Consider the following 55,687-nt stretch of genomic DNA (forward strand, 5'->3'; position numbering starts at 1 on the left):
GTCACGCTCGCCGCCGCGAGGGCCGCGATCACGCGTAGTGCCAGCATCGTGGGGTAGTCGGGTACGAGGGTCGCCGCGGCGTTGGCCACGATGAACACGGCGAGGCCGCAGGAGAACAGCCGCCGCCGGGGCGTCCGGGCGAGGGCGACCGCCGCGATCGGGGCGGCGGCCGCGATCGTCAGGGAGAACACGGTGATCAACTGTCCGGCCGTGGGCTCACTCACCCCGAGGTCGGCCGCCAGCTCGGGCAGGATCCCGGCGATCACGTAATCGTCGGTGTACAGCACCAGGCAGGTGCCGAGGAGCGCGAAGAGCCACGGCGGAAGGGGTGATCGGTCGGGCCGGTCGTCGGTCATGGCGTCCAGGTGACCATCCGCACCGCGCGGGCGGCAACCGGATTCTCGGGTGTCAACCGGTGAAGCGGAAGAGCCGCACGGCGGCCGCGGAGCCGACCGCGCCCCACCCCAGCAGCACCAGCACGCCGATCACGTCGAATCCGTTCCCGGTGCTCGCACGGGTGAGCGCCTCGGTCAGCGCGCCCGACGGGGTGATGCGGGCGATCCACACGACGGCGTCGGGGATGTGCCGGTGCACCACGACGAGCGATCCGACGGCCGCCATCGCGAACCACAGCAGGTTCGCCAGGGCGAGAACCACTTCGGCCTTGAGCGTGCCGCCCAACAGGAGGCCGAGCGACGCGAACGCGAACACCCCGGCGGCCAGGACGGGCAGCCACATGAGCAGGCCCGGTGCGTCCGGCCGCCAGCCGAGCGCGAGTCCGATGCCGCCCAGGATCACCGCTTGCAGCGCGACGACGATGATCACGGCGAGCGTCTTGCCGGCGATGACGCCCCAGGTCGGCAGCGGGGTGGCGCCGAGCCGTTTGAGGGCGCCGTAGCGGCGGTCGAAACCGACGGCGATGGCCTGCCCGGTGAACGCCGTCGACATCACGGCCACCGCCATGATCGCGGGCACGAGGTACTCGATCCGGGTCGCGTCGTCGCCGATCGGCAGCACGGTGAGCCCCACCAGCAGCGCGATGGGGATGAACATGGTGAGCAGCAGCTGCTCGCCGTTGCGCAGCAGGAGCGTCAGCTCCATCCGGGTCTGCGCGGCGAGCATCGGGCCCGGCGCCGCCGGGCGGGGTGCCGGCGCGAACGTGCCGGGGGAGAAACGGGATTCGGTCTGTGTCATCTCAGCCCCTCAGGTCGCGGCCGGTGAGATCGAGGAACACGTCCTGCAACGTCCGGGTGCCCACCCGCAGATCGGTGATGAGCGCGCCGCCCGCCGCGCAGTGGCCCGCGACGTCGGCGACCACCTGCGGTGTCACCTCGGCCCCGCGCACCAGGTACACGGATTTCGCGTGCGGCTCACCGTCGTCGACGGTCACGGTGAATCCGGCGCCGAGTCGCTCCGCGAGTGCGTCGGTGTCGATGCCCGCGTCCGCGGTCACCCGCAGTTCGTGTTCGGCGCCCGCGCGCGTGAGCTCGTCGGGCGTACCGTCGGCCACCGCCCGGCCGCGGTCGATGATGACGACCCGGTCGGCGAGGGCCTCGGCCTCGTCCAGCAGGTGCGTGGTCAGGAGGACGGAGACGCCGTCGCGGCGCAACGCGGACACCAGGTCCCACACCAGCAGGCGCGCCTGCGCGTCGAGGCCCGCGGTCGGCTCGTCGAGGAACACGAGTTCGGGTCGACCGACGAGGGCGCACGCCAGCGCGAGCCGCTGCTGCTGGCCGCCGGACAGCCGGCGATAGCTCACGCCGGTGACGTCGGTGAGGCCGAGCGTTCTGAGCAGCCAGTCCGGGTCGAGCGGGTTCGCGGAGTACGCGGCGACCAGTCGGAGCATCTCGCCGGCCTTGGCGCCCGGGTAGGCGCCGCCGCCCTGCAGCATGACGCCGATGCGGGGCTTGAGCTCGGCGGCGTCGGCGACCGGATCGAGGCCGAGAACGCGCACGGTGCCGGCGTCGGGGGAGCCGAAGCCCTCGCACATCTCGACGGTGGTCGTCTTGCCGGCGCCGTTCGGGCCGAGGAGCGCCAGGACCGAGCCCTGCTCGAGGTTCAGGTCCAGCCCGTCGACGGCGACGACGTCACCGAAGCGCTTGGTGACGGAGGTCGCGGTCAGTGCGGGCACGGGAGGTCAGCCTACCGTCGCCCGACGGTGCGCCGACGGCCCGCTCACCGGAGCGCGCGCCGCCGGGCGCGCACGCGGGGGAGTTCGAAGGTCGCGTACACGGCGACCGCGACCACGACGACGGTGGTCATGCCCGCGCGGGCGATGACGTACGGCTCGATCTCGCCGCCGTTGGGCATGAGCATCACCGACACCACACTGGAGACGATCACGGCCGCGAGGCGGAAGCCGGGCGCAGTGGCCCAGGCGGCCAGGGGGACGATCGCCCACAGCAGGTACCAGGGCTGGACGACGGGGAACAGCAGCACGAGAGCCGCCATCGAAATGCCGACGGAGCCCACGGGGTGGATCCGGTTCGAGAGGGTCGCGATGAGCATCCGGCACACGATCAGCGCGGCCAGGGCCGCGGCGATCGGTCGGGTGATCGAGAGTACGGCGGTCGTGTGGTCGCCGAGCCCCAGGAGCACCCCGACCAGGCCGGTCGCCATGCCGAGCACGGTGGGGATCGACATCCAGGAGCGCACCTTGTTCGCCGCGCCCAGAGTGCCCACGTCGAGCCAGCCGTAGCCGAGCCCCGTGGCCTGGCAGACGACGATGACGACGACGATCAATACCACCGCGAGGAACGCGGCGGCGATCACGAGCGCGCGGACCGTGCGCGCCGCATCGGGCCGGAACTCCCGGAGCGCGGTCCGCCAATCGCGGATGCGGCCGCCGATGTCCGGGAAGGTGCCGCCCAGGCGCCGGGCCAGGGCCATGCCGACGAAGCCGAGGGCGAGCACGGAGGTGATCTTGATGAGGCCGGACGCGGCGATCAGCGCCGCTCCGGCGGTGAGCAGCCATCCCGTCGAGGTGGGGCGGTAGCCGTCCACGAAGCGCAGGCCGGAGGAGATCGCCCGCAGCGCCCACTCCATACCGACGAGCATCATGCCGAGCATGAGCGCCTCGTTGTGGATGCCGGCGATGAGATGGAAGATCACCAGCGGGTTCGCGGCGCCGAGCCACAGCGCCGCCACCTCGTTGACGCCGCAGCGGCGGGCGAGCCGGGGGAGCGCCCACACGATCATCGCGACGCCGCAGAGCGCGAGCACCCGGTGCAGGACCACCCCGGCGACCACGTTCTCCCCGGTCAACCACGTGATGCCGCGGCCGAGGTAGAGGAACAGCGGTCCGTACGGAGCTGCGGTGTCGCGCCAGATGTTGGGTACCGAGCGGGTGAAGACGTGATCGATGCCCAGCGCCTCGGCGGGGCCGATCGCGTACGGGTCAAGGCCGCGGGCGGTGATCTCGCTCTGCGCGAGATAGGAGTAGACGTCCTTACTGAACATCGGCGGCGCGAACAGGAACGGCAGTACCCACAGGGCGAGGATCCGGTCGAATCCGCGCCGGGTGAGCCGGCGCGGCTGCGCGGGCTCGGAGTGGGCCCCCGGGTTGAGGTAGCCGATCGCGTACCTGCGGAGCAGCACCCAGGCGATCATGAGCATCGCGGTGCCGACCATCGTGACCGTGAGCGCCGTGGACTGCATGCGGAACATCAGTCCCAGCACGCGCCGCCCCGCGATCGGGTTCTGCACGACGGGCAGGGCGCCCACGCCCAGCGCGCCGAACGCGATGAGCACGGCGCCGACGCCGCCGAACGTCGCGATCTTGCGGACGGTGGCCTTCTCGTCCGCGTTGAGGTCCGGGTACTGGTGCTCATCCCGGTGCAGGCGGGTGACCGCGCCGTGCCCGTCGGGCCGCGGCGCACCGGCGGGCTTGCTCAGTCCCAGGAAATCCGCCGCCGAACGCACGGGTCCGGCGACGGTGGGGGGCAGATGCACGTCCGCAACACTAGACCGTGCGACGACGCGTGCAAGCACGGCTCGCGGGGACGTGCAGCTTAGCCTCACCTTGCTGGAAGTGCTCGGCGAATTAGGAAACAATCGTGTTGTGAAATACGAGCAGCACGAGACGCAGCGCGACGGGGACACCCGTGACGCCGTGGTCGCGCTGCTCGCGAACCGGGGCCAGGCCACGGCCGCCGACATCGGCGAGGCCCTCGGGATCACGACCACCGCCGTACGCCGCCACCTCGACAACCTGCTCGAGGCCGGCGACGTGACGGCGGCGCCGCCCTCCGCGACGGTGGGCCGGGGCGGGGCCGCTGCGGCGGCCCGTCGCCGCGGCCGGCCCGCGAAGGAGTTCCTCCTCACGCAGACCGGGCGCCGTCGCCTCGGGCAGGGCTACGACGCCCTCGCCGTCGACGCGCTGCGGGCGCTGCGCGAGGTGGGCGGCGAAGAGGCGGTGCGCGCGTTCGCGCGCCGCCGCGCCGATCAGGCGCTGGGCGCCATCAGCCCGGCCGATCCCGATGCGGATCCGGTCGACGGTGCCCGTAGGATCGCGGCGGCCCTCTCGGACGCCGGATTCGCCGCCGACGCCCGGGAAGTGGGCGCCGGTGTCCAGATCTGCCAACACCACTGCCCGGTGTCGGAGGTCGCAGCCGAGTTCCCCGAATTGTGCGAGGCCGAAATTTCGGCGATCGAGCAGGCGTTGGGAACTCATGTACAGCGATTGGCCACCATCGCCAACGGTGACCGCGCATGCACCACCCACGTGCCCCTCGAGCGCGTGGCACCACGAGCAACCCCCGCGAAGGAGCTTCGATGACAACGGTCGAGAACGGCCCGCTGTCCCAAGAGGAGACGATCGCCTCACTGGGCAATTACGGCTACGGCTGGCATGATTCCGACGCCGCGGGCGCGTCGGCCCAGCGCGGGCTCTCCGAGGCCATCGTCGCGGACATCTCCGCGAAGAAGAACGAGTCCGAGTGGATGCTGCAGCAGCGCCTCAAGGCCCTGAGCATCTTCGACAAGAAGCCGATGCCCACCTGGGGCAGCAACCTCGACGGCATCGATTTCGACAACATCAAGTACTTCGTGCGCTCGTCCGAGAAGCAGGCCGAGTCGTGGGAGGACCTTCCCGAGGACATCAAGAACACGTACGACAAGCTCGGCATCCCCGAGGCGGAGAAGCAGCGGCTCGTCGCCGGTGTGGCCGCGCAGTACGAGTCCGAGGTGGTCTACCACTCCATCCGTGAGGACCTGGAGGAGAAGGGTGTCATCTTCATGGACACCGACACCGGCCTCCGTGAGCATCCGGAGCTCTTCGAGGAGTACTTCGGCTCCGTGATCCCCGCGGGCGACAACAAGTTCTCCGCGCTGAACACGGCCGTGTGGTCCGGAGGCTCCTTCATCTACGTGCCGCCGGGCGTCCACGTGGACATCCCGCTGCAGGCCTACTTCCGGATCAACACCGAGAACATGGGCCAGTTCGAGCGCACCCTGATCATCGTCGACGAGGACGCCTACGTGCACTACGTCGAGGGCTGCACCGCGCCGATCTACAAGTCGGACTCGTTGCACTCCGCGGTCGTCGAGATCGTCGTCAAGAAGGGCGGCCGCTGCCGCTACACGACCATCCAGAACTGGTCGAACAACGTGTACAACCTGGTGACCAAGCGCGCCAAGGCCGAGGCCGGCGCCACCATGGAGTGGATCGACGGCAACATCGGCTCCAAGGTCACCATGAAGTACCCGGCCGTGTGGATGACCGGCGAGCACGCCAAGGGCGAGGTGCTCTCCGTGGCGTTCGCCGGCGAGGGCCAGCACCAGGACACCGGCTCGAAGATGGTGCACCTCGCGCCGAACACGTCGAGCAACATCGTCAGCAAGTCGGTGGCGCGCGGCGGCGGCCGCGCCAGCTACCGCGGCCTGATCCAGGTGAACAAGGGCGCGCACGGCAGCCGGTCGACGGTGAAGTGCGACGCGCTGCTGGTGGACACCATCTCGCGGTCGGACACCTACCCGTACGTGGACATCCGCGAGGACGACGTGACGATGGGCCACGAGGCCACCGTCTCGAAGGTCTCCGACGACCAGCTGTTCTACCTGATGAGCCGCGGCCTCACCGAGGACGAGGCCATGGCCATGGTGGTGCGCGGCTTCGTCGAGCCCATCGCCAAGGAGCTGCCGATGGAGTACGCCCTCGAGTTGAACCGCCTGATCGAGCTGCAGATGGAAGGATCGGTGGGCTAGTGACGGCCACTCCGCTGAACGAGGCCGTCGAGGCCCACCCCGTCGCGAACAAGGGCGAGCTCTTCACCTCGTTCGACGCCGCGGCGTTCGAGATCCCCAGCCACCGCGACGAGGCGTGGCGGTTCACGCCGCTGCGCCGCCTCCGCGGGCTGCACGACGGGTCGGCGCAGGCCGACGGTGCCGTGGCCGTGTCCGTCGACGCCGTGCCGGACGGCCTCGCGGTCGAGACCGTCGCCAAGGGCGATTCCCGGCTCGGCGAGGCGGGCGTGCCGTTCGACCGGGTCGCGGCGCAGGCGTTCACGTCGATGACCGAGGCCACTGTGCTGACGGTGGCCAAGGAGGCCGAGATCGCCGAGCCGATCTTCGTCCGCATCGCCGGCCCCGGCGAGGGGAAGACCGCCTTCGCGCACATCCAGGTCCGCCTGGAGCGGCACGCCCGCGCCGTGGTCGTGCTCGACCACACCGGCTCGGGCACCGTGGCCGAGAACGTCGAGGTCATCGTGGGCGACGGTGCGTCACTGCAGATCATCGACGCGCAGGACTTCGCGGACGACGCCGTGTGGGTCACCCAGCACCATGTGCGGGTGGGCCGCGACGCCACCGCCCGCCACTTCGCGGTGCAGCTGGGCGGCGAGCTGGTGCGCATGACGCCGCGCGTCACGTTCGACGCGCCGGGCGGCAACGCGGAGCTGTTCGGGCTCTACTTCGCCGACGCGGGCCAGCACCTGGAGCAGCGCCTCCTGGTGGATCATTCGGTGCCGCACTGCAAGTCGAACGTCGTGTACAAGGGCGCGCTGCAGGGCGACCCGGCATCCAAGGTGCCCGACGCGCACACGGTGTGGGTGGGCGACGTGCTGATCCGGGCCGAGGCCGAGGGCACCGACACCTTCGAGCTCAACCGCAACCTGGTGCTCACCGACGGTGCCCGCGCCGATTCGGTGCCGAACCTGGAGATCGAGACCGGCGAGATCGAGGGCGCGGGCCACGCCAGCGCCACCGGCCGCTTCGACGACGAGCAGCTGTTCTACCTGCGCTCACGTGGCGTCCCGGAGGACGAGGCCCGTCGCCTGGTGGTGCGCGGCTTCTTCCAGGAGCTGATCGACCGGATCTCCGTGCCCGAACTCCGCGAGCGCCTGTCCGCCGCCATCGAAAACGAACTCGCCACCGCCGGCGTCTGATACTTACGAAGGAACCATCTTGTCTACCTTGGAAATCCGCGACCTGCACGTCAACGTGGTGCAGTCGGACGCGAACGCCGAGCCGATCCAGATCCTCAAGGGCGTCGACCTGACGATCAAGTCGGGCGAGACCCACGCCATCATGGGCCCCAACGGTTCCGGCAAGTCCACCCTGAGCTACGCCATCGCCGGGCACCCCAAGTACGAGGTGACCCAGGGCACCGTCACGCTCGACGGGCAGGACGTGCTCGAGATGAGCGTCGACGAGCGGGCTCGCGCGGGCCTGTTCCTCGCGATGCAGTACCCCGTCGAGGTTCCCGGCGTCTCGATGTCCAACTTCCTCCGTTCCGCCGCCACCGCGGTGCGCGGCGAGGCCCCGAAGCTGCGGCACTGGGTCAAGGAGGTCAAGGAGGCCATGGGCGAACTGGACATCGACCAGCAGTTCAGTGAGCGCAGCGTCAACGAGGGCTTCTCGGGCGGCGAGAAGAAGCGCCACGAGATCCTGCAGCTGGGCCTGCTCAAGCCGAAGTTCGCCATCCTCGACGAGACCGACTCGGGCCTCGACGTGGACGCGCTGCGCGTCGTGTCCGAGGGCGTCAACCGCTACGCCGAGCGCGAGCACGGCGGCATCCTGCTCATCACGCACTACACCCGCATCCTGCGCTACATCCACCCGCAGTTCGTGCACGTCTTCGTGAACGGCCGGATCGTGGAGTCGGGCGGCCCCGAGCTGGCCGACGAGCTGGAGGAGAACGGCTACGTGCGGTTCACCCAGGCCGTGGGAGCATGACCACTTCGACTTTCGACGTGACGGCCGTGCGGGCGGATTTTCCGATCCTGTCCCGCACGGTCCGCGACGAGAAGCCGCTCGTGTACCTGGACTCCGGCGCCACCTCGCAGCGGCCCCGGCAGGTTCTGGACGCGGAGTGGGAGTTCCTCACGACCCACAACGCGGCCGTGCACCGCGGCGCGCACCAGCTCGCCGAGGAGGCCACCGACGCCTATGAGGACGCGCGCGCCGCGATCGCCGATTTCGTCCGGGTCTCGCCCGACGAGCTGGTGTTCACCAAGAACGCGACCGAGTCCCTGAACCTGGTGGCGTACACGCTGGGCGACGACCGCTCCGCGGGCGTCCTGGGCGGGCATCGCCTGCGCGAGGGCGACACGGTGGTCGTCACCGAGCTGGAGCACCACGCGAACCTCGTTCCGTGGCAGGAACTCTGCCGACGCACCGGTGCCACGCTCAAGTGGTACGGCGTCACCGACGACGGTCGCATCGACCTCGACTCGCTCGAGCTCGACGACACGGTGAAGATCGTCGCGTTCACGCATGCGTCGAACGTGACCGGCGCGATCGCGCCGGTGCCAGAGCTGGTGGCCCGTGCCAGGGCGGTGGGCGCCGTGGTCGTACTGGACGCGTGCCAGTCCGTGCCGCACAGCCCCGTCGATTTCGCGGACCTCGACGTCGATTTCGCGGCGTTCTCCGGGCACAAGATGTACGGCCCCTCGGGCGTCGGCGTCCTCTACGGCAAGCGCGAGATCCTCGCGCAGCTCCCGCCATTCATCACCGGCGGCTCGATGATCGAGACCGTCACGATGGAGGGCTCGACCTACGCGGCGCCGCCGCAGCGGTTCGAGGCCGGCGTCCCGATGACCTCACAGGTCGTGGGGTTGGGGGCCGCCACCAAGTACCTCCGTGACCTCGGCATGCGCGAGGTCGCGGCACACGAGCACGCGCTCGTCCGCGCGGCGCTCGACAAGCTGGACGCCATCGAGGGGCTGCGGATCATCGGCCCCACGGACACCCAGGAGCGCGGCAGCGCCGTGTCCTTCGTGGTGGACGGGATCCACGCGCACGACCTCGGACAGGTGCTCGACGACGAGGGCGTCGCGATCCGCGTGGGTCACCACTGCGCGTGGCCGCTGCACCGCCGGTTCGGTGTGGCCGCGACGGCGCGTGCCTCCTTCGGCGTCTACAACACCCTCGACGAGGTCGATGTACTGGCCGAGGCGATCGTCAAGGCTCAGAAGTTCTTCGGGGTGATCTGATGCGTATGGAGCAGATGTACCAGGACGTGATCCTGGACCACTACAAGCACCCGCACGGCCGCGGACTACGCGAGCCCTTCGAGGCCGAGGTGCACCACGTCAACCCCACCTGCGGCGACGAGGTCACCCTGCGGGTGCATCTGTCCGACGATCGGGAGACCGTCGTCGACGTGTCCTACGACGGCCAGGGCTGCTCGATCTCGCAGGCGTCCACTTCGGTGCTCACGGACCAGGTGATCGGCGCGCCCGTCGGCGAGGCGCTGAAGATGCTGCAGTCGTACACCGAGATGCTGCAATCCCGTGGGACGATCGAGGGCGACGAGGACCTGATCGGCGACGGGATCGCCTTCGTGGGCGTGTCCAAGTACCCGGCGCGTGTGAAGTGCGCGCTGCTCGGATGGATGGCGTTCAAGGACGCCCTGGCACAGATCATCGATTCTTCGGAGGAGAAGTCGGCATGACCGAGAACACCGCGGAGCAGGCGCCCGAGGCCGTCCAGGAGTCGGCACCGGAGTCCGCCGCCACCACCGACAACCCGCTCAACCTCCCGACCCTCGACGACGTCGAGGAGGCCATGCGTGACGTGGTCGACCCCGAGTTGGGGATCAACGTCGTCGACCTCGGCCTGGTCTACGACCTCAAGGTGGAGGACGACGCCTCGGTCCTCATCGACATGACACTGACCTCGGCGGCCTGCCCGCTGACCGACGTCATCGAGGACCAGACCCGCGCCGCCCTCGTTTCTTCGGGCCTCGCGACCGACGCCAAGATCAACTGGGTCTGGATGCCCCCGTGGGGCCCGGACAAGATCACCGACGACGGCCGCGAGCAGCTGCGGGCTCTGGGCTTCACCGTCTAGCGAGGACCAACGGCCGGATGACGGATCGTGGCTGGTGGGAGAACTGGACTCGCGCCGATCACCGTCTTCTTCCAGGTGGGGTCCCGGTAGGGTTATACGGTATGTGCTTGTCCATCGGTACCTCCGCTGGAGGCGACGACCGGTGAGGTACACCCTCTCGATCGAGATCAACCGCCCCCGCCAGGACGTGGTCCGGCTGCTCGCGGACCCGGCGCAGATGCCGAAGTGGCTGCGGGGCCTCGTCTCGCACGAACCGGTGAGCGGAATCCACGGTCAACTGGGCACCATCTCTCGAGTCGTGTTCCAAACGGGGAATCGGCGGATGGAAGCCACGGAGACTATCACTCGGGTGGATCCAGCAGAGCTGGAGGACATCCCGAGCTCGATGGTGGTGCACTACGACCGCGAGATCGTGGCCGCAGGCATGTGGCAGGTCCAGCGGGACCGGATCATCGACGCGGGCCCCGGTCGGACGTTGTGGGAGAGCGAGAGCGAGTTCCGGTTCGACGGACTCATGATGCGGATGGTCGCAGCGGTCGTGCCCGGCATGTTCCGCAAGCAATCGAAACAGCACATGGAGGACTTCAAAGGATTCGCCGAGTACGGGACGGACGTTCGTCAGGCGACCTGACCCCGACGCCGAACACACCGTTTCCGAACTGGCGCGACCCACCACAGCGGTGGTTCGTGCGGTGCTTGCCGCCTGCTGTCCCGGACCGTCATCGATCATCCAGCCCACCGCCCAGTCGGGCGATCTGGGCGTTGAGGTAACGCTGTTCGGGGATGTTGGTACAGACTCGGCCGGCGGTGCGATAACTGTCCAGCGCTTCGCGGTGACGTCCGCAGGCCTCGAGTATCGGCGCCCGCACCGCGTGCAAGCGGTGCCCGCGGTTCATGCGGGGGTCGTCGAGGAGTGGATCGAGAAGGGCCAACGCGGTCTCGGGCGCGTGCGCTTCGCTCACGGCCACTGCGTAGTTCAGTGTGACGGTCGGCGACGGAGCCACCCGGGCGAGCATCGAATAGAGTTCGACGATCTGCGGCCAGTCGGTCTGCTCCCACGTGGCGGCTTCGGCGTGCACCGCGGCGATCGCGGCCTGCAGTTGGTACGCACCGACCGTGCCCACCGGCAGCGCGTTCTCGACGAGTGCGATTCCCTCGGCGATGGATTCGTGGTCCCAGAGCGTCCGGTCTTGATCCTTGAGCCTGACCAGGTCTCCGTCGGTGGTGGTGCGCGCGGGTCGGCGTGCGTCGTTGAGCAGCAGTAGTGCGAGGAGGCCGGCAGTCTCGGAGTCGTCGTGGAACCTGCTGTGCAGCAGCCGTGTCAGCCTGATCGCTTCCGTGGTCACCTCGGTATCGAGGAGGTAGCCTTCGAATCGGCTGTGCCCTGCGGTGTACATCAGGTACAGCGCCTGCCGGAGCGACGGCAGGCGCTCACGCGGGTCGGTCGGAGCGGGAAACTCCCGGTGTTGCGCCTCGAGGACCGCCTTGGCGCGGCTGATTCTCTGGCCCGCGGTCGACGAGGGAATGAGATAGACGGCGGCGATCTGTCTGGTGCTGAGCCCAAGAATCGTCCGGAGTGCCAGTGTGACTCGGGATTCCGACGTGAGCGCGGGATGGCAGCACAGAGTGAGAACGTCCAGGGTCGCGTCGTGATTCTCGATCCCCGGGTCGACATCGAACGAGCCGTCGGCGGCGTCGAGGCTCGCCGCTCTCTGTTCGCGTGCTCGTCGAGCGACGTCTTGACGCCTGCTGTCGACCAACCGGCGTGATGCGATGCGAAGGAGCCAGCCGCGGGGCCTCTCGGGAACTCCGCTGCTGGGCCACTGGAGCGACGCCTCGATCAGCGCCTCCTGTACGGCGTCCTCACACGCGGCGAAATCGCCGTACCGCCTCATCAGGGCGGCGAGCAGGTGCGGCGTCTCGCGCCGCCACACCTGCTCGCCGACGGTCCCGGTCATTCGTCGCCGTCGTCCATCGACCCCATGACCGGACGGAGCTCCACCGTCTCGCCAGGCCCGGCGAATCCGGTCGCGATCTCCTCGGCGCGGTCGCGTGAGTGGACGTCGATGAGGAAGAACCCGGCGAGATGCTCCTTGCTCTCCGCGTACGGACCGTCGCTCGAGGTGGGTTCTCCGGCGTGCCAGCGGTAGAGCTTCGAGGTCGACGGGGCGCCGAGCGCCTCGCCGCCGAGGAGTTCGCCGCGTTCCTGTGCCTGCCCGAGCAGCGTCTCGAAGTCCGCATTCATGCGGTCCCGCTGCTCCTGCGGCAGTGCCTGGTGCTCTGCCAGATAGTCACCGGTCGGGTGGCCCCACGGATCGGGGTTCGAGTGAATGAGGATGACGTACTTCATCGATGTGCCTTCCGTCGAGAGAGCCGCCTCTCGGCCCTTCCAGTGTGACATCGGAGCCGGCGGAACTTCTTCGACATGGCACGGGTGCCGCCCGTAGCCCGGTGAGTGTCGACACCGCGACATGCCCTGGCCGCGCACGCCCCTCCGACAGGGACGACTCGACCGCCTCAGGGAGTTCCCGGCACCTGGTCGGAGGAAGAACGTGGGTGAGACGACAACGCCGGTGAGACGACTCGGCGTCGCGCGTGATCTCGTCTACGGAGAATCGGAGGAGGTCAGGTCAACGGATCACGGTCGTGCCCGAGCACTCCAGGTACGGCCGGTTCAGCGAACCGTCGGAGACGTGCAGGGTGTACTCGACGGTGCCGGCTCCGGTGGGTACCGCGTTGATCGAGGACGACAGCTGTCCTGGGAAGAAGCCCGGCGCTCCCGGGGCGCGCTGCGATCCCACCTGTCCCGTCGCGGTGTTTCGCCAGTCGACAACGGTGCTCGTGGTCGCCGGGTCGGCCTTACTGGGCCACACAGCCAGGAAGTCGACAGCGGCAGGGACCGATTGGGACTGCCCTGCTCCGACGCTGAGATCATTGCCCACACTGCAGCCGGCAGGGGCGGCGGCGGCACCGGTGACCCCCAGTGCGGAAGCACTCAGCCCGAGCGCGCCGGCGAACGTCATGACTTTGGCGATACGAGACATCAGAGAACCCTCCGGATCAAAGGAACGCGTCGATGGTGCGGCCACTTTTCCTGAGCCATGTCGTCACTGTCGCGCCTGCTGCCGCTTTCGTTACTTCATCCGCACAGCTCCGGCTCTGATCCGCACCTCCTCCGCGCTGAGCGCGCTGCGGAATTTTCGTCGGGTCCGACGTCGCATCGGGGGAGTGCGGTTAGAGTCGAGCCACGGAGTACGCCGAAGGAGCGGTCAGTGAGCCGCAGTAGGGACTGAAAACAGCCTCATGAGAACAGGATTCGCAGACCGACAAACGATGACCGTAGCCGCTGGATTCATGACGGCATTGGTGATCGCTACGGGGTGCAGCACCACGGAGGACTCGAACGTCGCGGCGACAGACGCTCCGTCGGTGTCGGCATCGGGTGCGCCGGACAGTACGACGACTTCTGTGGCTGCGCCGTCGGCGGGGCCTTCTGCGTCGCGCTCGGCCGGCCCGTCCGCGTCTTCGTCCTCGCGTTCGTCCGCGGCCCAGAAGGGGGAGGTCACCGCCAAGGGGGTCGACGGCACCGATGTCACGCTCACCGGTGCCATCGCGGCGAAATACCGCTCCGCCACCGATTCCCAACGCAAGGGCCTCGGCCCGGTCCTCATGGGCGACCACAACGCCGGTACCCGCGACAGTGGGCTGATCTACCAGCAGTTCAAGGGCGGCGTGATCACCGCGAAGAACGCCGACGCCACTGCATTCATCACCTGGGGCAAGATCCGCGACGCGTGGAACATCGAACGCGACTCCGAAGGCAGGCCGGATCAAGCGGGCCGCAACGGGTCCGCCGGCCCACTCGGCGCCGTGACCAGCGACGAAACCGCGCACGGGAAGCTCAAGCAGACCACTTTCGAGCACGGCAAGATCACTTTCAACACCCAGACCGGTGCAGTCGAGGTGACGGTCAACGGGAAGGTCGTCCCGGCGGGATTGTGACCCGACCGGATCGGTCGCGCACGTCCGACCGGTCGCCGATGAGCGCTAAGCGACGTCGACGACGAACAGTGTTCCGCCGCGCAGCCACGCCCGGTGCAGCTCACGCACTTTCGCTGCGCTGGGCACGCCGGTGCGGTGGAAGGCGTTCTCGAGGTAGTCGAACGCGGTGACGCGGCCGCAGAAGGCCCGCTCCGCTATTCGCCGCTCGTCGTCGGCGGGTTCCCGGGCCGAACCCGACACGGAGTTGCCGCGGAAGCGCAGCGTGACCGACGGGTCGGCACGGATGTTCTTCGCCCACAATGCCTGTTCGCCGGCGATCGATACCAGGAAGACCCGCGCGTCCACCCGGTAGGCGCGGACGAAGGTGCTCCGCGGCAAGCCCGACCTCCGGCCGATCGTGGTCAGTTCGGCCACCCCGTCGGGCATTCGAACGGCGAACCATGGCCGGTGGACCACCTTGAGGATCGTGGTGATCAGCCGCTTCGTGCCGGGCGATTGGATCGACCCGAGCCTGCGGAACCGCTCCGGGCGGTAGTCGCCGCCGGTGTAGGACAGGCGGTCACCGTCGGTGTCTTCATGCTCCATCGGCACCTCCGCGGTCGCTGTCCTCGATGGTATCGATACCGCTGCCCGGCGTCAGCGAGTCGCCGCGAGCGCCAACCGGGCGTGCGCGCGGACGTCGGCGTCGGAGTCCGCCAGCGCCGCCGTGAGGGTATCGGCGACAGCGGGCACCTCCGGCCACCGGCGCAGCGTGACGACGGCGGCCTTCCGCACATCGAGGTGCGGGTCGCGGAGGGCGTTCTCGAGGGCGGCGACGGCACCGTCGGGTCCGAGCGCCGAAGCCCCGCGGGCCGCGCCCTGGCGCACCTGCCAGGCCCGGTCGGCGAGGCCGGTGGCCAGCAACTCGACGTCGGTCGCGTCGCCCAGAGCCCCCAGCGCCTCGAACGCCGCAGCGCGAACCAACGGGTCGTGGTCGCCGGCGAGCGTCCGGATCGCCTCCACGCCGCCGCGCCCCACCGTCGCCAGCCCCGTCGCGGCCGCGATCCGCACCTCCCGGTTGGCGTCCGCCGTGGCGGTGACCAGGGCGGTCCAGTCGTCCAGCGATACCGATCCGCGCACACCCACCACGCGCACCCGGTGGTCGGTGTCCGCGCTCAGGTCCGCGAACTGCGCGGTCGTGCCCACGCGGAGCGCGCGCAACAGATCGCCGACGGCGGCCCGCACCACCGGGTCCGCGGAACCGAGGAACTCGGGGAGTCCGTCGGCCGACGGCAGGACCTCCACCAACTCGACCAGGCCCGCCGCGGCGGCGCGACGAACACCGGCGTCCGCATCACCCAGAGCCGCGACCAGCGGCACGAGGAACCCGTCGGGGGCGCCCTCCACGAGGAACGTGACCGCGTTCCGGCGGACCGTCGTGTCCGTATCGGACAGGAACGGAGAGAGCTCCGCCACCGACGGCCCGTCCAGCGCGAGCAGCTCGCGCAGCCTCGGCGACACCGCGGGTACCGCTGCCGCACGTTCCGGTGCGGAGGGGATCGCCCCGATCGGCGCCACCGTGAGCGGCCCCAGGTCCTCGACGGCTGTGGAAGTCCCGGGGATGTGGTCGAACTCGTCCACCGCGACGAGATAGGGCGCCACCGGCCGGGTACGGAACTCCATCTCCCCGCCGTCGCCGCGCCGCAGATTCAGGTGGCGGCCCCACCGCTCGTCGTCGCGGCCGGGGCGGTCGGGCCGGTCGTGGTAGAGGCCCCACCGCGATTCGGTGCGGGCGAGCGAGGCCTTCGCGGCCATCTCCGCGCAGTCCCTGATGAACGAGACCTCCACGGCGCGCATGAGTTCGTGCGGCGCCCGGGCGCCGAGACCGGCCACCTCGGAGCGCATCCGCTCGAAGGTCTCGATCGCGATGGTCAGCTTCGGCGCCGTCTTCGGCGGCGCGATGTAGTCGTTGACGAACCGCCGCAGTTTGTACTCGACCTGCGGCTGCGGCGGGCCGTCGGGCCTGCGCGCGGGGCCGTAGATCAGCTCGTGCGCCGCGGCGATCTGCTCACCCAGGCCGCCCTCCGGGGCCGCCACCGTCCGGGCGTGCCGCACCGCGTCCGCCCCTGCCAGCTCGCCGAAGACGAACGCACCGATCATGTAGTTGTGCGGCACGCACGCGAGGTCACCGGCCGCGTACAGGCCGGGCACGGTGGTGCGCGCGTTCTCGTCGACCCACACCCCGGACGCGGAATGCCCACCGCACAGACCGATCTCGGAGACGTGCATCTCGATGTCGTGGGTGCGGTAGTCGTGCCCGCGGTTCGCGTGGAACGTGCCCCGGGTGGGACGCTCGGTCGTGTGCAGGATCGATTCCAGCTCGCCCAGCGTCTCCTCGGGCAGGTGTGAGACCTTGAGGTAGATCGGCCCGCGGGCGGAATCGATCTCGGACTTCACCTCGGCGATCATCTGCCCGGACCAGTAGTCGGAGTCCACGAACCGCTCGCCCCGGGCGTTCACCTGGTACCCGCCGAAGGGGTTCGCGACATACGCGCAGGCGGGGCCGTTGTAGTCCTTGATCAGCGGATTGATCTGGAAGCATTCGATTCCGCTGAGCTCGGCGCCGGCGTGGTACGCCATGGCGTATCCGTCTCCGGCGTTCGCCGGGTTCTCGTAGGTGCCGTACAGGTAGCCGGAGGAGGGGAGCCCGAGGCGGCCGCAGGGTCCCGTCGCGAGCACCACGGAACCGGCGGCGATCTCGACGAATTCGCCCGTGCGCGTGTTGAAGGCGACCGCGCCGACGGCCCGTCGGTCGGCCCCGGAACCGGCCGTGAGCACCCGAACGGGCATGACCCGGTTCTCGATCCGGATCCGCTCGCGCATCTTCTTCTGCCGCAGCACCCGGTACAGCGCCTTCTTGACGTCCTTGCCCTCGGGCATCGGCAGCACGTACGAGCCGGACCGGTGCACGCGTCGCACGGCGTACTCGCCGTACTCGTCCTTCTCGAACTTCACGCCGTACCGCTCAAGGCGTTGGATCATCGCGAACCCGCGGGTCGCCGTCTGGTAGACGGTGCGCTGGTTCACGATCCCGTCGTTGGCGCGGGTGATCTCGGCGACGTAGTCCTCGGGCTCGGCCTTCCCGGGGATGACCGCGTTGTTGACGCCGTCCATGCCCATGGCGAGCGCGCCCGAATGGCGCACGTGCGACTTGTCGAGCAGCAGCACGTCGGCGCCGGCCTCAGCGGCGGTGAGCGCCGCCATGGTGCCGGCCGTACCGCCGCCGATCACCAGGACGTCACAGGTCAGTGTCGTGCGATCGTCGATCGCGGGGATTTCCATGACTTCTCGTTCCTCAGGGGGTGTTGCAGTCGGTGAGCGCGTCGACGATGCCCGCCCGCAGCGCGGTGCGCGACGGTGCGCGGCGGACGTCGAAGGACGCCCGCACCGGCTCGGCACGCCGCCCCATCACGACCACGCGGTCACCGAGCAGGATCGCCTCGTCCACATCGTGCGTGACGAAGACGACGGTGGCGGGGTGCGCGTCGAGGGTCCGCAGCAGCAGGGACTGCATATCGCCGCGGGTCTGCGCGTCCAGGGCGCCGAAGGGCTCGTCCATGAGGACGGCGCGGGGCGCGCCGGCCAGGCCACGGGCCAGTTGCACCCGCTGCCGCATGCCGCCGGACAACTCCCGGGGGAGGTGCCGGGCGTAGTCGGTGAGCCCGACCTCGGCGAGCCACCGTCGGGCCTCCTCGGCACGACGGTGCCGGGGCACGCCCCGCAGCTGCAGGGCGAGCCGAACGTTCTTCTCGACGGTGCGCCACGGCAACAGTGCGTCCTCCTGGAAGACCATGGCGCGGTCCCGATCCGGTCCGGTGACGGGCGCACCGTCGGCCTGGACCGCCCCGGTGTCCGGACGGAGGAGACCGGCGAGCGCCCGCAGCACCGTCGACTTCCCGCACCCCGACGGTCCGGTGAGGACCAGCCGTTCACCCGGCTCGACGGTGAGGCTGAGACCGCGCACGGCCGGAGTATCGCGGTAACCGATGTCGGCGGAGTCGAGGCGCAGTCGCAACCCGGTGCGGGTGGCGGGAGCCGCGACGGCGGCGCTCACCGGTCGCCCCGGGGCAGCCAGCGGGTGGCCCGGCGACCGCCGAGCTCGATGAGCGCCGACGTGAGGAAGCCGAGGACGCCGATCGTCAGCATCCCCACGAACACCGCCGGGTAGTCGACGAGCGTGTAGGACTGCCACGTCCGGTAACCCACGCCGAGCCGGCCCGAGATCATCTCCGCGGACACCAGGCAGATCCATGCGACGCCCACACCGACGGACAGCCCGGAGAACACGCCCGGTAGCGCGCCGGGGAGCACCACCCGCCACAGCACGGCGAGGTCCCCGCCGCCCTGCGTCCGAACCGACTCCTCCCACACCACCGGCAGAGCACGTACGGCGTGCCGCACGCTGACGGTGATGGGGAAGAACGCGGCGGTCGCCGTGATGGCCACCATGCCCGCCTCCGAGGAGGGGAGCAACAGGATCATCACCGGCACGAGGGCGATCGCGGGGATCGGCCGCACCAGTTCGATGAGCGTCCCGAACGTGAGCTCGGCCGTGCGCGAACGGCCCAGCGCCACACCGGCGGCGATGCCGAGGGCGGCCGCGACCGCGAAACCGGTGCCGATCCGGATGAGCGACTGCGCGAGGTCCAGCCAGTACTCGCCGGCGCGCACCGACTGCGCGAACCGCTCGGCGACGGCGCTCGCCGAGGGGAGCGTGTCGAACCGGATCCAGCTCAGCGCGATGTGCCGGGTGGTGAGCAACTGCCACACCGCGATCGCCGCGGCGACCACCGCGATCCGCACGATCCACGTGGCGGACGGCACGAATCGGCGTCCAGCCCCCGTGGCGGCGGCCCGCCGGACGGACGGTGCGGGAAGGGAATCGAGCGCGGTCATCGTCGAACCTCCTCGAGCAGGGCGCCGTACTCGACCGGCGCTGCGGACGGGTGCGCGGCCCGGTAGCGCTCGCGCGCGTCCGGTCCGGCGAACGGCACGAACGTCTCGCCGTCGCGCAGCCACAGAGCCTTGTCGGCGTACCAGCGGGTGCCGGTGAGGGCGTCGGAGACGTACGCGGCCCGCACCTTCCGGTCGGTGGCCGCGAGGGCGCGGATCAGGGCCGTCGGGTCGGGGAGCGTTTCCGTCGACGGTGCGCCGTCGAACCAGATCTCCGCCGTGGGCGCCGGCGCGGGGGTGTTCGCGTCGTACCGGAACCCGCCGCGCGCGTTCTGGGCGTCCGCCAACGGTTTCGGATCCACGAAGCGGTCCACGTCCAGCGGCGTACCGAACTGGCCGATCGATCGCAGGTACGGGATGTCGCCCTTGAGCGCTCCTGTCAAGGGTGCGGTGAGCGTCGGGTTCGGGTCCGTGCCGCCCGGGCCGTTGTACTGATAGACCACCTCGGCGGGCAGTCCACTGGCCTTCGCCACGTCCTGTGCGGCCTCCAGCGGATGCTCGCGCTGGAAGTCCGTCGCATCGAGCTGCGCCTGGAGGAACGCCCGCACCACGTCGGGGTGCGACGCGGCGTACTTCGTGTTGGCGACCACGCCGTGCAGGGTGGGGGCGTTCAGATCGCCGCCGTCGTACAGTAGGCGCGCCTTGCCCTGGTGCACGAGCAGGCCCGGCCATGCGACGAACTGCGCGAGCGCATCGGCCTGGCCGGATTCGAGTGCGCTCGCCCCGACCTGCGGTTGCTGGTTGACCACGCCGTAATCGCCGCCGCCGACGCCCGCGCGGCTCAGCGCCGTCACGACGGTGCCGTGGCCGGCCGATCCGACCGACGCCGAGATCTTCTTCCCGCGCAGGTCGGTCAGTGTCCGCAACGGGGACCCGGGAGCGACGACCACCGAATTGAGGGAGCCCCGGGCGCTGGAGCCCGTGACGGAGAGCATCGAGGTCTGCGTCTCGGGGCTGTTCTGCGCGCGGGAACCGTTGATGAGCAAGGGGTAGTCGCCCATCGAGCCGATCTGGATCTTCCCCGCCAGCATTCCGCTGGTGATGGGTGCGCCGGTGTCGAAATCCTGCCAGTCCACGGTGAACCGCCCGACGGCGGCGAGCCGCTTCTCCAGGAAGCCCTTCGCCCGCAACAGGGTTCCGGCCGTCACGGTGTTGATGGTCTTGGACTGGTAGCCCACCACCAGGGTCTGGGCGGATTCGTCGGTCGGCTGCAGTGAGCAGGAGCTCGCGGCGAGCAGTGAGGCGGCGAGTACGGGGATGGCTGAACGTGGGGGCATCGTGGTCTTCTCCGAGGGCTATCGCAGCAGGTAGGGCATGTTGACGGTGACGGCGCCCGTGGGACACCGGGCGGCGCACGGACCGCAGTACCAGCACTCGTCGACGTACATGTGCGCGCGGTTGGTGGTGGGGTCGAGGGCGAGCGAATCGAGGGGGCAGGCCTCGATGCAGATGTTGCAGCCCTCGATGCAGAGGGAGGCGTCGATGGTGACGGGGACGTCGACGCGCTGTTCTACCTGGGCCATGGGGTGCCTTCTTCGTGTTCGGGGGCGTGCGGTCAGTCGCGGTGCAGGGTGCCGCGGAGGGTGATGCGGTCGGGACGGACGCGGATGTACTCGAGATCCACAGGGCGTCCGGTGTCCAGGTGGGTGAGTCGCTCGTAGAGCAGGAGCGGTGCCCCGGAGGCGATCTCGAGGTTCGCGGCGGTGTGCGGATCGGCAGCGGCGGCGGAAAGGCTGAACTCGCTGGTGCCCAGCCGGTTCCCGGTAGCCGCCTCGATGAGCGGGAAGACGTCCTCGTTCTCCAGGTCCTGCTCCAGCAGCAGGTCGCCGATGTCCGCGACGAGGTACGTGAGGTCCAGGCTCACCGGCTCGCCGTCGAGGTAGCGCAGGCGCTCGAGGTACACAGCCTCATGGCCGCTCGGGATCCCGAGCTTCTGCGCGACGATCGGCGGGGGTGCCAACCGGCCCGCGGTGCGGACGCGGTTGCGGACCTCACCGTGCAGCGACAGGGTCTCGCGGAGCCCGCGCAGGCTGTCGAGCCCGTGGTCGACGGTGCGGGCGATCACCTCGGTGCCCACACGCGGGCCGCGACGGATCCATCCCTCGGCGCGGAGCACGGACAGCGCCTCCCGCACGGTGTTCCGGGACACGGAGAACTGCTCGCCGAGGTCGTCCTCGCCGGGCAGCGTCCCGCGGTAGGTGCCGTCGTGGATCGCCTGGCGCAGAACGTCGGCGACGATGCGCGCGGTGTCGGCGCGGACCGGGCGTTCGGTGGCTGGCATGCGGCAACGATAGGTAGCGACGCGGGGCCGCCGGAGGGCTCGCGGGACCGGCAGGGCCGGAGGTGCCGCGGGGGCCCCGCAATCCGCCACGCGCGTGCCCCGGTCGGCGCCCCTGACCTGGGGAGACCGGGGCGCACCCGGTCAATCCGCCAGTTGCGGGGAACGTCCGGGACTTTGAATCTTCGTGATCGGTGACGCTAGCGGCGGGCCACCGCGATCGCGCGGTCCCAGGCCAGCCTGGCGGCCGCCTTGAGGGGTCCGGGCTTCATCACGTCGCGGCCCAGCAGTGCGGTCGCGGCGGCCTTCGTCGCGAGCGACGCCTTGCTGAGGTGGCCGGAGTCGTAGGGCGGCTGCGGGTCGTACTCGATCATCAGCTGGATGGCCTCCGCGCGGGCGTCCCCGGCGATCTCGCCGGCGAGCCACAGGGCGAGGTCGATTCCCGCGGAGACGCCCGCGGCGGTCACGACGTCGCCCTCGCGCACGATCCGCTCGTCACCGACAGGCGTCGCGCCGTAGCTGCGGAGCGCCGGCAGCACGGACCAGTGCGACGTGGCCCGCCTGCCCTCGAGGAGGCCCGCGGCACCGAGGACCAGCGAACCCGAGCACACCGAGGTCGTCCACGACGCGCCCGGTGCGACCCGGTGGAGCCAGGCGAGCAGGTCCTCGTCGAGGGCGGCGCCGGAGGTGCCGGGGCCACCCGGTACGAGCACCACGTCGGGCGACGGGGTCTCCTCGAACCTGTGCGTCGCGCCGACGAGCAGCACGCCGGAATCCGCGGCGACCGGGCCGGTCTCCTTCCAGACGAAGCGCACCTCGGCGCCCGGGAGCATCCGGAGCACCTCGTACGGGCCGATGAAGTCGAGCGCGGTGAACGCGGGGTAGACGACGACGGCGATCTGCATCCGTACTCCTCCAGTGGTTGTTCGGTCGGTGGTCAGGCGAAGGTCTTGCGATAGTGGTCCGGCGACGTGCCCACCCGGCGAGCGAACACCCTCCGCAGCGTCTCGGAGGAACCGAAGCCGCAGCGTGCCGCGATCGTCTCGACGGTGTCGCGGGTCTCCTCGAGCTGCCGCCGCGCCGCTTCCGTGCGGACCCGCTCGACGTACAGGCCGGGTGATTCACCCACCTCCTGGGTGAAGACGCGCGTGAAGTGCCGCGGGCTCATGTCCGCTCGGCGGGCGAGCGACGGGACACTATGCGCAGCACCGGGATCCGAGTCGATACCGCGCTGCACCTCGCGGATCGGCTCCCGTTCGGCGCGGGGCGACCACACCGGCGCCGCGTACTGGGTCTGCCCGCCCGGCCGTCGCAGGTAGAGGACCAGCGCGCGGGCCACCTTCTGCGCGAGGCGCGTGCCGTGGTCCTCCTCGATGAGGGCGAGTGCCAAGTCGATGCCCGCGGTCACGCCCGCGGAGGTCCACACGGATTCCGAGCTGCGGAGGAAGATCGGGTCCGGGTCCACCCGCACGGCGGGGTACTCGTCGGCGAGCCGGCGCGCGGAGCCCCAGTGCGTGGTGGCGCGGCACCCGTCGAGGAGGCCGGCTTCGGCGAGCAGGAACGCCCCGCTGCAGACGCCGACGGTCCGCCGGGCGTGCGCCGACGCGGCGATCAGCCAGTCCACGATCGCGGGGTCCCGCCGCGCGGCGTCCGCGCCGGTTCCGCCCGGGACCACGACGGTGTCAAGCGTCCCGGCGGGATCGGGGAGCGCGGCGGCGACGAGCTCGAGGCCGGTGCTGGTGCGCACCGTCGACGCCTCCGCGGCCACGAGCCGCACGTCGTAGCCGCTGTCGCGGGGGAGACCTTCGCGGTCCGCCGGGGCGTCGAGGAACGACGACGCCGCGGCGAAGGCGTCGAACGGGCCGACCACGTCCAGCGGCTGCACGCCCGGGTACGCGAGCACGACGACCGCCTTCTTCATGGGGCCAGTCTGTCGTCTCCGGGACCTGGCGTCCACGACACGGACCCCACAGATCAGGACATCGGAGCGTGAACGGCGGCTCAGAGGTCCTTCGCGAACCAGAGGTGGGCGTACGGATTGTCGTTGTAGCTGTCCACCTCCCGGTAGCCCAGGCGCCGATACAGCGCGATGGCCTCGGTGAGGCCGCGGTTGGTGTCCAGCCGCACGGTGCGGACACCCGCGTCCGCCGCTCGGGATTCGAGTTCCGCCATGAGCCGGCGGCCCAGGCCCAGTCCGCGCACCGCCGGGGCCGCCCAGACACGCTTGACCTCCGCGTACCCGCCGTCCTGGAAGGCGAGCGCGCCGCACCCCACGGTCTCGCCGTGCAGGCTCGCGACCAGGAGCAGCCCGTGCGGCGGCGTGATCGCGGTGTCGCGGATCGCCCCGCCGACGGCCGGATCGAATCCGTCGCGGAGCCGCTCGCCCAGCTCGGCGTAGTACGCGCGCGCGGCGAATCGCGATGGGGGAGAGGAGGCGTCGGCCTCGGAGATCTCGACCTGCGAGGCGAGCAGTAGGCGTTCGACCTCTTCCATCGCGGTCACGAGCCGGTCCCGCTGCCCCGGGCTCAGGGGGGCGAGCAGGGTCTCCGCGGCGGACTCGGACCGCGCTTCGAGCTCCGCGTACTCGTCGGCACCGCGCTCCGTCACCCGCGCGGCCCGGACCCGGGCGTCACCGTCGTCCCGCACGACGGTGACCAGGCCGTCCGATTCGAGGGAGCGGAGCAGTCGGCTGAGGTATCCCGAGTCGAGGTCCATGCGGGTGCGCAGGTCGCGCAGGTCCACACCACCGCCGGCGCGGCCGATCTCCCACAACAGCCGGGCCTGCCCGAGCGGCCGGTCGCGCGCGAGATAGCGATCCTGGAGTACGCCCAACCGCTGCGTCACCGCCCGGTTGAACCGCCGGACCCGTGCCACCTGCTCCTTCATATCTCTGACTTTAGTCAGATACGTCGTGCCGGGGCAACGGTCAGACGGTGGCGACGAGCATCTCCTCGCCGTGCGACGGCACGAGTCCGTCGGCGCGGTCGGCGAAGTAGCGGGCGGTCGTCTCCGCGGTGGAGATCGTGCGTGCGTCACGCAACCCGCAGGCGAGGGCGCACTGGACCGCCTCGTCCGGTGTGTAGAAGGAGACGAACGGGTTTCCGTTGCGGGCCGCGCCGCGCATGCTGACCTCCCGGGCCCGCCGGTCGGCGCCGGTGAGCAGCTCGGTGGGCGGCTGGTACGTCATGACGAGGACGGCGCCCGGCGCGAACCCGGCGGCGACGGAGCGCAGCACGCCTTCGGTCGCCTCCCGTGAGAGGTACATGGAGACGCCGAGTGATGCGACCACCGCGGGGCGGTCGCCGTCGAATCCGGTCGCCGCGAGGTGGGCGACCCAGCCGTCGTCGGTCTCGAAGTCCACCGGCACGAAGCGCTGGCGCGGGTCGAGGAGGCCGAGGTCGGCCAGACGGGCCCGCTTCCACTCCTGAGGTCCCGGTTCGTCGACCTCGAACACCGTCGCCGCGGCGCCCGGATGCCGCTGGGCGAAGGTGTCGAGCCCGGCGCCGAGGAGGACGTACTGATCGGCGCGGGTCTCGAGGACGAGGTCCTCGACGATCCGCGAGCGTGCGGCGACCCATGCCCGCATGCCACGGGAGAACGACGGGTCCATGTCGCCGCGGTCGCGCCACCCGGCGTCGGGCGCCAGGAGAGCGAGGCCGACTGTGTCGGTGAGGACCGCCGGCGAGTCGAGTTCGGCGTGCAGCGCCCGCCACAGGGCGGTCCGGACCGCCGTGTCCTCGGGGGCGACGGGCTTCACGCCGTGCCGGGGGCCTGGATGATCCAGGTCCGTCCGTCGGGGTCGTGCACCGTGGCCTCGCGTGTGCCGTAATGGGTGTCGGCGAAGTCCGTGGCACCTCCTCCGGGCGCCGGCCGGAAGTCGTTCTCGTGGTGCACGCGGAGCACCGGGGTGATGGCGACGGGTGCCTCGGGCGGTACCTCGGCGACGAACAGCGTCGGTCCGGTCGCGGCGGTGAGCTGTCCGGAGCCGTGCCCGGTGTCGAAGTCGATCGCGTAGCCGAGATCGGTGAGGAACTTGGCGGTCGCGCCCCAGTTGTGGGTGCTGATGAAGACGGTGTCGATGCCCTGTGTGGACACGGTGTCACTCCTCGGATTCGGTATCGGGGGACCGGTCGGCGAGGTAGGCGGCCAACGCGTCCGCCGTGAGGGCGGACAGCGACTGCTCGGTCTCCAGGGCGCGCAGCTTGACCTGCTTGATGAGTGCGACCGGGAGGTACACGTTGAACTGCTTGACCTCGTCTCCCATGGCTAGCATGCTAGCAACCTAGTAAGGACTCGTCCAGGTTGCGTTTCCTCGGAGTCCGCCCGCCGCCCGCGCCGATCCTCGTAACCTGACGGCATGTTCGTGAATCTGGGCGTACGCGACTTCCTGGACCGCGCCGAGCTGGTCTACCCCGACCGCACCGGCATCGTCGACGAACCGGACCAGCCGGCACCGTCGTGGGGTGACACGACGTACGCGGAGATGGCGGCGCTGGCCCGCGGCCAGGCCGCGGCGCTCGACGCGCTGGGCGTCCCCGTCGGCGGGCGCGTGGCGATCGTGTCGCAGAACGCGGCCCGCCTCCTGACGTCCTTCTACGGCGTCTCCGGATGGGGCCGGATCCTGGTGCCGGTCAACTTCCGCCTCGCGGCCGCGGAAGTCGAGTACATCGTGGAGGATTCGGGCGCCGAGGTGCTGCTGCTCGACCCCGAGGTCGAGCACCTCGCCGACGCCGTCACCGCGAAACACGTGTTCGTCCTGGGGCGCGATGACGAGAAGATCTTCGGCCCGCGCGGCGCCGACGCGCAGCCGCGCCCGTGGGAGGGGGACGAGAACGCCACCGCCACCATCAACTACACGTCCGGTACCACCGCGCGCCCCAAGGGCGTGCAGCTCACGCACCGCAACCTGTGGCTCAACGCCACCGTGTTCGGCCTGCACGTCGCGCTCACCGACCGCGACGTCCTGCTGCACACCCTGCCCATGTTCCACGCCAACGGGTGGGGAATGCCGTTCGCCGCCACCGGGGTCGGGTCCAAGCACGTGGTGCTACGCAAGGTCGACGGTGCCGAGATCCTGCGGCGGGTGCGCGATCACGGCGTGACGATCATGTGCGCGGCGCCGGCGGTGGTGACCGCCGCGCTCGACGCGGCGGCCGACTGGGACGGCCCGATCCCCGGCAGCGGCACCGTCCGCGTGATCTGCGCCGGCGCGCCGCCGCCCACCCGCGTGATCCACCGGGTGCGGCACGAACTGGGCTGGGAGTTCATCCAGATCTACGGGCTCACCGAGACCTCGCCGCTGCTCACGGTCAACCGGGAGCGCGCGGAGTGGGCCGCGGACGACCCGATGGAGATCGCCCGCCGGCTGGGCCGGGCGGGGACGCCCGCGCTCGGTGTCGCGCTCCGGATCGACGAGGACGGCGAGATCCTCACCCGCACCAATCACGCGCTCACCGCGTACTGGAACAAGCCGGCGGAGACGGCGGCGGCGCTGGAGGGCGATTGGTTCCACACCGGCGACCGCGGCACGTTCGAGGGCGGCTACCTGACGATCGCCGACCGCAAGAAGGACGTGATCATCTCGGGCGGCGAGAACGTCACCTCGATCGAGGTCGAGGACGCACTCGGCCTGCACCCCGCCGTCCGCGAGGTCGCGGTGATCGGCATCCCCGATGAGAAGTGGGGCGAGCTGGTCACCGCGATCGTCGTCGCCGACGGGGTGACGGCCGAACAGCTCATCGCCCACACCCGCGAGCACCTCGCGGGCTACAAGTGCCCCAAGCGGATCGACTTCGTGGACGCGCTTCCCCGGACGGCCACGGGCAAGATCCAGAAGTTCGTGCTGCGCGCCCCGTTCTGGGACGCGTTGGAGCGCAAGGTCAACTGACGCACCCGCGGGCCGGCGTTCACGCGTGCCACGCGGGATCGCCGATGTTGTCGATCATCCGCTGGAGTGTGCGGATGGTGGTGATGAACTCCTCGTCGGTGACGCCGTCGCGGATCCGCGCGAGCGCTGCGCGGATGTCCGGCCACGTCTCCTCGCGACGCTTCCGGCCCGCGGGAGTCACGGTGAGCGCACCGTCGGTCTCGTCGAGCAGGCCGGTCGCCACGAGCGCGACCACGTCGGGGCGCAGCGCGTCGTCGGTGTCGACGAAACCCGAGTGGTACTCGACCACCTCGTCGACCGTCACCCCGCCGGGCCGGTCGGCGACGTAGTTGAGCGCCCACCACTGCGGTTGGGTCAGGCCGTGCCGTTCCAGGGTCGCGCGGATGTGGGTGACGGCCGAGCGGCCCGTCATGCTGGCCTAGTACCCGATGGGCTGGGCGAGGATTCGTTCGTCGCTGTAGGTCTCCATGGAGGCGACGCTACGTACTCAACAATGGTTGAGGTCAAGGGGGAATCCGGGGGTTCGTGCACCGGTGGACCCGCGGGGTGCGACGATGGGGGTGATATAGAACATGTTCTATCGCCCGGGAGGTCGCCTGTGTTCGAGTGGTCCGAGGAAGACGTGATGATGCGCGACGCGCTACGCGGGTTCATCGACAAGGAGGTGCGGCCGCACGTCGACGAGTTGGAATCGGGGGCGCTGCCGCCGTACGACATCACCCGCAAGATGCTCGCCACTTTCGGCGTGGATCAGCTGAACCGCGAGAACCTGGAGGCCGAACTGGCCGCCGAGGAGGCGGGGGAGAAGCCCAAGGGCGGCGGGTCCAGCACGCTCTCGTCCTCGATGTTCCTCATCCTCAACGTCGAGATGGCCGGCGTCAGCCTCGGCCTGATCGGCTCGATGGGTGTCAGCATGGGGCTCACCGTGTCCACCATCAAGTCCCGCGGCACCCTGGCGCAGAAGAAGCGGTGGCTGCCCGAACTGGTGACCATGGAGAAGGTCGGCGCCTGGGCCATCACCGAGCCGGACAGCGGCTCGGACGCGCTGGGCGGCATGAAGACGACGGTGCGCCGCGACGGCTCCGGCGGCTACATCCTCAAGGGGCAGAAGACCTTCATCACCAACGGCCCGCACGCCGACACGATCGTGGTCTTCGCCAAACTCGACGAGGGCGACGGTACGCCGATCCGCGACCGCAAGGTGCTGACCTTCGTGCTCGATACGGGCATGGAGGGGCTCACGCAGGGCAAGGCGTTCAAGAAGATGGGCATGATGAGCTCGCCCACGGGCGAGCTGTTCTTCGACGACGTCCACCTGACCCCGGACCGGTTGCTCGGCGAGACCGAGGAGACCCCGGGCGGCGGGGGCGCCTCCGCCAAGGCCGGCTTCACCGCCGAGCGGATCGGCATCGCCGCGCTCGCGCTCGGCATCATCAACGAGGCGCAGCGGCTGTCCATCGACTACGCGCGCTCGCGCACCCTGTGGGGGCAGGAGATCGGGAAGTTCCAGCTGATCCAGCTCAAGCTGGCCGAGATGGAGGTCGCCCGGATCAACGTACAGAACATGCTGTTCACGGCGATCGAGGCGTCCCGGGCGGGGAAACCGCCCTCGCTGGCGCAGGCCTCGGCCATGAAGCTGTACAGCTCGCGCGCGGCGACGGAGGTCGCGATGGAGGCGGTGCAGTTGTTCGGCGGCAACGGCTACATGGCCGAGTACCGCGTGGAGCAACTGGCCCGCGACGCGAAGTCGCTCATGATCTACGCCGGCAGCAACGAGATCCAGGTGACGCACGTCGCCAAGGGGCTGCTGCGCGGCGAGTGACGCGCCGTCGAACGCGACCGGCCGGCCCCGCACGGGGCCGGCCGGTGCCGTGTCGACGGTCCGTCAGGGGATGGTGATGACCTGACCGACGTTGATCAGGTCCGGGTTCGCGATGCCGTTGTGCTGCGCGATCTCGGTGTAGCGGTTCCCGTCGCCCAGGTACTGCTCGGCGATGGCCCAGAGTGTGTCGCCCGACTGCACGGTGTGCGTGCGGGGCGCGGGCGCCGGCGGGGCGGGCGGCGCCTCGGCGGGGGCCGGAGCAGGCTCCGGTGCCGCCTCGCGGGCCGGCGCCGGTGCGTCGGTCGCGGTGTTGGAGGCCCACTTGTCGGCGTCACCCGCGTAGACGACGAGGTTGCGATCGTCCTGGAGCACCACGCGGTCGGCGCCCGAGCCCTCGGTCCGCGTGGACCAGACGCCCTCACCCGCGCCGTTGTACAGAACGAAGTTGCCGTCGGTCTGGAAGTCGGCGCGCTCGACGCCCTTGCCGTCGGTGCCACTGGCCCACACCACGGTGCCGGCGCCCTCGGTCAGTACGAGGTTGCCATCGCTCTGCAGCGTCAGCGTGTAAGCACCGTTGAGGGAGTCGAGCGTCCCTCCCAGGCTCAGCTGATTGCCTGCGCGAAGCACGTCGGTCATGTGTATCCCCTTTTTGGGTTGTACTCGGTGTACAGCGGTCCACGCGGGAGCGTGCCCGGATAGAGAATAGCGATTTCGGGTGTCTTGTCAGGGGTTGGGAATCATGCAGTCGTTGAATTCGTTGAAACGGATATGGCGACCATGGAAATGACAGCAGAAAAGTTCGATCAGACCGTCACGGGCAACGACATCGTGCTCATCGACTTCTGGGCCTCCTGGTGCGGGCCCTGCAAGGCGTTCGCGCCGACCTTTGAGAAGGCATCCGAAGGGCATCCGGATGTGGTGTTCGCCAAGGTCGACACCGAGGCCGAGCAGAGCCTCGCGGCTGCCGCCAACATCCGCTCCATCCCCACCCTGATGGTGTTCAAGAAGGGCAACCTGGTCTACAACGAGGCCGGTGCGCTCCCGCCCGCGGCGCTCGAGGACCTCATCTCCCAGGCCAAGGAGCTCGACATCGAGCCGGCCGACTTCAGCGGCGCGGCCGAGGGCGAGTCGCAGGGCTGATCGCCCCCGACAGGCGCCGCCGGAGATCCCACGGCGCCGCCGCGAACGCCGCAGTCATCGCCGCGGCGGTCGCGGCCGGTCCGGAGCGTGCGGACAGGAATGCCCGCACGTGCCGGTCCGGGAGGCCGAAGAACACCTCGAAGAACGCCCGCTGCTCGCGCGCCGACATGCCGAGCAGGGCGCGCAGCGCCGCGGACCGCAGGCGGTGCGCGGCGACCCCGGACGCGGTCACGGGTCCCCGGCCCGCCGCGAACGCGGCCGATGCGTCGTCGGCGAACGCCAGCGACGCGGCCACCGAGTAGCCCGTCGCCGGGTGCAGGCTCGTGCCTCGCACGCCTACCCCGCACCACCGGTGTCCGCGCCGCGGACCGTCGGTCAGCAGCGGGAAGTCGACGCGCTCGTACACCTCGCCCGCCGACACCCCGCGGACTGCCAGCCGCCTGCGCAGCCGGGACTCCAATTCGTCGACGGTGAGCGCGGGCGCGCCGGCGAGGCACGTCTCCTCCAGGAGGACGGAGTCCGCGGTCACCCGCACCGCATACAGGAACGACGCGGCCTCGTCCTCGCCGACGCCCGGCGCCGGCCGCCAGTCCATCCACAGCTCGTCGTGGGCCCCCGCGGCGACGAGCACCCCCGCCGCCGTCTGCCGAGGTACGCGCGGATCCGCCGACGGTGCCGGGCCGCGCGCGTCCACGACGAAGGCCCCGGGGTGGTCCCGGAGGGCTGCGTCGCGGTCCGCGGCCGCGGACCGCACCTCCACGCCGCCCAGGGTGAGCGCGTCCTGCAGCCGGTCGACGTCGAGCACCGCGTACTCGCGGCCGAGCCGGAACCGGGCACCCGCGACGACCTCGGGGAAGGATCGGGCCGCGACCACGCCGGGCGGGAGCCATCCGGGAAGTTCGTCCGCCCAGAGGCCGAACGTGCGCCGCCACCGCCGGTCCGGCGCCGGATCGAAGGCCAGTACCGTCATCCCCGCGGACGCCGCCCGATGGGCGGTGGCGCGGCCCGCGGGCCCCAGGCCGAGCACGACCAGATCGGGGCCGCTCACAGTGCGGTCCCCAGCAGGGCGAGCTGCGTGCGGTTGGTGCAGTCCAGACGAGTCATGAGTCCCGAGACGTAGCCCTTCACCGTCGATTCCGCGAGGATCAGGCGCCGCGCGATCTCCGCGTTCGTCGCGCCCGTCGCCAGCTCGCGGAGAACGTCGCGCTCCCGCTCAGCGAGGGCGTCGAGGCGCGGATCCTGTTTCTGCGCACCGTCGCCCGCGAGTCGCACCAAACGGCTCAACGCGTCGGGGGAGAGCAGCGAGCCTCCCGTCGCGGCCGTCCGGACCGCGGCGACGACCAAGTCGGGTGCGGCGGTCTTCAGCACGAAACCCGCTGCGCCCGCGGCCAGCCCGTCCACGAGCACGGCATCGGTGTCCAGGGTGGTGATCAGCACGACGGCCACCGGGCGGGGAAGCGACCGCAGTGATCGCGTCGCGACGATGCCGTCCACGCCGGGCATCCGGACGTCCACCAGCGCGACGTCGGGGGACCGGGCGATCGCCGCCTCGACGGCCGCGGCGCCGTCCGCCGCGGTGGCCACCACCGCCAGGTCCTCCGCCTCGTCCAGCACCGAGCGCAGATACTCGCGCACGATCGGATCGTCGTCGGCCACGAGCACGCGCACCGTCATCGGCCCGCCTCCGTGCGGAAGTCCGCGACGAGGGCCCAGCCCCCGTCCACCGAGCGCCCGTGCCGCAGCGTTCCGCCCACCAGGGCGGTGCGCGCCGCTAGGCCTGTCAGCCCGGTCCCGCTGCCCGTGTCCGCGAGCGAGGCGTCCGGGTGTGCGGCCGGATTGCTCACCTCGACGGAGTGGTCGCTCACCTGGACCGTCACCGGCGCGCCCGCGGCGTGCTTGCGCGCGTTGGTCAACCCCTCTTCCACCACGCGGGTGAGGCAGTCGGCCGTCGCCCGGGGCAGAGCCGTGCCCACCCCGCCGGAGAGGGAGACCTGCTGGCCGGCGTCACGGGCGCGGATCACCATCTCCCGCACGGCGTGGTCCACGTCGCCGGGCGGGGTCGACCCGTCCGCGGCGAGCGACTCCCGCGGCGCCTCCGCGGTCCGCAGCCCCACCACGACCCGCCGCAGATCGCCCAGCGCCGCCTGTGCGTCCGCCTCGATGCCGGGCGCTCCGGCGTCGCGGGCGGCGATCACGATGCGGGTGAGGCGTGCGGTCGCGAGGTCGTGCAGCTGCGCCGCCAGTTCCAGCCGTTCGTCGGCGCGGGCCTGCCGCTCCGCCAACGCCTTCCGCTCCCGGTGCGCTGCGCGTAACCGCATCCACAGCCCGAACGTGCTGCCGCCCAACACCGGTGACAGCGCGCCGAGCGCCCCGAGAACGGACTGCGCCGACGCGGCGGTGGCGACGGCGAACACCGCGAACGGCACGAAGGCCACGACGACCTCGCGGCGGTCCGCGGCCGTCTGCGCGGCCGCCGCCGCGACGAGCGATACCGCGACCGCCACCCAGATCGTCGCGCCCGCTTCTGTGGCCTCCGCCCACGGCCCGAGCACCAGGAAGCATGCGCAGGCCGCGACGGCGGGCGCGGCGTAGACGGGCCGGGTCACGCCGACCGCGAGGGAACCCAGCGCCATCGCCGCCGCGCCCGACCACAGGCCGGCGCCGCGCAGGTCCGGGAACAGCGCCACGACGAACGCGAGCGTCCCGGCCGCGGTCACCGCGAGCAGGGCCGCGAGCATCGCGGAGTGCGGGGCGCGGGGGAGCGGTCGACGGGGCATGGATTCATCGTAGGGAGCCGGACCGTCGCCCCGACACCTCCTTTCGTCGGTGCTCGCACCGACCGACGGCCCTACCGGCGGGGCCGCGTCGGCCGTGACGCTGAACCGCATGAGACCTCCCGCCGTCGCCCGAATTCCGCTCGCCCTCGTCACCGGGCTCGTTTTCGCGGTCATGCTCATCGGCAGCCGCAACTACGGGTACTTCTTCGACGAGGCCTATTTCGTGGTCGCCGGCCGCGACCACCCGGCCGCCGGATACTTCGACCAGCCGCCGCTGGTCCCCCTGCTGGCCGGCGCACTCGATCGGCTGGCCCACGGGAACCTCGTGGTGCTCCGCCTGCCCGCGACGATCGCGGTCGCCGGCATCACCCTGCTCGGCGGCCTCATCGCGCGCGAGCTCGGTGGGCGCGCCTGGGCGCAGGTGTTCGCCGCCGCTGCGGTGGCGATGTCCCTGGTCAGTGCCGTCGGGCACTGGCTAGCGACCTATGCGCTCGACCCGCTCTGGTGGACGCTCATCGTCTACCTCCTCGTGCGCTGGACCCGCACCCGTCGCGACGGGCTGCTCTTCGCGGCGGGTGTCGTCACCGCGCTGTCGCTGCTCACCAAGTTCCTCGTGCCGGCGCTGTGGATCGGGGTCGCGCTGGGCGCGCTCGCGTGCGGACCGCGTCGCCTGCTGGCCCGCCCGGCGCTCTGGGGTGGTGCCGCCGTCGCGCTCGCCGCGACGAGCCCCACCCTGTGGTGGCAGGCCCGGCACGACTGGGCGTACGCGAACATGGCTGCCGTCGTCCGCGCGGAATGGCCAGGGGGTGCGGGCTTCGCGCTGGTCGGTGTGTTCGGCGCGGGCCTGCTGATCGGGGTGCCCCTGCTCCTCGCCGGGGTCGTGTCGCTGCTCCGTTCCGACCACGTGCGGCCGTACCGGTACCTGGGTGTCGCGCTGCTGCTCGTGGTCGCCGCGATCGTCGCCGCGCACGGGCGCGCCTACTACCTCGCCTCCGTGTACGCGTTGCCGATGGCCGCGGGAGCCGTCGCCTTCGAACGATGGGCGCTGGCGCGCCCCGGCCGCGGCCGGAGCATCGCGCACGCGGTGATGGCGTCCGCGACGGTCGCGTCCGCGGTCAGCTGGGTGGCCGCTTCGCCCGTGTGGAGCCCGGCCGTCGCGGAGCGGATCGGCACGCCGCCGCTGCGCGAACCCGCGACCACCCTGATCGAGGGCGAGACACTGCTGAAGCGCCTGTCCGACGAGGTGACGGCCGCCTACCGCAGCCTGCCGCACGCGGAGCGGGACGGCCTCGCCGTCGTCGCCGAGAGCTACCCGTTCGCCGCCGCTGTCGACTTCCACGGCCGCGACGACGGGCTTCCCCGCGCCTACAGCGGCCACCGCGCCTACCACTACTTCGGCCCGCCGCCGGAGGATGCCCGATCCGTCCTGTGGCTGGGCGACCCGAGCCCCGTGCTCGACCGGGCGTTCGCGCACCGTCGGGCGGTGCGGGCACCCGGCCAGGCACCCGACACGTCGATCCAGCTGTACACCGGGCGCACCGTCGGCTGGCCCGTGCTGTGGGAGCGGCTGCGCGCGCAGTGACGCCGTCGCGCGGAGGTCAGTAGGGTGACGGGCGTGATTCTCGCGAGCATCCCCAGCCCGCCGCAGGGCGTCTGGCACCTCGGCCCGGTCCCGATCCGGGCCTACGCGCTGTGCATCATCATCGGCATCATCGTCGCCTGCTGGTGGGGCGACCGCCGCTGGGTGGCGCGCCGCGGTAGGTCCGGCCAGGTGATCGACGTGGCCGTGTGGGCCGTGCCGTTCGGCCTCATCGGCGGTCGGCTCTACCACGTGATGACCGACTTCAGCACCTACTTCGGGCCCAACGGCCGCGGCATCGGCGCCGTGTTCCGAATCTGGGACGGCGGCCTCGGCATCTGGGGCGCGGTGGCGCTCGGCGGCGTCGGAGCATGGCTCGGCTGCCGGCAGATGGGCATCAAGATCGGCCCGTTCGGCGACGCGATCGCGCCCGCGATCATCGTCGCCCAGGCGATCGGCCGGCTCGGCAACTGGTTCAACCAGGAGCTGTACGGCGCGCCCACCGACCTGCCGTGGGGCCTGCAGATCTTCGAGCGGGTCAACGACGTGGGCCAGCGCGGGCCCGACGTGCTGGACGGGCGCAGCGACGGCGTGGTGCTCGCCGTCGTGCAGCCCACGTTCCTCTACGAGCTGGTGTGGAACCTGCTCGTCGCGGCGTTCCTGGTGATCGTCGACCGGCGCTTCCGGATCGGGCACGGGCGCCTGTTCGCCCTGTACGTGGCCGGGTACTGCCTGGGCCGCTTCTTCATCGAGCTGATGCGCGACGACCACGCGACGATGATCCTCGGCGTCCGGATCAACGTGTTCACCGCGGCCATCGTGTTCGCGCTCGCCGTCGCGTACTTCCTCAAGGCCCCCAGGGGACGGGAGGACACCGTCTTCACCCGGGAACAGGAACCGTCGAACCGGGGCGGGGCCGACGCCGCGGTCACCCCGGACGAGACCCGGGACGAGACCCCGGGTGACGCCGCGGAGTCCTCCGAGGACGATGCGGAGAGTGTGCAACCGGTGAACGCCGAGCGGACTGATACCGACGGGTTGACCGGTGAACCTGTCGAGCGGAAATCGGAGGACTAACGTGTCCCTGGTGACTCGTCGAACCAAGATCGTCTGCACACTGGGCCCCGCCGTCGCCACCGACGAGAAGGTCCTCGCTCTGGTGGAGGAGGGGATGGATGTCGCGCGGCTGAACTTCAGCCACGGCGAACACTCCGACCACCAGGTGAACTACGACCGCGTGCGCGCGGCGTCGGACAAGACCGGCCGCGCGGTCGGGATCCTGGCGGATCTGCAGGGCCCGAAGATCCGGCTGGGCCGGTTCGCCGGCGACGGCCGCACGGTGTGGGAGGCCGGGGAGACGGTGCGGATCACCGTCGAGGACGTGGTCGGCACCCACGATCGGGTCTCGACCACGTACAAGGAGCTGGCCAAGGATGCGCAGCCGGGCGATCGGCTGCTGGTCGACGACGGCAACATCGGGCTGCGGGTGACCGCGGTCGACGGTAACGACGTGGTGTGCGAGGTCACCGAGGGCGGCCCGGTCTCCAACAACAAGGGTGTGTCCCTGCCGGGGATGAACGTGTCGGTTCCGGCGCTGTCGGACAAGGACATCGAGGACCTGGAGTTCGCGCTGCAGCTGGGCGTGGATTTCATCGCGCTGTCGTTCGTGCGCTCGCCCGCCGACATCGAGCGGGTGCACGCGGTGATGGACCGGGTGGAGCGCCGGGTGCCGGTGATCGCGAAGCTGGAGAAGCCGGAGGCGATCGACAACCTCGAGGCCGTGATCCTCGCGTTCGACGCGGTGATGGTCGCGCGCGGCGACCTCGGTGTGGAGCTGCCCCTCGAGGAGGTGCCGCTGGTGCAGAAGCGGGCCATCCAGATCGCCCGCGAGAACGCCAAGCCCGTCATCGTCGCCACGCAGATGCTGGAGTCGATGATCGAGAACAGCCGGCCCACCCGCGCGGAGGCCTCCGACGTCGCCAACGCCGTCCTCGACGGCGCCGACGCCGTGATGCTCTCCGGCGAGGTGTCCGTCGGCAAGTACCCGATCGAGACCGTCCGCACCATGGCGAAGATCGTCGAGGCTGTCGAGGAGGGCGGCCCGTCGGTGCCGCCGCTCAACCACGTGCCCCGCACCAAGCGCGGCATCATCTCCTACGCGGCCCGCGACATCGGCGAGCGGCTCAACGCCAAGGCGCTGGTCGCGTTCACCCAGTCGGGCGACACCGTGCGCCGCCTGGCGCGGCTGCACACCCGGCTCCCGCTGCTGGCGTTCACCCCGCTGCCCGAGGTCCGCAGCCAGCTCGCGCTGTCCTGGGGCACCGAGACGTTCCTGGTGGACGGTGCCGACGACACCGACGCCATGATCCGCCAGGTGGACATCTCCCTGGAGGGCATCGGCCGGTACGCCAAGGGCGACCAGGTGGTCATCGTGGCCGGCGCGCCTCCCGGCACCGTCGGCTCCACCAACCTGATCCAGGTGCACCGGATCGGGGAGGAAGACCACTAGGAGCGCGAACCAGTACGCTCGTCGTCATGACGGACACTCTCACCGACTTCGACGGGTTCCTGAGCACCCTGGACCTCGCGGACGCCGGCGACGACACCTTCCTCGGGCGGCATCCGGCGAAGGTGGCGGCCCGCACGTTCGGCGGCCAGATCCTGTCGCAGGCGATCGTCGCCTCGGGCAACACCGTTCCGGGATCGCGGGAGTCGCTGTTCCTGCACGCCGCGCACACGCATTTCATCAACGGCGGTGACGTGGCTCGGGACCTGGAGTTCAAGGTCACGCGGCTGCGGGACACGCGCAACGTCGCGAACCGGACGGTGTCCGTGGAGCAGGACGGCACCGTGCTGGCCCTCATGCAACTGGCGTACCAGACCGACGGCCGCAACCCCCTCGTGCACGGGGATCCGGCGCCCTCGGTGCCGGATCCCGAGGGGCTGCCGGACATCCAGGACACGCTCCGGGGGTACGAGGACGTCGTGACGATGTTCGTCGAGGCGCCGCAGCCGATGGACATGCGGTTCACGAACGACCCCGCGTGGATCGCCAAGGGCAAGGGACTGATCCAGGAGGACAACCGGGTCTGGATCCGCGCCGCCGGCGACCTGCCGGACGATCAGGTGATCCACGACGCGGCGCTGGCGTACGCCTCGGACACCACGATCCTCGACTCGATCATCACCCGGCACGGCCTGTCCTGGGGCTACGACCGGATCATGGCGGTCACCCTGAACCAGTCGCTCTGGTACCACCGGCGGGTCCGGTTCGACGAGTACAACCTGTACGCCTCGCATTCGACGGTGGCCGACGGCGGCCGGGGGATGTCGAACGGTCAGTTCTTCGACAGGTCCGGAGCCCTCGTGGCCAGCACGACCCAGGAGGGCGTGCTCAAGTACTTCCCGGCAAGGAGCGCGAAATGAGCACACCGGCCACGCAGGACCAGCCGATCCCGTCCGTGCCCGACGGGACGCCCGGCCGCGACTGGCGCGCCGAGCTCCCCGCGCCGCTGCCGCCCGGCGCGCAGCAGCCGTGGCGCAAGGGCGGCCCGGGCAAGCGCACCTGGGTCATCGTGATCACGGTCGCCGCGTGCGTGCTCATGGCCGTCGCCGCGATCGTCGCGGTGTCCGTGGGAACCTCGAAGACGGCCTTCGTCACGAAGGGTGTGGTGGTGCTCAATCCGACGCAGTTCCAGGCGGGCGAGACCGCGTGCACGGGCGCGGAGGGGGCGGCGAGCGTGCGGAAGGGCGCAAAGGTCACCTTCCGCAGCGGCTCCGGGGAGTTCGACGCCACCCTCGACGAGGGCGTCCTGCGCTCCGGGCGGTGCCAGTTCCCGTTCGAGGTGACGAGCCTGTCGGGTGACCCGAGCACCACCTACAACGTGACAATCGACGACGTCCAGGGCACCCCGGTGAGCGGCGAGGAGATCACCGCCGCCGGACCGCTGATCGTCTACGTCGCCCCGCGCGGCTGACCATTCCGGCCCCCGCAATGCAGGGCCGCGCACCCGCGACGCGGTTGGGCGCCCGGCAGATCACCGAGGCCGCGGCGCTCGCCGACGTGGCCGCCGCGCTGGTCCTGATCTCGCAGATCTTCCCCATGCTGATGGGGGTTGCGTTCGCGGCGTGCCTGCCGTTCGGCGTGATCGGGCTCCGGCACACCTTCCGCACCTGCGCGCTGGCACTGGTCGTCGGCGCGTCCATGGCGTTCCTGCTGGGCGGCACGGCGCCGGTGACGCTGACCATCGAGTCCGGCCTGGTGGGGTTGCTGCTGGGCGCGTCCATCCGGCGCGGCTGGTCCACTCGGCGTCTGGTGCTGAACGCGCTTCCGCTGCTGGCGATCCCGTCGTCGGCGTTCGCGGTGCTGCTGCTCATCGTGTTCCCCGGCTTCCGGGAGCTCATCTTCACGTTCACCGCCGCGACCGTGACGGGCTTCGCCCGTCTCCTGACCGGCATCCAGCTCGGATTCCTCGGGCGGGCGATGGTCGCCGTCTGGGACTTCGCCCTCCGGTGGTGGCCGATCACGGTGCCGCTGGTGCTGATCGTCGCGGTGCTGTCCGTCGTGTGGCTGGCCCGGGTCGCGTTCGGCGCGCTGCTGCGCCGCGCCGACGAGGTGCTGCCCCGGTCCACCGGTAGCCTCGCGGACCTCGTGCACGACGATGCCGCCCCCGCCGGCCCGGTGCCGCTCCGGCTGCGCGACGTCACCGTGCGCTACGGCGATAGGACGGCGCTCGACGTGCCCGAGTTCGCGGTCCGCGCGGGGGAGTTCGTCGCCGTCACGGGCCGCAACGGGACGGGTAAGTCGACGCTGACCCGCGTCCTCGCGGGAGCGGAACCGTCGACGGGGGTCGTCGACCGGCCGGGCGGTCCGGGCCTGGGCGAACCCGGCGGGACCGCGATCGTGTTCCAGCGTCCCGAATCCCAGGTGCTGGGGATCCGCGTCGCCGATGACGTGCGGTTCGGGCGTGCGCTCGCCCAGGACGCCGACGTGGGCGCCGTACTGGAGCGGGTGGGGCTGGGTGAGCTCGCGGACCGCGAGACCTCGACCCTCTCCGGGGGCCAGCTGCAGCGGCTCGCCGTCGCGGCCGCTCTCGCCCGGGAGCCGGCGTTGCTCATCAGCGACGAGGCGACCGCGATGCTCGACGGTGGCGGCCGGGCCGCCGCGCTCGACGTGATGCGCGGCGTGGCCGCGAACGGCACCGCGGTGGTGCACGTGACGCATCACGAGACCGAGGCCGCCGCGGCGGATCGCGAGGTGCGCCTCGGACCGCCGCGGCGCAGCGCCGGCGCCCTCGCCCCCGGGACGGGGAGCACGGCGGCGCCGTCGGAGCGCGGCCGGATCGAGCTGCACGGAGTGACCCTGATCCGGGACGCCGGAACCCCGTGGGACCGGCCGGTTCTCACCGACCTCGACCTCACCGTGCCCGGCGGCACGGCACTCGCCATCACCGGCGACAACGGGGCGGGGAAGTCCACCCTCGCGTGGGTGATCGCGGGACTCCTCACGCCCACGGCGGGCACCGTCACGGTCGACGGGGAACCGGTGGTCAACGGCCGCGGCCGCGTGGTCATCGGCGTGCAGCACTCCCGCCTGCAGGTACTGCGGGACACCGTCGAAGACGATGTGGAGGACGCCTCCGGCGCCGATGCCGCGGGCGTCCGCGCCGCCCTCGACCTGGTGGGGCTCGCGCCGGACGAGTTCGCGCACCGTCGGGCGGACGAACTCTCGGGCGGCGAGCAGCGGCGGGTCGTGCTCGCCGGGCTGCTGGCCTCGAAACCCCGCGTCCTGGTGCTCGACGAGCCGCTCGCAGGGCTCGACGACGAGGCGACCGTCCGGATGACGGAAGCACTGTCGGCCGCCAAGGCGGCCGGGACCACGCTGGTGATCGTCACCCACGATCTCGCGCCCCTCACGGGCGTGACCGACCGCGTGCTGGACGTGACGCAGTCCGGCGCACAGCCCGATCCGGGCCGGAAGCGCCCGGGTCGGCCGTCGTTCGGCGACGTGGTGGGGCGGCCGCTGCCGGACGCGGGCGCCGCCCGCCGGGTGTGGGTGGGCACCAAGCTGGCGGTCCTGGTCGCGATGGGCGTCGTGATGGGGGTCCGCACCGACTGGTGGAACATCGGTGCCTCCGCGCTGATCCTGTTCTGCTGGTTCCTGTTGGCCGGGGCGCCCTGGCGGGCCCTCCCGAAGATGCCGCGGATGTTCATCGTGTTCGGACTGATCAGCCTGGCGCTCACCGCGATCGGCGCGGGGGACACCATGGTGCATCCGTTCGGATTCGCGATCAGCCTCTCGGGCATCGACGTGATGCTCCGGTCCCTCGCGGCGCTCCTGGTGTCGCTGTTCGCGGCGTTGCTGTTCTGTTGGACCACGCCGCTCGGCGACGTGCCGGGATTCCTGCAGACCTGCCTGGACCGGCTGGGCACCGTAGGACGCCGCGGCGTCGCGTTCGCGTCCGCGCTGGCGCTGGCGATCCGGCTCGGTCCGCTCGCGATGGCGGAGGTCCGCACGATGTGGGGCCTAGCCCGGCAGCGCAGGCCGTTGCGCGGCAACGGCCGGCCGCGCGGGCTGACCATCGAGGCGATGCTGGAGCTGCTGCTCATCGCGACGGTCCAGTCCTGCCGGCGCGCCGCCGAGCTGGCCGACGCGATCACCTCACGCGGCGGCCTGGGCGCGGTGGCGCAGCCGGACCGGGGCCCCGGCAGGCTCGACGGTGCGGTGCTCACCGGGGTGATCGTGGTGCTGATCGCCGGGTACGCGCTCGGCGGCGTGTACCCGGGGATGGTGCCGTAGCCGGTGCCGAGCGCGGCGCACCCCGCCGCGACGTGGTGAACTGGTGCGGTGACCACCACCGTTCCCACCCGCCGGAGCTGGCAGCCCGCCGTGACGTACGGCCTCATCGCCGTGAACCTGATCGCCTTCGCGTTCAGCGCCAAGGCCTCCGGCAGCATCCAGGGCAACATGGCCGCTCTCGACGTGCAGAACCTGGCGCTGTCCGAGCGGAACACCGCGAACGGCTGGTGGTGGACGGCCGTGACTTCGGGATTCCTGCACTTCGGCCTGATCCACCTGCTGGTGAACATGTACTCGCTGTACATCCTCGGCAGCAGCGTGGAGCAGTTCCTGGGGCGCGCGCGGTACGGCGCGATCTACGCGGTGGCCCTGCTGGGCGGCAGCGCCTCCGTGTTGTGGTTCGGGCTGGAGAACACGATCACCGTGGGAGCCTCGGGCGCCATCTTCGGCCTGCTCGGCGCCGAACTGGTGCTGGTGCTGCGGATGAAGATGAACCCCACGTCGCTGCTCATCGTGATCGGCGCCAACGTGTTCATGTCGATCACCGTGCCGGGGATCTCCCTGCTGGGTCACCTGGGCGGCTTCGTGGCCGGCGCGGCGGTGGCGGCGGCGATGGTCTACGTGCCGGAGCTGATCCCGCAGGAGCAGCGGACCCGGAAGAAGATCGAGAGCGTCGGCTGGGCGTGCACCGCGCTCGTCGCGGCCGTGGTGATCGCCCTCGTCGCGGTCAGGTTCGCGACGTACCCCGACCCGCAGGTGTACCGGTACCGCTGACCGTCGCCGGCGTGGACTACGTGGACCGCGCGGGCGGCGTGCGGGATCCCGTCACCGTCCGTGCCGATTGAGCTCCCGCAGACGCGCGTTGTACGCGGCCAGTGCGGCCTCGTCGTCGTCGACGTCCCCGTCGGCGTCCTCCTCGTCGCCGACCAGCGTGCTGCGGCGCGCGGAGTCCAGCCACGTACCCATGCCGCCGCCGCGCTTGCCGGTGGCCTCCGCCGTGATCCATTGGAACGCGACCACGAGGAGCAGCAGCATCATCAGCCCGTCGCCGCCGAACCACATGATCGCGCCCGCGGCGTTCTGGTCCTCGAGCCCCGTCGGGCCCCAACCCCCGCGGGACAGGGCGTAACCGGGCGCGAGTTCGCTGGTGGTCATCATCAGCGTGACGCCGACCAGCGTGTCCGGGCCCATGGCGAGCAGGAACGAGGCGAACCGCAGCGGGTGAGAGAGCCGGGTGGGGCCGCACAGCTCATCGCCGACCAGGGGCAGCATGAAGATCCAGCCGGCCACGAGGTACCCGGTGTACTCGAGGTTCTTCAGCCACGGGTTCTCGATGGCCAGATCCTGGAATCCCGTGAGGTGCGTGCCGATCAGCACGAACGCGTACAGCGGTAGCCCGACGACCGGCGAGGTGCACACGCGCAGCACGGGGTTGGCGAGTACCGCGCGGACGCGGCGGTCGCCGGTCTCCCCGGTCGCGGTGGCGAGCAACCGGATCGGCTGGGCGAGGACCAGGAACAGCGGGACCACCGTGATGAGGATCAGGTGGACCACCATGTGGGCCCAGAACAGGTGCTTCGACAGCTCACCCATCACGGTGTTCACGGAGAACACGACGAGCAGCATCGCGACGAACCACGACACGGTGCGCAACACGGGCCAGGCCGAGCCCGCGTTGCGGGACCGGACGACGCCGAGCACGTACAGTCCTGTAGCGACGGCCATGACCGCCCAGACGACGGGGGTCGATACCCAGGTCTCGAGTACTGAAGGCGGTTCCGCCGCCACGGAAGAGGGATGCATCGAAGCCCGTTGTACCACCCCTGGCAAACTAATCCAACCGGCGTGTAACAAAGCAGGGTGGAGGATCGATGTAGAGACGAACGTCCATGTCAGCCAGTCCTCGGGCCCACCCCCGGGGCTAGATCTCACGGAGTAGCGATGCCGAAGGTTCCCGAGCCCACGCCCCAAGAGGTCCGCGACTTCCTCAGCCCGATCTCGCACTGGTCGCACCTCAAGGCCAACGCGGAGGAGCAGTACCGCAAGACCATCCTCGCCGCGTACGCGGCGCGTATCCCGATCGTGCACATCGCGCGCTACACGGGGACGTCGCCGCAGGCGGTGAAGAAGGTGATCGACCGCCAGAACGACAAGGCGGCCGACGGCGCACCTGCCTTCCCCAACACCCCGCGCACCGGCTACTACCGGGGGCAGCCGATGCCTCCGCGATCCGCCCGCGCGGTCTAGACCCGGCGGTCCCCTGAGGGCCCGGCCGTCAGGCCCGGTCCGAGGGGGTGCCCAGGGTGTCGATCACCAAGTGCGCCACCGTGCGCATGTCGGTGCGACGGTCCATCGCCGTGCGCTGAATCCAGCGGAAGGCCTCGGGTTCCGTCACCCTGTGCTTCTCCATGAGGAGGGCCTTGGCCCGGTCGACGAGCTTGCGCGTCTCGAGCTGCTCGGACAGGGACGTGACTTCGCGTTCGAGCGCGGCGAGCTCCGCGAACCGGCTGATGGCGATCTCGATCGCGGGAATCAGATCGGCCTTGGTGAACGGTTTCACCAGGTACGCCATCGCGCCCGCCTCGCGGGCCTTCTCGACGAACTCCCGCTGGCCGAACGCGGTCAGCATCACCACCGGCGCGATGCGCTCACGCGCGATGTCCTGCGCTGCGTCCAGCCCGTTCCGCACGGGCATCTTGACGTCCATGATCACCAGGTCGGGCTCCAGTTCGCGAGCCTGGTCGACGGCCACCTGGCCGTTCTCGGCCTCGCCGACCACGTCGTAGCCCTCCTCGCGGAGCATCTCCGCGAGGTCGAGCCGGATGATCGCCTCGTCCTCGGCGACGAGCACCCGGCGTGCGCGCTCGTTGTCGTTGGCCATCGCGGTTCCCTTCGCTGGTGTGAGCGTGGCTCAGGGTACCGGTCGGGGGTCGGGGCGCCGGTGCGCGCGGGGTAGCGTGACCGTATGAGCGTATTGAGTCTGACTCAGTTGCGTGAGCGCGCGGAAACGCTGTGGGACCTCACGCTGGGCGGCGGGATCCGGCCCGCGGAGCGCACGCCGCACGTCGTGGTGGCCGAAGGCGAGCATCGCACCCTGCGCCGGTTCACCGACGAGGCGGCGCGCGCGGCCGCGACAGTTCCCGGTGCGGCGCCGGTGCTGCTGATCCCGCCGATCGCGGCGCCCGCGACCTGCTACGACCTGTCGCCCGAGTACTCCGTGGTCAAGCACCTCGCCGACACCGGCCGGGTGCCCTACGTCGTGGACTTCGGGGAGATGGGCTACGCCGACCGGCACCTGGGGTTCGAGGACTTCGCCGTCGACATCATCCCGCAGGCCATCGCGCGGACCCTGGAGGACTTCTGGGGCGGCGAGGTGCCCGACGGTGCGCGGGTGGACCTGTTCGGCTGGAGCCTCGGCGGGGTGATGACGTTCCTCACCGCGGGGGCGTCCGCGCTGCCGATCCGCTCCATCGTCGCCGTCGCGTCGTCGCTGGACTACGCCGCGCAGCCGCCGTATCCGATCGTCCGGGCGCTCACCAAGCCGGTGGGCGGCTTCGGTCCGGCAGCGCTGATCGGGCTCATCGGCGGCGTCCCCGCCCCCGTGGTGCGGGTGGTCTACCGCGCCACGTCGTGGGACCGGGAGCTCAAGAAACCCAAGTTCGTCCTGGAGAACCTGGGGGACCGGGAGAAGCTCGCCCGCATGGAGGTGATCGACCGGTTCCAGCGCACGTTCCCGGGCTACCCGGGCCGGTTGGCCGGGCAGCTGTGGGAGCGGCTCGCGTACCGCGGCGAGCTCGGCGCCGGCGAGGTGCACCTGGGGGAGTACGTCTCGGACATGCGCTCGATCGACGTGCCCATCCAGCTGTTCGGCTCTCACCGGGACGCGTTGTGCGCGTGGGACACCGCGCACTACGGACTGGAGCTCTTCACCGGCTCGCCACGGGTCGAGTTCGCGACCGTCGAGTCCAGTCACCTCGGCCTGCTCGCGGGCCCCGACGCCGTCCGCGAGACCTGGCCGGTGATCGACGCGTTCCTCGCGTCCGTGGACGCCGAGGCGGGCGCGGCGAACTGACCGGGTAAACTTGCGCGGCTGGCACTCGCGACACCGATCGCGGGCCGGCCGGACGCCCCCGTAGCCCAATTGGCAGAGGCAACGGATTCAAAACCCGTCCAGTGTGAGTTCGAGTCTCACCGGGGGCACCACCACGCGTTGACCGCGCTGCAATACGCGTATCGACTACCGCCTTGCCCACGTTGATTCTCGTTGGCGAATAGTCGATTTCAGTACGGCGATAGCCTCGGGTTGGCTTTGTCATACCCGACGTGTCGGATGGTGGGTTCGGCGATTGCACAGGGTATGGTCAGCCTCGATCGGCTCCGTCGAGCAGCGAGCGGACCCTACACGCCAGAGGTCTGGGGGAATCTGTGCGCCGACATTGGTCCGGTCACCGGCTACCGAGGATTCCGGGCGGCACCAGGCTGGCTGGAGATCTCGAAATCCTGACGTCCCGCCCCGCCGCCGCGCGGGCGCTCAACTGGGTGCGCGACGAGCGGCCGGACATGGTGGAGATGCGGCTGGGGACCCGTCGCGTCACCCTGGTGCCCGGCGCGCGGCTGGCAGGCGAGCTCTGCGACCCGAAGCGGTTTACCAAGGCCCTCGCCCCGGGGATGGTGGAACTGCGGCAGTACGCGGGCGACGGGCTGTTCACCGCCTACTCCGACGAACCCAACTGGCAGCTCGCCCACGACATCCTCATGCCCGCGTTCAGCAAGCGCGCGATGATCGACTACCACGACATCATGGTCGGCGCCGTGGAGCAGCTGTGCGACCGGTGGCAGTCGTCCGACGGCCCCGTCGACGTCACGCACGACACGGCCAAGCTGACGCTGGAGACCATCGGTCGCGCGGCGTTCAGTTACGAGTTCGGTTCCTTCGACTCCGACGAGCGGCACCCCATGGTCGCGGCCCTACTGCGCGCCCTCTACACCTCGGGGCAGAAGACCAAGCTCGGTTCGGTGCCCGGCGGGCGTGTCCTCGGCCCTTGGTACGACCTGCGCAACCGCGAGCACCAGCGCTACGCCGATGACTTGCTCGACGAGCTAATCGGCCGGCGCGACGGGCTCGGCGCGGCGGAGGGCTGCGGCGACATCCTCGACCTCATGCTCAGCACCCGCCACCCGAGCACGGGGGAGTCGCTGTCGCAGCGCAACATCCGCTATCAGATCCTCACCTTCCTCGTCGCCGGATACGAGACCACCGCGAGCGCCATCTCGTTCGCCCTGTACTACCTCGCACAGCACCCCGACGTGCTGGAACGGGTGCGGGCCGAGATCGACGACGTGATCGGCGCCGACGCCGCGCCGACCTTCGACCAGGTGCCGCGCCTGCGCTACCTGCGCCGCGTCCTGGACGAGACGTTGCGGCTGTGGCCGGCGGCGCCGACGATGGCGCGAACGGCGGTGCGCGACACCGTCCTCACAGAGACGACGGCGCCCGGCGGCTACACGATGCGTCCCGGCGACGTGGCGGTCGTGGTCCTGCCGCTCACGCACCGCGACCCCGACGTGTGGGGCGAGGACGCCGACGTGTTCGATCCCGACCGCTGGCTGCCGGACCGGTCGAAGGGGCGGATGCCGCACGCGTACAAGCCCTTCGGCACCGGCGAGCGGGCGTGTATCGGCCGGCAGTTCGCGCTGCACGAGACGATGATCGCCCTGGCGCAGATCGTCCGCCGGTTCGATCTGGAGCCCGAGCCCGGCTACGAACTCGACATCACCACCAGGATGTCCCTGGCGCCCCGTCGATTCCGCCTCGACGTGGCGACTCGCGAGCGATCGCCGGTCGCCGCACGCTGAGCCGTCACGCCCGGGACCCGGAGCTCGCAGTGACCAGCCAGCACGCGGCCGGGTGCCGCACGTGCCCGTCGACGACGTGCTTGCGGACCTCCGCGCGCAGCTCGTCGAGCAGCGCGGCCCACCCGTCGGGGCCCAGAGCGGGCTCGAGGGTCGAGGCCATGGCCTGGCCCATGGGAGTGCCGAGCAGCATGGTCACCCGTTCGTCGACGCCGTCGTCTCCCTCGGCGCCGTAGACGAATTCGTAATCGAGCGGTTCGACGGTGACGTCGGCCCAGCCGGAATCGCCCAGCACGCCGCGCACTCGCTCGGGTTCGGCGAGCGACATCGGGCCCGGCGCACCGGGCGGGGGCATCGGCGGGAGCTCGGGCATTCGTGCCATGAGGACCGGTGCCCCCAGGGTGAAAGTGGGGTTCTCGGCAAGGGTGCGCCAGCACACGAACGCCAGGCGCGCACCGTCGGAGCAGGCGCGGCGGATGTTCGCGAACGCGCCGACGGGATCGTCGAAGAACATCACGCCGTGCCGGGACACCACCCGGTCGAACGGTGCGGTGGACAGCGACGCGAGGTCCTCCGTCTGCGCGTCGGCGAACAGGACGTCCGCCGCGGGGACTCGGGCCGCGGCGGCCTCGGTCATCGCGGCGGAGATGTCCACGCCCGTGGCCGAGGCTCCGGCATCGATCGCGGCGGCGAGGAGGGCGCCGGTGCCGCAGCCGACGTCGAGGACGCTGTCACCGGGGCCGATGCCGGCCACCGCCAGGATCGCGTCGGCGGCCGCTGAGCCGACGCGATCGAAGACCTGCTCGTGTTCGACCCAGCTGGGCGCGGTCTCCGCCCAGACCTGGCGCATCGCCTCGTTCACCATGTACTGACAGTACGGCTGCGGTGGCCCCGTGAACAGGCCTGCCCGCCACCGGAAATCCGGTGGCGGGCAGACGAAACGGGCATTCGCCCCCGTGAAGATCAGTACTTGCCGAAGGCAAGGGCCACGTCGTGGCCGCCGAAGCCGAAGGAGTTGTTCAGCGCGTACTTGTAGTCGCCCTTGCGGGCGGCGCCGTGCACCACGTCGAGTTCGATCTCCGGATCCTGGTTCTCCAGGTTCAGGGTGGGCGGGATGACGCCGTCGCGCAGCGACAGCACGGTGAGCGCGGCCTCGAGGGCGCCGACGGCACCGATCGAGTGGCCCAGGGCGCCCTTGGGCGCGTAGATCGCGGCGTCCGTGCCGACGACCGCGTTGATGGCCTTCGCCTCGGCCAGGTCGCCGATCGGGGTCGCGGTCGCGTGCGCGTTGATGTAGTCGATATCGCTGCGCTGCAGGCCGGCGGTCTCCATCGCGCGCTTCATGGCGCGGGCGGCGCCGCCGCCCTCCACATCGGGGGAGACCATGTGGTAGCCGTCCGAGGTGATGCCGGCGCCGAGCAGGCGGGCGAGGGGCTTCGCGCCGCGTGCGAGGGCGTGCTCCTCGGTCTCGATGATCATCAGGGTCTGGGCCTCGCCGAAGACGAAGCCGTCGCGGTCCTTGTCGAAGGGGCGCGAGGCGTGCTCGGGATCGTCGTTGCGGGTCGAGAGCGCGCGCATCATCGAGAACGGGGCGATGACGGGGCTGTCGATCCGGCCCTCGATGCCGCCGCAGACCGCGATGTCGGCGTCGCCGAGGACGATCTGGCGCCAGGCGTGTGCGATGGCCTCGTTGCCGGTGGAGCAGGCCGAGACCGGCGCGATTGCGCCGGCGCGAGCGCCGATCTCCAGGGCGGACACGGCGCAGGCGCCGTTGGGCATCGCCATCTGGACGGTGAACGGCGAGACCTTGCGCACGCCGTGGTCGCGGAGCGCGTCGACGGCCTCGACCATCGACTCGCCGCCGCCGAGGCCGGTGCCGACGACCGCGGCGAGGCGGGCCGGGTCCACGTCGGGACGGCCGGCGTTGTCCCAGAGCCGCTTGGTGATCACGTGGGCGGCCTGCTCGACGTAGGACATGCGGCGCTTCGAGACGTGCTGCTTGCTGATGTCGCCCGCGTACTTGCGGTCGGGGCGCTCGGGGACCTCCGAGGTGGGGTCCTCCAGGAGCTGGCCACCGAAGCGCACCGGCAGATCGGGGATCTGCACGCCGATGAAGTCACCCTTGAGGTCACGGATGCCGGACTTGCCCTCGAGAAGTCCGCTCCAGGTCGACTCGGTATCGGTGCCGATCGAGGTGGTCATCTCGATGGCGGTGACGACGACGCTGGGGAAATCTCCGCCGAGCGTGGTGAAACTCCGGATATCTGCCATGAGATCAATCAAACCCGATCGCCGCAATCGAACGGCTGTCCTCAGGTGAGAAGTTCACTGCCGTGTCTTGTGGGGTCCTCACGAACCGATCGGTTCTTGGACCGGTCGGTCCACGTCGCGGCGGTGCAGACGGCGGCGACGACGAAGCAGATCAGCGTGTACGGGAGGCTGCCGATCGGATCGCCCTCGGCGGTCATGCCGTCGCGGGCCGCCAGGTAGTCGGGGAGGGCCGCCGCCCACAGTCCGGCGAACACCACGAGGTACACCACGGCGTACAACTCGACCAGCGGGTTCCGCGGACCGAGCGCCGTGGGGTCCGCCCGTGCCGCCGACCACGAGCGCCAGATCGCCGCAGCCCCGACGGCCGCCATGACCGCCAGTTCGGCCGCGTAGACCACGCCGCGCACGGTGTCGCCGGCGAGGCCGATCACGGTGGCGGGCAGGGGCAGCACGAACGTCCCCACCGACGCGGCCAGCCCGATCACGACGGTCCGCCACACGATCTGCGGCCCGGTGAACACCGTGCCCCCGTCCACGTGCCTGCCGATCATGAACTGGACGCACAGCGCGAGGGACATCGGCCAGAGCGCGGCGAACACCACGACCGAGCCCATCGGCACCGAGGCGAACATGGGCTGGTTGATCGGATTGTCGAGCGCCCACTCCCACCAGCGCAGCTGCGGGCCGATGTGATCGAAGATCTCGTAGAACGCGTGATGCACCAGCCCCACGGCGCACGCGCCGGCCCAGATCCCGTAGCGGCGGAACACGCCGATCCTCCGGACCGTCTCGAACGCGATCGTGCCGAGCAGTGGATAGATCGCCACGATGTACAGCGGAAGCCGGCCCCACAGGAATTCGACCGTGAACAGGTTGTGCGCGAACATCGTGTCCACGTAGCCGTCGATCCCGAACGCCCCGGGGAAGTATAGAGGTGGCTCGATGACGAACAGGTACGCGGTGGCGCCGAACCAGATCGCGAGGTTCGTCGCGTCCCCGTGGCGCCGCCACCGTCGCACCGCGTAGACGAGCGCGAGAACCGAACCGAGCACGATGGTGAGCTCCAGGACCGGCAGCGTCCAGTTCTCCAGTGCGAACGGGCTGCGGAACTCGACGAGATCACCCGTGTCCGCGCACGAGAACCCCATGCGCCGGGCGAGGTCCGCGAAGGTAGGGGTGCAGAGATCCACGGCCTACACCGCCGCCGTCGACGCGTACCAGCGCGTGCAGTCCACGCCGGCGTCGTACCGGTCGAGCCACTCACCCGCGAGGACGGGCAGGTCCTCGTGCGCGGGATCGTGGCCCGGCGTCTGGCTGCGGATGATGCCCTTCATGGCCACCATCTGCTGGTCGCGGGGGAGCGTGTCGAACGCGCGGGGCATCGCGCCCTTGGTCAGGTGCGGGGCCAGCCCCACGAGGATCTTCTGCTTGAGCCGGTACCGCGCGAACATCGACAGCGCGTCCACCTGCCGATCTCGCAGCGGCACATGCTGGTTGAAGCCCGCGCAGGCGATGCGGATCACCTTGAGCACGTGCGCGAAGATCGACGGGGCCATTCGCATGCGGTACAGCTCGCTGCCCACCATCGCGTTGTAGATGATCAGGGCGGAGCTGCGGTGCTCGACCTCCTCCACGAAGTGCCACAGGAACATCGACGCCACGCGATCGTCGCCGGGGCGGAACAGGTTCTCCTCGTTGTCGAGCATCAGCTTGAATACGGGCGTGAAGGTGGCCTCCAGATCGGCCGTGTAGGCCATCCGGTACTCCTTCGACGTCGCCTCGGTGAGGAGGTCGAACTCGCCGATCACGGCGTCGAGGGTGTTCTCCAGGCCGGGGTACTGGGCGATGAGCGCCTGCACGTGCCGACGGTGCGCGGTGGAATGGTGCCCTTCCTGCTGCATGAACGCCGTCGCCTCCGCGGCCACCTCGGGGTCCGGGAAGTCCTTGCGCAGCTGCAGGATCAGCTTGACGATCATCTTCTCGAAGCCCACGGCGAGGAACGAGACGGCGTTCATCATCGACGAGAACGCGGGGTTGTCCGGGTTCCACACGAAGGGCACGGGTGCCTCGTCGAAATGGAAGTCCATCTTGCGGGGGTGCAGATCCGTCATGACGCTCACCATACATATAGAACAGGTTCTGTATGGTTCTAATGGGAGAAGCGGTAACCTGGGGCGATGGCACGCAGGGGATGGGGCGGATCGCCGCCGGACACCGACGAGGAGGCGGCGGGGCGCATCGTGGCGGCTGCGGTCGACCTGATCGGCGAGCGCGGGACCACCTCCATCGCCGAGGTCGCCGACGCGCTCGGCGTCATCCGGCAGACGGTCTACCGCTACTTCCCGACGGTCGACGCGCTGCTGCAGGCGGCCGCCGTGCAATCCGTCGGAGGATTCCTGGACCGGCTGGCCGCCCACGTGGCCGGGATCGGTGACCCGGCGCGTGCCGTCGTCGAGGGCATCGTCTTCACCCTCGACAACGTGCCCCGCGCCCCGCATCTGCGACTGATGCTCTCCGGCGCGCACTCGCACACCGAAGCCATCGCCTCCGAGCAGGCGATGGCGTTCGGAATGACCATGATCGGCCGGTTCGACGTGGACTGGGCCGCGTACGGCTACGACGAGGACCGGCTGCGCGAGCTCGTCGAGTTCCAACTGCGCGTCATGCAGTCCTTCTTCATCTCCCCGGGAGACCCATCCCGTACCCCCGACGAGCTGCGGGGATACCTCGAACGCTGGGTCGCGCCCGCCGTCGCGGCGGTCGCGCTCGCCTGATGCAACCCCGGTGCAACTCTTGACTCGTAGTGTTCCGGGTCACACCGGCACGACTCGCCGGTGAAACACGCCGATACCGGCCCGCAACGCGCGGGTGGTCGGATCGACCGTGACCAGGAAGGCACAGATGAGCAACGAGCGAGCGGCCGGGCCGCTGCACCACGACGGCGTCGACGCGACCATCGAATCGGACGACTACCTCGCCAAACGGACCCTCCGCTCCGGGTCGGCGGGCTGGGTCCTGCTTGCCGGGCTCGGCGTGAGCTACGTGATCTCCGGCGACTACGCGGGGTGGAACAACGGTCTCGCCGAGGGCGGATGGGGAGGCCTCGCGATCGCCGCCGTCCTCATCGCCGGCATGTACCTCGCGATGGTCCTGGGGATGGCCGAGATGTCCTCGGCGCTGCCCGCCGCGGGCGGCGGTTACACCTTCGCCCGCCGCGCGCTCGGCCCCTGGGGCGGGTACGCCACCGGGATCGCGATCCTCATCGAGTACTCCATCGCGCCCGCCGCGATCGCCACCTTCATCGGCTCCTACGTCGAATCGCTGAACCTGTTCGGCATCAAGGACGGGTGGTGGGTCTACCTCGCGGTGTACGCGCTGTTCATAGGCATCCACCTGACCGGCGCCGGTGAGGCGCTCAAGGCGATGTTCGTGATCACCGCGATCGCGCTCATCGGCCTCGTGATCTTCGCCGTCGCGGCGATCGGCGAGTTCGACATGAGCAACCTGACCGACATCGCCGCGACCGATGCGGCGGGCGCCTCCAGTTGGTTGCCGCACGGGTACCTCGGGATCTGGGCCGCCGTGCCGTTCGCCATCTGGTTCTTCCTCGCCGTCGAGGGCGTGCCCCTCGCGGCGGAGGAGGCGCGCGAGCCCGAGAAGAACGTCCCCCGCGGGATCATCGTCGCCATGGGCCTGCTCATGGTCACCGGTGCGACGGTGCTGATCCTCGCGCCCGGCGCGATCGGCTCGGCGGCGCTCGCCGATTCCGGCAACCCGCTGGTGGAGGCGCTCGGCACCGGTGGAGCGGCCAAGGCGGTCAACTACATCGGCCTCGCCGGCCTGGTGGCCAGCTTCTTCTCGATCATGTACGCGTACTCGCGGCAGACCTTCGCGCTGTCCCGGGCCGGGTACCTCCCCAAGAGCCTGTCGGTCACCAACGCTCGCAAGGCCCCCGTGCTCGCGCTGATCGTGCCCGGCGTGATCGGCTTCGCCCTGTCGCTCACCGGCGAGGGCGCGACGCTGCTCAACATGGCCGTGTTCGGGGCCGCGGTGAGCTACGTGCTGATGATGGTCAGCCACATCGTGCTGCGCCGCCGCGAGCCCGACATGCCGCGCCCGTACCGCACACCCGGCGGCATCGTCACCACCTCGTTCGCGCTCGTGATCGCCTGCGCCGCCGTGGTGGCGACGTTCCTCGTGGACCCGGAGGCCGCGGGCCTGACCCTGGCCGCGTTCGCCGCCTTCCTCGTGTACTTCGGCGTCTACAGTCGACATCACCTGGTGGCGAACTCGCCCGATGAGGAGTTCGCCGCGCTGGCCGACGCCGAACGGGAGCTGACGTGATCCGTACCCAATCCGTCCGCGGGGTGACCCACACCTTCGCCTCGATGGCAGACCTCCTGGCGAAGGCCAGCCCGCTGCGCTCGGGCGACGAGCTGGCCGGGTGCGCGGCCGGATCCGACGCGGAGCGCGCCGCCGCCCAGTGGGCGCTCGCCGAGGTGCCGCTCACGGCGCTGCTGGAGGAGCTCGTGGTGCCGTACGAGTCGGACGAGGTCACCAGGCTCATCATCGACACGCATGATCGGCAGGCGTTCGCCGCGATCGCCCACCTCACCGTGGGTGACCTCCGAGACCTGTTGCTGCGCACCGTCGTCGCCGAGAACGCCGCGGAGCGGCTGGCCGCCCTCGCGCCCGCGCTCACGCCGGAGACGGTCGCGGCCGTCAGCAAACTGATGCGGAACCAGGACCTCATCGCCGTCGCCCGGGCGGCGACGGTGACCGCCGGCTTCCGCACCACGATCGGTCAGCCGGGCACCCTTGCCACCCGCCTGCAACCGAACCATCCCACCGACGATCCTCGCGGCATCGCGGCCGCCACCCTGGACGGACTGCTGCTCGGCTGCGGCGACGCCGTGATCGGCATCAACCCCGCGACGGACTCGCCGCACGCCACGTCGGATCTGCTGCACCTGCTCGACGACGTGCGCACCCGGTTCGACATCCCCACGCAGTCCTGCGTGCTCAGCCACGTCACCACCACGCTCGGCCTCATCGAACAGGGCGCGCCGGTGGACCTGGTGTTCCAGTCCATCGCCGGCACCGAGGGCGCCAACTCCGCGTTCGGCGTGAGCATCGCGCTCCTCGAGGAGGCGAACGCCGCGGCGCGCGAGCTGGGGCGCGGCATCGTCGGGAACAACGTCATGTACCTGGAGACCGGGCAGGGCTCAGCGCTGTCGTCCGGCACGCACCTGGGCACCGACGGTGCGCCGGTCGACCAGCAGACCCTGGAGGCGCGGGCCTACGCGGTGGCCCGGCACCTGGAGCCGCTGCTGGTGAACACCGTGGTCGGATTCATCGGGCCGGAGTACCTCTACGACGGCAAGCAGATCACCCGCGCCGGCCTCGAGGACCACTTCTGCGGCAAGCTGCTGGGCCTGCCGATGGGCGTGGACGTCTGCTACACCAACCACGCCGAGGCCGACCAGGACGACATGGACGACCTCCTCACCCTGCTCGCCGTGGCCGGGGTGGCCTTCGTGATCACCGTGCCCGGCGCCGACGACGTGATGCTCGGCTACCAGTCGCTCGCGTTCCACGACGCGCTGTACGCGCGCCGCACGCTCGGACTGCGGCCCGCCCCGGAGTTCGAGGAGTGGCTCGCCCGGCAGGGCATGACCGACGAGCGGGGCGGCCTGCGCGACGTGGCGGTCGAGGCGTCACCCCTGCGGGAACTGACGACGGGCGTGGCCCGATGAGCGCCCCCGACCGCTCCGACGGCCACGAACGCCGGCCCGCCGACGATGACTTCTGGGACGCCCTGCGCTCCACGACCCAGTCGCGGATCGGGTTGGGCCGCACCGGAGACGCGCTGCCCACCCGCCGGGTGCTGGAGTTCGCCGCCGCGCACGCCACCGCCCGGGACGCCGTGCATCAGCCGCTGGACACGGCCGCCCTCGCGGAGCAGCTGGGGGAGAACGGGTTCCGCGACGTCGCCGC

57 protein-coding genes and 1 tRNA gene (2 of these 58 cut by a window edge) are annotated in these 55,687 nt (G+C 70.7%); 27 read left to right on the forward strand and 31 right to left on the reverse strand.

Annotation, left to right across the window (positions count from 1 at the left end; genetic code table 11):
* The 4 genes in view from BN39_RS20775 to mptB are tightly spaced (at most 52 nt apart) and all read right to left on the reverse strand, a layout consistent with a single transcriptional unit that may run on beyond the window.
* Positions 1-356 carry the start of an MFS transporter gene (locus tag BN39_RS20775; protein ID WP_019204376.1) on the reverse strand. 844 nt of this gene lie to the left of the window's left edge, so only the first 356 of its 1,200 coding nucleotides appear in the window; it begins with the start codon at positions 354-356; its stop codon lies off the left edge, out of view.
* Positions 357-408: 52 nt separating this feature from the next.
* The gene (locus BN39_RS20780; protein ID WP_019204377.1) at positions 409-1,194 is read right to left on the reverse strand and encodes an ABC transporter permease; all 786 of its coding nucleotides are present in this window, start codon (positions 1,192-1,194) and stop codon (positions 409-411) included.
* 1 nt (position 1,195) lies between these two features.
* A complete protein-coding gene (locus BN39_RS20785; RefSeq protein WP_019204378.1) occupies positions 1,196-2,131 on the reverse strand; it encodes an ABC transporter ATP-binding protein in 936 nt (311 codons plus the stop codon).
* 44 nt (positions 2,132-2,175) lie between these two features.
* On the reverse strand, positions 2,176-3,900 hold the full coding sequence (gene mptB / locus BN39_RS20790; RefSeq protein WP_237741752.1) for a polyprenol phosphomannose-dependent alpha 1,6 mannosyltransferase MptB: 1,725 nt from the start codon (positions 3,898-3,900) through the stop codon (positions 2,176-2,178).
* Between the two features lie 160 nt (positions 3,901-4,060).
* Between mptB and BN39_RS20795 the strand changes: the two genes are divergently transcribed.
* The 8 genes from BN39_RS20795 to BN39_RS20830 all read left to right on the forward strand — a co-directional run bounded on the left by BN39_RS20795 (position 4,061) and on the right by BN39_RS20830 (position 10,921).
* Positions 4,061-4,777, forward strand: coding sequence for a metalloregulator ArsR/SmtB family transcription factor (locus BN39_RS20795; RefSeq protein ID WP_019204380.1), 717 nt, complete (start codon positions 4,061-4,063; stop codon positions 4,775-4,777).
* Positions 4,774-6,204: a Fe-S cluster assembly protein SufB gene (sufB, locus tag BN39_RS20800; RefSeq protein ID WP_019204381.1), complete on the forward strand. Its 1,431-nt coding sequence runs from the start codon at positions 4,774-4,776 to the stop codon at positions 6,202-6,204. The genes BN39_RS20795 and sufB overlap by 4 nt, the downstream gene beginning before the upstream one ends.
* Positions 6,204-7,382 (forward strand): Fe-S cluster assembly protein SufD, encoded by a 1,179-nt coding sequence (sufD, locus tag BN39_RS20805; protein ID WP_019204382.1) that lies wholly within the window; start codon positions 6,204-6,206, stop codon positions 7,380-7,382. The genes sufB and sufD overlap by 1 nt, the downstream gene beginning before the upstream one ends.
* 19 nt (positions 7,383-7,401) lie before the next feature.
* The gene (gene sufC, locus BN39_RS20810) at positions 7,402-8,172 is read left to right on the forward strand and encodes a Fe-S cluster assembly ATPase SufC (protein WP_040768783.1); all 771 of its coding nucleotides are present in this window, start codon (positions 7,402-7,404) and stop codon (positions 8,170-8,172) included.
* Positions 8,169-9,431 (forward strand): cysteine desulfurase, encoded by a 1,263-nt coding sequence (locus tag BN39_RS20815; RefSeq protein ID WP_040768785.1) that lies wholly within the window; start codon positions 8,169-8,171, stop codon positions 9,429-9,431. Before sufC ends, BN39_RS20815 begins: the two co-directional genes overlap by 4 nt.
* Positions 9,431-9,892 (forward strand): Fe-S cluster assembly sulfur transfer protein SufU, encoded by a 462-nt coding sequence (sufU, locus tag BN39_RS20820; protein WP_040768787.1) that lies wholly within the window; start codon positions 9,431-9,433, stop codon positions 9,890-9,892. Before BN39_RS20815 ends, sufU begins: the two co-directional genes overlap by 1 nt.
* Positions 9,889-10,290, forward strand: a complete 402-nt coding sequence (locus tag BN39_RS20825) for a metal-sulfur cluster assembly factor (protein ID WP_019204386.1) — start codon at positions 9,889-9,891, stop codon at positions 10,288-10,290. The genes sufU and BN39_RS20825 overlap by 4 nt, the downstream gene beginning before the upstream one ends.
* Positions 10,291-10,432: 142 nt before the next feature.
* Positions 10,433-10,921: an SRPBCC family protein gene (locus BN39_RS20830; protein ID WP_019204387.1), complete on the forward strand. Its 489-nt coding sequence runs from the start codon at positions 10,433-10,435 to the stop codon at positions 10,919-10,921.
* Between the two features lie 88 nt (positions 10,922-11,009).
* Here the strand turns inward: BN39_RS20830 and BN39_RS20835 are convergent, their stop codons facing one another.
* The 3 genes from BN39_RS20835 to BN39_RS23300 all read right to left on the reverse strand — a co-directional run bounded on the left by BN39_RS20835 (position 11,010) and on the right by BN39_RS23300 (position 13,334).
* Entirely contained in the window at positions 11,010-12,248 is a 1,239-nt protein-coding gene (locus BN39_RS20835) for an RNA polymerase sigma factor (RefSeq protein WP_019204388.1), read from the reverse strand.
* Complete coding sequence (locus BN39_RS20840; RefSeq protein ID WP_019204389.1) at positions 12,245-12,640, reverse strand: YciI family protein; 396 nt, start codon at positions 12,638-12,640, stop codon at positions 12,245-12,247. The genes BN39_RS20835 and BN39_RS20840 overlap by 4 nt, the downstream gene beginning before the upstream one ends.
* Before the next feature lie 280 nt (positions 12,641-12,920).
* Entirely contained in the window at positions 12,921-13,334 is a 414-nt protein-coding gene (locus tag BN39_RS23300) for a hypothetical protein (RefSeq protein WP_148281550.1), read from the reverse strand.
* 259 nt (positions 13,335-13,593) lie between these two features.
* On the opposite strand from BN39_RS23300, the gene BN39_RS20850 reads away from it, so the two are divergent.
* On the forward strand, positions 13,594-14,292 hold the full coding sequence (locus BN39_RS20850) for an LGFP repeat-containing protein (RefSeq protein ID WP_040768789.1): 699 nt from the start codon (positions 13,594-13,596) through the stop codon (positions 14,290-14,292).
* A gap of 45 nt (positions 14,293-14,337) precedes the next feature.
* Here the strand turns inward: BN39_RS20850 and BN39_RS22490 are convergent, their stop codons facing one another.
* The 13 genes from BN39_RS22490 to BN39_RS20920 form a co-directional block, all read right to left on the reverse strand.
* Positions 14,338-14,877, reverse strand: a complete 540-nt coding sequence (locus BN39_RS22490; RefSeq protein ID WP_019204392.1) for a nitroreductase family deazaflavin-dependent oxidoreductase — start codon at positions 14,875-14,877, stop codon at positions 14,338-14,340.
* A 51-nt stretch (positions 14,878-14,928) separates the two neighbouring features.
* Complete coding sequence (locus tag BN39_RS20865) at positions 14,929-17,613, reverse strand: fumarate reductase/succinate dehydrogenase flavoprotein subunit (protein WP_019204393.1); 2,685 nt, start codon at positions 17,611-17,613, stop codon at positions 14,929-14,931.
* A gap of 13 nt (positions 17,614-17,626) precedes the next feature.
* Positions 17,627-18,385 (reverse strand): ABC transporter ATP-binding protein, encoded by a 759-nt coding sequence (locus BN39_RS20870; protein ID WP_019204394.1) that lies wholly within the window; start codon positions 18,383-18,385, stop codon positions 17,627-17,629.
* Positions 18,382-19,227: an ABC transporter permease gene (locus tag BN39_RS20875; RefSeq protein ID WP_019204395.1), complete on the reverse strand. Its 846-nt coding sequence runs from the start codon at positions 19,225-19,227 to the stop codon at positions 18,382-18,384. Before BN39_RS20875 ends, BN39_RS20870 begins: the two co-directional genes overlap by 4 nt.
* Complete coding sequence (locus BN39_RS20880) at positions 19,224-20,561, reverse strand: ABC transporter substrate-binding protein (protein ID WP_040768791.1); 1,338 nt, start codon at positions 20,559-20,561, stop codon at positions 19,224-19,226. The genes BN39_RS20875 and BN39_RS20880 overlap by 4 nt, the downstream gene beginning before the upstream one ends.
* Before the next feature lie 18 nt (positions 20,562-20,579).
* On the reverse strand, positions 20,580-20,807 hold the full coding sequence (locus BN39_RS20885; protein ID WP_019204397.1) for a ferredoxin family protein: 228 nt from the start codon (positions 20,805-20,807) through the stop codon (positions 20,580-20,582).
* A gap of 32 nt (positions 20,808-20,839) precedes the next feature.
* Positions 20,840-21,565 (reverse strand): GntR family transcriptional regulator, encoded by a 726-nt coding sequence (locus BN39_RS20890; RefSeq protein WP_019204398.1) that lies wholly within the window; start codon positions 21,563-21,565, stop codon positions 20,840-20,842.
* 197 nt (positions 21,566-21,762) lie between these two features.
* Complete coding sequence (locus tag BN39_RS20895; protein WP_019204399.1) at positions 21,763-22,467, reverse strand: DJ-1/PfpI family protein; 705 nt, start codon at positions 22,465-22,467, stop codon at positions 21,763-21,765.
* Positions 22,468-22,499: 32 nt separating this feature from the next.
* On the reverse strand, positions 22,500-23,483 hold the full coding sequence (locus tag BN39_RS20900) for a GlxA family transcriptional regulator (RefSeq protein WP_019204400.1): 984 nt from the start codon (positions 23,481-23,483) through the stop codon (positions 22,500-22,502).
* 80 nt (positions 23,484-23,563) lie between these two features.
* A complete protein-coding gene (locus BN39_RS20905; protein WP_019204401.1) occupies positions 23,564-24,448 on the reverse strand; it encodes a helix-turn-helix domain-containing GNAT family N-acetyltransferase in 885 nt (294 codons plus the stop codon).
* Positions 24,449-24,488: 40 nt separating this feature from the next.
* A complete protein-coding gene (locus tag BN39_RS20910; RefSeq protein WP_019204402.1) occupies positions 24,489-25,319 on the reverse strand; it encodes a class I SAM-dependent methyltransferase in 831 nt (276 codons plus the stop codon).
* A complete protein-coding gene (locus BN39_RS20915; RefSeq protein ID WP_019204403.1) occupies positions 25,316-25,657 on the reverse strand; it encodes a hypothetical protein in 342 nt (113 codons plus the stop codon). The genes BN39_RS20910 and BN39_RS20915 overlap by 4 nt, the downstream gene beginning before the upstream one ends.
* Before the next feature lie 4 nt (positions 25,658-25,661).
* Positions 25,662-25,826 (reverse strand): hypothetical protein, encoded by a 165-nt coding sequence (locus BN39_RS20920; protein WP_019204404.1) that lies wholly within the window; start codon positions 25,824-25,826, stop codon positions 25,662-25,664.
* Positions 25,827-25,919: 93 nt separating this feature from the next.
* Between BN39_RS20920 and BN39_RS20925 the strand changes: the two genes are divergently transcribed.
* Positions 25,920-27,449 (forward strand): AMP-binding protein, encoded by a 1,530-nt coding sequence (locus tag BN39_RS20925; protein ID WP_019204405.1) that lies wholly within the window; start codon positions 25,920-25,922, stop codon positions 27,447-27,449.
* 19 nt (positions 27,450-27,468) lie between these two features.
* Here the strand turns inward: BN39_RS20925 and BN39_RS20930 are convergent, their stop codons facing one another.
* Positions 27,469-27,861, reverse strand: coding sequence for a MarR family winged helix-turn-helix transcriptional regulator (locus BN39_RS20930; RefSeq protein ID WP_019204406.1), 393 nt, complete (start codon positions 27,859-27,861; stop codon positions 27,469-27,471).
* Between the two features lie 186 nt (positions 27,862-28,047).
* Here BN39_RS20930 and BN39_RS20935 point away from each other — a divergent pair, with 186 nt between their 5' ends.
* A complete protein-coding gene (locus tag BN39_RS20935) occupies positions 28,048-29,271 on the forward strand; it encodes an acyl-CoA dehydrogenase family protein (protein ID WP_019204407.1) in 1,224 nt (407 codons plus the stop codon).
* Positions 29,272-29,334: 63 nt separating this feature from the next.
* On the opposite strand, the gene BN39_RS20940 is transcribed toward BN39_RS20935, so the two are convergent.
* A complete protein-coding gene (locus tag BN39_RS20940; RefSeq protein WP_019204408.1) occupies positions 29,335-29,907 on the reverse strand; it encodes a LysM peptidoglycan-binding domain-containing protein in 573 nt (190 codons plus the stop codon).
* Positions 29,908-30,039: 132 nt separating this feature from the next.
* Between BN39_RS20940 and trxA the strand changes: the two genes are divergently transcribed.
* Complete coding sequence (gene trxA / locus BN39_RS20945) at positions 30,040-30,411, forward strand: thioredoxin (protein ID WP_019204409.1); 372 nt, start codon at positions 30,040-30,042, stop codon at positions 30,409-30,411.
* Here trxA and BN39_RS20950 read toward each other — a convergent pair.
* Genes BN39_RS20950 through BN39_RS22495 form a run of 3 tightly spaced genes read right to left on the reverse strand, consistent with a single transcriptional unit; the run spans position 30,377 to position 33,188 of the window.
* The gene (locus BN39_RS20950; protein ID WP_019204410.1) at positions 30,377-31,459 is read right to left on the reverse strand and encodes a lycopene cyclase family protein; all 1,083 of its coding nucleotides are present in this window, start codon (positions 31,457-31,459) and stop codon (positions 30,377-30,379) included. The genes trxA and BN39_RS20950 overlap by 35 nt on opposite strands.
* Complete coding sequence (locus BN39_RS20955) at positions 31,456-32,085, reverse strand: response regulator transcription factor (protein ID WP_019204411.1); 630 nt, start codon at positions 32,083-32,085, stop codon at positions 31,456-31,458. The genes BN39_RS20950 and BN39_RS20955 overlap by 4 nt, the downstream gene beginning before the upstream one ends.
* Positions 32,082-33,188, reverse strand: coding sequence for a sensor histidine kinase (locus tag BN39_RS22495; RefSeq protein ID WP_148281551.1), 1,107 nt, complete (start codon positions 33,186-33,188; stop codon positions 32,082-32,084). Before BN39_RS22495 ends, BN39_RS20955 begins: the two co-directional genes overlap by 4 nt.
* A gap of 109 nt (positions 33,189-33,297) precedes the next feature.
* Between BN39_RS22495 and BN39_RS20965 the strand changes: the two genes are divergently transcribed.
* Genes BN39_RS20965 through BN39_RS20995 form a run of 7 tightly spaced genes read left to right on the forward strand, consistent with a single transcriptional unit; the run spans position 33,298 to position 42,340 of the window.
* Entirely contained in the window at positions 33,298-34,770 is a 1,473-nt protein-coding gene (locus BN39_RS20965; protein ID WP_040769037.1) for a glycosyltransferase family 39 protein, read from the forward strand.
* Positions 34,771-34,803: 33 nt separating this feature from the next.
* Positions 34,804-35,844 (forward strand): prolipoprotein diacylglyceryl transferase, encoded by a 1,041-nt coding sequence (lgt, locus tag BN39_RS20970; protein WP_040769038.1) that lies wholly within the window; start codon positions 34,804-34,806, stop codon positions 35,842-35,844.
* A 10-nt stretch (positions 35,845-35,854) separates the two neighbouring features.
* The gene (gene pyk, locus BN39_RS20975) at positions 35,855-37,276 is read left to right on the forward strand and encodes a pyruvate kinase (RefSeq protein WP_040769040.1); all 1,422 of its coding nucleotides are present in this window, start codon (positions 35,855-35,857) and stop codon (positions 37,274-37,276) included.
* Positions 37,277-37,302: 26 nt separating this feature from the next.
* A complete protein-coding gene (locus BN39_RS20980) occupies positions 37,303-38,193 on the forward strand; it encodes an acyl-CoA thioesterase II (RefSeq protein ID WP_019204416.1) in 891 nt (296 codons plus the stop codon).
* Positions 38,190-38,744, forward strand: coding sequence for a hypothetical protein (locus BN39_RS20985; RefSeq protein ID WP_019204417.1), 555 nt, complete (start codon positions 38,190-38,192; stop codon positions 38,742-38,744). Before BN39_RS20980 ends, BN39_RS20985 begins: the two co-directional genes overlap by 4 nt.
* A gap of 17 nt (positions 38,745-38,761) precedes the next feature.
* Entirely contained in the window at positions 38,762-41,566 is a 2,805-nt protein-coding gene (locus tag BN39_RS20990) for an ATP-binding cassette domain-containing protein (RefSeq protein ID WP_019204418.1), read from the forward strand.
* A gap of 48 nt (positions 41,567-41,614) precedes the next feature.
* Entirely contained in the window at positions 41,615-42,340 is a 726-nt protein-coding gene (locus tag BN39_RS20995; RefSeq protein WP_019204419.1) for a rhomboid family intramembrane serine protease, read from the forward strand.
* A gap of 51 nt (positions 42,341-42,391) precedes the next feature.
* On the opposite strand, the gene BN39_RS21000 is transcribed toward BN39_RS20995, so the two are convergent.
* Positions 42,392-43,291, reverse strand: coding sequence for a cytochrome c oxidase assembly protein (locus BN39_RS21000; RefSeq protein ID WP_019204420.1), 900 nt, complete (start codon positions 43,289-43,291; stop codon positions 42,392-42,394).
* Between the two features lie 216 nt (positions 43,292-43,507).
* Here BN39_RS21000 and BN39_RS21005 point away from each other — a divergent pair, with 216 nt between their 5' ends.
* Positions 43,508-43,813 (forward strand): helix-turn-helix domain-containing protein, encoded by a 306-nt coding sequence (locus BN39_RS21005; protein WP_019204421.1) that lies wholly within the window; start codon positions 43,508-43,510, stop codon positions 43,811-43,813.
* A 28-nt stretch (positions 43,814-43,841) separates the two neighbouring features.
* On the opposite strand, the gene BN39_RS21010 is transcribed toward BN39_RS21005, so the two are convergent.
* Entirely contained in the window at positions 43,842-44,447 is a 606-nt protein-coding gene (locus BN39_RS21010; RefSeq protein ID WP_019204422.1) for an ANTAR domain-containing response regulator, read from the reverse strand.
* An 84-nt stretch (positions 44,448-44,531) separates the two neighbouring features.
* Here BN39_RS21010 and BN39_RS21015 point away from each other — a divergent pair, with 84 nt between their 5' ends.
* The 3 genes from BN39_RS21015 (at position 44,532) to BN39_RS21025 (ending at position 47,422) form a co-directional block, all read left to right on the forward strand.
* Entirely contained in the window at positions 44,532-45,638 is a 1,107-nt protein-coding gene (locus BN39_RS21015; RefSeq protein WP_051159086.1) for an alpha/beta hydrolase, read from the forward strand.
* A 54-nt stretch (positions 45,639-45,692) separates the two neighbouring features.
* A tRNA-Leu gene (locus tag BN39_RS21020) sits at positions 45,693-45,769 on the forward strand.
* 222 nt (positions 45,770-45,991) lie between these two features.
* Positions 45,992-47,422 (forward strand): cytochrome P450, encoded by a 1,431-nt coding sequence (locus BN39_RS21025; protein WP_040768794.1) that lies wholly within the window; start codon positions 45,992-45,994, stop codon positions 47,420-47,422.
* Positions 47,423-47,426: 4 nt separating this feature from the next.
* On the opposite strand, the gene BN39_RS21030 is transcribed toward BN39_RS21025, so the two are convergent.
* The 4 genes from BN39_RS21030 to BN39_RS21045 all read right to left on the reverse strand — a co-directional run bounded on the left by BN39_RS21030 (position 47,427) and on the right by BN39_RS21045 (position 51,801).
* Complete coding sequence (locus tag BN39_RS21030; RefSeq protein ID WP_019204425.1) at positions 47,427-48,284, reverse strand: class I SAM-dependent methyltransferase; 858 nt, start codon at positions 48,282-48,284, stop codon at positions 47,427-47,429.
* Positions 48,285-48,382: 98 nt separating this feature from the next.
* On the reverse strand, positions 48,383-49,690 hold the full coding sequence (locus BN39_RS21035) for a KasA/KasB family beta-ketoacyl-ACP synthase (RefSeq protein ID WP_019204426.1): 1,308 nt from the start codon (positions 49,688-49,690) through the stop codon (positions 48,383-48,385).
* 41 nt (positions 49,691-49,731) lie between these two features.
* Complete coding sequence (locus tag BN39_RS21040) at positions 49,732-50,838, reverse strand: hypothetical protein (protein WP_051159099.1); 1,107 nt, start codon at positions 50,836-50,838, stop codon at positions 49,732-49,734.
* A 45-nt stretch (positions 50,839-50,883) separates the two neighbouring features.
* Positions 50,884-51,801: a metal-dependent hydrolase gene (locus BN39_RS21045; protein ID WP_019204428.1), complete on the reverse strand. Its 918-nt coding sequence runs from the start codon at positions 51,799-51,801 to the stop codon at positions 50,884-50,886.
* 66 nt (positions 51,802-51,867) lie between these two features.
* On the opposite strand from BN39_RS21045, the gene BN39_RS21050 reads away from it, so the two are divergent.
* The 4 genes from BN39_RS21050 to eutC form a co-directional block, all read left to right on the forward strand.
* Complete coding sequence (locus BN39_RS21050) at positions 51,868-52,464, forward strand: TetR/AcrR family transcriptional regulator (protein ID WP_019204429.1); 597 nt, start codon at positions 51,868-51,870, stop codon at positions 52,462-52,464.
* Positions 52,465-52,591: 127 nt separating this feature from the next.
* Positions 52,592-54,034, forward strand: coding sequence for an ethanolamine permease (eat, locus tag BN39_RS21055; RefSeq protein WP_040769055.1), 1,443 nt, complete (start codon positions 52,592-52,594; stop codon positions 54,032-54,034).
* Positions 54,031-55,446, forward strand: coding sequence for an ethanolamine ammonia-lyase subunit EutB (locus tag BN39_RS21060; RefSeq protein ID WP_019204431.1), 1,416 nt, complete (start codon positions 54,031-54,033; stop codon positions 55,444-55,446). Before eat ends, BN39_RS21060 begins: the two co-directional genes overlap by 4 nt.
* Positions 55,443-55,687 carry the beginning of an ethanolamine ammonia-lyase subunit EutC gene (gene eutC / locus BN39_RS21065; RefSeq protein WP_019204432.1) on the forward strand. 574 nt of this gene lie beyond the right edge of the window, so only the first 245 of its 819 coding nucleotides appear in the window; its start codon is at positions 55,443-55,445; its stop codon lies beyond the right edge, outside the window. The genes BN39_RS21060 and eutC overlap by 4 nt, the downstream gene beginning before the upstream one ends.

The sequence above is a fragment of the Tsukamurella sp. 1534 genome, from assembly GCF_000312385.1.
Taxonomy (GTDB): domain Bacteria; phylum Actinomycetota; class Actinomycetes; order Mycobacteriales; family Mycobacteriaceae; genus Tsukamurella.

Bases quoted from the DNA above. Each gene is read 5' to 3' on its own strand.
- BN39_RS20780 (WP_019204377.1), bottom strand. From the start codon at position 1,194: ATGACACAGACCGAATCCCGTTTCTCCCCCGGCACGTTCGCGCCGGCA.
- sufB (WP_019204381.1), top strand. From the start codon at position 4,774: ATGACAACGGTCGAGAACGGCCCGCTGTCCCAAGAGGAGACGATCGCC.
- BN39_RS20815 (WP_040768785.1), top strand. From the start codon at position 8,169: ATGACCACTTCGACTTTCGACGTGACGGCCGTGCGGGCGGATTTTCCG.
- sufU (WP_040768787.1), top strand. From the start codon at position 9,431: ATGCGTATGGAGCAGATGTACCAGGACGTGATCCTGGACCACTACAAG.
- BN39_RS20825 (WP_019204386.1), top strand. From the start codon at position 9,889: ATGACCGAGAACACCGCGGAGCAGGCGCCCGAGGCCGTCCAGGAGTCG.
- BN39_RS20835 (WP_019204388.1), bottom strand. From the start codon at position 12,248: ATGACCGGGACCGTCGGCGAGCAGGTGTGGCGGCGCGAGACGCCGCAC.
- BN39_RS20840 (WP_019204389.1), bottom strand. From the start codon at position 12,640: ATGAAGTACGTCATCCTCATTCACTCGAACCCCGATCCGTGGGGCCAC.
- BN39_RS23300 (WP_148281550.1), bottom strand. From the start codon at position 13,334: ATGTCTCGTATCGCCAAAGTCATGACGTTCGCCGGCGCGCTCGGGCTG.
- BN39_RS20850 (WP_040768789.1), top strand. From the start codon at position 13,594: ATGAGAACAGGATTCGCAGACCGACAAACGATGACCGTAGCCGCTGGA.
- BN39_RS22490 (WP_019204392.1), bottom strand. From the start codon at position 14,877: ATGGAGCATGAAGACACCGACGGTGACCGCCTGTCCTACACCGGCGGC.
- BN39_RS20865 (WP_019204393.1), bottom strand. From the start codon at position 17,613: ATGGAAATCCCCGCGATCGACGATCGCACGACACTGACCTGTGACGTC.
- BN39_RS20875 (WP_019204395.1), bottom strand. From the start codon at position 19,227: ATGACCGCGCTCGATTCCCTTCCCGCACCGTCCGTCCGGCGGGCCGCC.
- BN39_RS20880 (WP_040768791.1), bottom strand. From the start codon at position 20,561: ATGCCCCCACGTTCAGCCATCCCCGTACTCGCCGCCTCACTGCTCGCC.
- BN39_RS20885 (WP_019204397.1), bottom strand. From the start codon at position 20,807: ATGGCCCAGGTAGAACAGCGCGTCGACGTCCCCGTCACCATCGACGCC.
- BN39_RS20890 (WP_019204398.1), bottom strand. From the start codon at position 21,565: ATGCCAGCCACCGAACGCCCGGTCCGCGCCGACACCGCGCGCATCGTC.
- BN39_RS20895 (WP_019204399.1), bottom strand. From the start codon at position 22,467: ATGCAGATCGCCGTCGTCGTCTACCCCGCGTTCACCGCGCTCGACTTC.
- BN39_RS20900 (WP_019204400.1), bottom strand. From the start codon at position 23,483: ATGAAGAAGGCGGTCGTCGTGCTCGCGTACCCGGGCGTGCAGCCGCTG.
- BN39_RS20905 (WP_019204401.1), bottom strand. From the start codon at position 24,448: ATGAAGGAGCAGGTGGCACGGGTCCGGCGGTTCAACCGGGCGGTGACG.
- BN39_RS20920 (WP_019204404.1), bottom strand. From the start codon at position 25,826: ATGGGAGACGAGGTCAAGCAGTTCAACGTGTACCTCCCGGTCGCACTC.
- BN39_RS20925 (WP_019204405.1), top strand. From the start codon at position 25,920: ATGTTCGTGAATCTGGGCGTACGCGACTTCCTGGACCGCGCCGAGCTG.
- BN39_RS20930 (WP_019204406.1), bottom strand. From the start codon at position 27,861: ATGACGGGCCGCTCGGCCGTCACCCACATCCGCGCGACCCTGGAACGG.
- BN39_RS20940 (WP_019204408.1), bottom strand. From the start codon at position 29,907: ATGACCGACGTGCTTCGCGCAGGCAATCAGCTGAGCCTGGGAGGGACG.
- trxA (WP_019204409.1), top strand. From the start codon at position 30,040: ATGGCGACCATGGAAATGACAGCAGAAAAGTTCGATCAGACCGTCACG.
- BN39_RS20955 (WP_019204411.1), bottom strand. From the start codon at position 32,085: ATGACGGTGCGCGTGCTCGTGGCCGACGACGATCCGATCGTGCGCGAG.
- BN39_RS22495 (WP_148281551.1), bottom strand. From the start codon at position 33,188: ATGCCCCGTCGACCGCTCCCCCGCGCCCCGCACTCCGCGATGCTCGCG.
- BN39_RS20965 (WP_040769037.1), top strand. From the start codon at position 33,298: ATGAGACCTCCCGCCGTCGCCCGAATTCCGCTCGCCCTCGTCACCGGG.
- BN39_RS20980 (WP_019204416.1), top strand. From the start codon at position 37,303: ATGACGGACACTCTCACCGACTTCGACGGGTTCCTGAGCACCCTGGAC.
- BN39_RS20985 (WP_019204417.1), top strand. From the start codon at position 38,190: ATGAGCACACCGGCCACGCAGGACCAGCCGATCCCGTCCGTGCCCGAC.
- BN39_RS20990 (WP_019204418.1), top strand. From the start codon at position 38,762: ATGCAGGGCCGCGCACCCGCGACGCGGTTGGGCGCCCGGCAGATCACC.
- BN39_RS21000 (WP_019204420.1), bottom strand. From the start codon at position 43,291: ATGGCCGTCGCTACAGGACTGTACGTGCTCGGCGTCGTCCGGTCCCGC.
- BN39_RS21005 (WP_019204421.1), top strand. From the start codon at position 43,508: ATGCCGAAGGTTCCCGAGCCCACGCCCCAAGAGGTCCGCGACTTCCTC.
- BN39_RS21010 (WP_019204422.1), bottom strand. From the start codon at position 44,447: ATGGCCAACGACAACGAGCGCGCACGCCGGGTGCTCGTCGCCGAGGAC.
- BN39_RS21015 (WP_051159086.1), top strand. From the start codon at position 44,532: ATGAGCGTATTGAGTCTGACTCAGTTGCGTGAGCGCGCGGAAACGCTG.
- BN39_RS21030 (WP_019204425.1), bottom strand. From the start codon at position 48,284: ATGGTGAACGAGGCGATGCGCCAGGTCTGGGCGGAGACCGCGCCCAGC.
- BN39_RS21035 (WP_019204426.1), bottom strand. From the start codon at position 49,690: ATGGCAGATATCCGGAGTTTCACCACGCTCGGCGGAGATTTCCCCAGC.
- BN39_RS21040 (WP_051159099.1), bottom strand. From the start codon at position 50,838: ATGGGGTTCTCGTGCGCGGACACGGGTGATCTCGTCGAGTTCCGCAGC.
- BN39_RS21045 (WP_019204428.1), bottom strand. From the start codon at position 51,801: ATGACGGATCTGCACCCCCGCAAGATGGACTTCCATTTCGACGAGGCA.
- BN39_RS21050 (WP_019204429.1), top strand. From the start codon at position 51,868: ATGGCACGCAGGGGATGGGGCGGATCGCCGCCGGACACCGACGAGGAG.
- eat (WP_040769055.1), top strand. From the start codon at position 52,592: ATGAGCAACGAGCGAGCGGCCGGGCCGCTGCACCACGACGGCGTCGAC.